This is a genomic window from Pseudomonas sp. R3-56, from assembly GCF_051132075.1.
GTDB lineage: Bacteria > Pseudomonadota > Gammaproteobacteria > Pseudomonadales > Pseudomonadaceae > Aquipseudomonas.
Genome location: NZ_CP071657.1, coordinates 1,072,672 through 1,128,284, shown reverse-complemented (window position 1 = coordinate 1,128,284; position 55,613 = coordinate 1,072,672). Strand labels below are relative to the sequence as shown.

General features: G+C 60.6%; 54 protein-coding genes, 1 pseudogene and 1 riboswitch (1 of these 56 running past the window's edge). Of the genes and pseudogenes, 25 read left to right on the top strand and 30 right to left on the bottom strand.

Annotation, left to right across the window (positions count from 1 at the left end; genetic code table 11):
- The first annotated feature begins 254 nt into the window (after window positions 1-254).
- From J3P96_RS05260 to J3P96_RS05240, 5 genes are all read left to right on the top strand, one after another.
- A complete protein-coding gene (locus J3P96_RS05260; RefSeq protein WP_434655829.1) occupies window positions 255-659 on the top strand; it encodes a DUF488 domain-containing protein in 405 nt (134 codons plus the stop codon).
- A 207-nt stretch (window positions 660-866) separates the two neighbouring features.
- Window positions 867-2,369, top strand: a complete 1,503-nt coding sequence (locus J3P96_RS05255; protein WP_434655827.1) for a hypothetical protein — start codon at window positions 867-869, stop codon at window positions 2,367-2,369.
- A 293-nt stretch (window positions 2,370-2,662) separates the two neighbouring features.
- A complete protein-coding gene (locus J3P96_RS05250) occupies window positions 2,663-3,940 on the top strand; it encodes a colicin E3/pyocin S6 family cytotoxin (RefSeq protein WP_434655824.1) in 1,278 nt (425 codons plus the stop codon).
- Window positions 3,937-4,170, top strand: a complete 234-nt coding sequence (locus tag J3P96_RS05245; RefSeq protein WP_434655821.1) for a DUF7683 domain-containing protein — start codon at window positions 3,937-3,939, stop codon at window positions 4,168-4,170. The genes J3P96_RS05250 and J3P96_RS05245 overlap by 4 nt, the downstream gene beginning before the upstream one ends.
- The gene (locus J3P96_RS05240; protein ID WP_434655818.1) at window positions 4,167-4,424 is read left to right on the top strand and encodes a pyocin S6 family toxin immunity protein; all 258 of its coding nucleotides are present in this window, start codon (window positions 4,167-4,169) and stop codon (window positions 4,422-4,424) included. The genes J3P96_RS05245 and J3P96_RS05240 overlap by 4 nt, the downstream gene beginning before the upstream one ends.
- 85 nt (window positions 4,425-4,509) lie before the next feature.
- Here the strand turns inward: J3P96_RS05240 and J3P96_RS05235 are convergent, their stop codons facing one another.
- The 6 genes from J3P96_RS05235 to J3P96_RS05210 form a co-directional block, all read right to left on the bottom strand.
- Window positions 4,510-5,211 (bottom strand): hypothetical protein, encoded by a 702-nt coding sequence (locus tag J3P96_RS05235; protein ID WP_434655815.1) that lies wholly within the window; start codon window positions 5,209-5,211, stop codon window positions 4,510-4,512.
- Between the two features lie 124 nt (window positions 5,212-5,335).
- Complete coding sequence (locus J3P96_RS05230; protein ID WP_434655812.1) at window positions 5,336-5,572, bottom strand: Rieske (2Fe-2S) protein; 237 nt, start codon at window positions 5,570-5,572, stop codon at window positions 5,336-5,338.
- Entirely contained in the window at window positions 5,556-6,413 is an 858-nt protein-coding gene (locus J3P96_RS05225; protein WP_434655809.1) for an iron-containing redox enzyme family protein, read from the bottom strand. Before J3P96_RS05225 ends, J3P96_RS05230 begins: the two co-directional genes overlap by 17 nt.
- Window positions 6,410-7,213 carry a dihydrodipicolinate synthase family protein gene (locus J3P96_RS05220; RefSeq protein ID WP_434655806.1) on the bottom strand — a complete coding sequence of 268 codons (804 nt, stop codon included), beginning with the start codon at window positions 7,211-7,213 and terminating at the stop codon, window positions 6,410-6,412. Before J3P96_RS05220 ends, J3P96_RS05225 begins: the two co-directional genes overlap by 4 nt.
- A complete protein-coding gene (locus tag J3P96_RS05215) occupies window positions 7,203-7,721 on the bottom strand; it encodes a DUF6190 family protein (RefSeq protein WP_434655803.1) in 519 nt (172 codons plus the stop codon). The genes J3P96_RS05220 and J3P96_RS05215 overlap by 11 nt, the downstream gene beginning before the upstream one ends.
- Window positions 7,714-8,889, bottom strand: a complete 1,176-nt coding sequence (locus tag J3P96_RS05210; RefSeq protein ID WP_434655801.1) for a pyridoxal phosphate-dependent aminotransferase — start codon at window positions 8,887-8,889, stop codon at window positions 7,714-7,716. The genes J3P96_RS05215 and J3P96_RS05210 overlap by 8 nt, the downstream gene beginning before the upstream one ends.
- Before the next feature lie 231 nt (window positions 8,890-9,120).
- On the opposite strand from J3P96_RS05210, the gene J3P96_RS05205 reads away from it, so the two are divergent.
- Window positions 9,121-9,789 carry an acyl-homoserine-lactone synthase gene (locus J3P96_RS05205; protein WP_434655798.1) on the top strand — a complete coding sequence of 223 codons (669 nt, stop codon included), beginning with the start codon at window positions 9,121-9,123 and terminating at the stop codon, window positions 9,787-9,789.
- On the opposite strand, the gene J3P96_RS05200 is transcribed toward J3P96_RS05205, so the two are convergent.
- Together J3P96_RS05200 and J3P96_RS05195 are read right to left on the bottom strand one after the other, a co-directional pair.
- Window positions 9,759-10,487: a helix-turn-helix transcriptional regulator gene (locus tag J3P96_RS05200; protein ID WP_434655795.1), complete on the bottom strand. Its 729-nt coding sequence runs from the start codon at window positions 10,485-10,487 to the stop codon at window positions 9,759-9,761. The two genes, J3P96_RS05205 and J3P96_RS05200, sit on opposite strands and share 31 nt — an antisense overlap.
- Window positions 10,488-10,697: 210 nt before the next feature.
- Complete coding sequence (locus J3P96_RS05195; protein WP_434655792.1) at window positions 10,698-11,348, bottom strand: glutathione S-transferase family protein; 651 nt, start codon at window positions 11,346-11,348, stop codon at window positions 10,698-10,700.
- An 83-nt stretch (window positions 11,349-11,431) separates the two neighbouring features.
- On the opposite strand from J3P96_RS05195, the gene J3P96_RS05190 reads away from it, so the two are divergent.
- Window positions 11,432-12,532, top strand: coding sequence for a transketolase-like TK C-terminal-containing protein (locus J3P96_RS05190; RefSeq protein ID WP_434655790.1), 1,101 nt, complete (start codon window positions 11,432-11,434; stop codon window positions 12,530-12,532).
- 10 nt (window positions 12,533-12,542) lie between these two features.
- Here J3P96_RS05190 and J3P96_RS05185 read toward each other — a convergent pair whose 3' ends face one another.
- A complete protein-coding gene (locus J3P96_RS05185) occupies window positions 12,543-12,995 on the bottom strand; it encodes a MarR family winged helix-turn-helix transcriptional regulator (RefSeq protein WP_434655787.1) in 453 nt (150 codons plus the stop codon).
- Between the two features lie 174 nt (window positions 12,996-13,169).
- Between J3P96_RS05185 and aceE the strand changes: the two genes are divergently transcribed.
- Entirely contained in the window at window positions 13,170-15,839 is a 2,670-nt protein-coding gene (gene aceE, locus J3P96_RS05180) for a pyruvate dehydrogenase (acetyl-transferring), homodimeric type (protein ID WP_434655785.1), read from the top strand.
- A 343-nt stretch (window positions 15,840-16,182) separates the two neighbouring features.
- The gene (locus tag J3P96_RS05175) at window positions 16,183-17,232 is read left to right on the top strand and encodes a hypothetical protein (RefSeq protein ID WP_434655782.1); all 1,050 of its coding nucleotides are present in this window, start codon (window positions 16,183-16,185) and stop codon (window positions 17,230-17,232) included.
- Window positions 17,233-17,301: 69 nt separating this feature from the next.
- On the opposite strand, the gene J3P96_RS05170 is transcribed toward J3P96_RS05175, so the two are convergent.
- Complete coding sequence (locus J3P96_RS05170; protein WP_434655780.1) at window positions 17,302-18,015, bottom strand: FadR/GntR family transcriptional regulator; 714 nt, start codon at window positions 18,013-18,015, stop codon at window positions 17,302-17,304.
- Between the two features lie 96 nt (window positions 18,016-18,111).
- Between J3P96_RS05170 and J3P96_RS05165 the strand changes: the two genes are divergently transcribed.
- Window positions 18,112-18,855, top strand: coding sequence for a FadR/GntR family transcriptional regulator (locus tag J3P96_RS05165; RefSeq protein ID WP_434655778.1), 744 nt, complete (start codon window positions 18,112-18,114; stop codon window positions 18,853-18,855).
- A gap of 124 nt (window positions 18,856-18,979) precedes the next feature.
- On the opposite strand, the gene J3P96_RS05160 is transcribed toward J3P96_RS05165, so the two are convergent.
- The 7 genes from J3P96_RS05160 to J3P96_RS05130 all read right to left on the bottom strand — a co-directional run bounded on the left by J3P96_RS05160 (window position 18,980) and on the right by J3P96_RS05130 (window position 26,287).
- Window positions 18,980-19,702 (bottom strand): oligogalacturonate-specific porin KdgM family protein, encoded by a 723-nt coding sequence (locus J3P96_RS05160; RefSeq protein WP_434655775.1) that lies wholly within the window; start codon window positions 19,700-19,702, stop codon window positions 18,980-18,982.
- Window positions 19,703-19,832: 130 nt separating this feature from the next.
- Window positions 19,833-20,600 (bottom strand): ABC transporter ATP-binding protein, encoded by a 768-nt coding sequence (locus J3P96_RS05155; protein WP_434655772.1) that lies wholly within the window; start codon window positions 20,598-20,600, stop codon window positions 19,833-19,835.
- Between the two features lie 10 nt (window positions 20,601-20,610).
- On the bottom strand, window positions 20,611-21,450 hold the full coding sequence (locus J3P96_RS05150; RefSeq protein WP_434655770.1) for an ABC transporter ATP-binding protein: 840 nt from the start codon (window positions 21,448-21,450) through the stop codon (window positions 20,611-20,613).
- Between the two features lie 10 nt (window positions 21,451-21,460).
- The gene (locus J3P96_RS05145) at window positions 21,461-22,369 is read right to left on the bottom strand and encodes an ABC transporter permease (RefSeq protein ID WP_434655768.1); all 909 of its coding nucleotides are present in this window, start codon (window positions 22,367-22,369) and stop codon (window positions 21,461-21,463) included.
- Window positions 22,369-23,406 carry an ABC transporter permease gene (locus J3P96_RS05140; protein ID WP_434571920.1) on the bottom strand — a complete coding sequence of 346 codons (1,038 nt, stop codon included), beginning with the start codon at window positions 23,404-23,406 and terminating at the stop codon, window positions 22,369-22,371. The genes J3P96_RS05145 and J3P96_RS05140 overlap by 1 nt, the downstream gene beginning before the upstream one ends.
- A 35-nt stretch (window positions 23,407-23,441) precedes the next feature.
- The gene (locus J3P96_RS05135) at window positions 23,442-25,064 is read right to left on the bottom strand and encodes an ABC transporter substrate-binding protein (protein WP_434655766.1); all 1,623 of its coding nucleotides are present in this window, start codon (window positions 25,062-25,064) and stop codon (window positions 23,442-23,444) included.
- 68 nt (window positions 25,065-25,132) lie between these two features.
- Window positions 25,133-26,287 (bottom strand): mandelate racemase family protein, encoded by a 1,155-nt coding sequence (locus J3P96_RS05130; RefSeq protein WP_434571916.1) that lies wholly within the window; start codon window positions 26,285-26,287, stop codon window positions 25,133-25,135.
- A 250-nt stretch (window positions 26,288-26,537) separates the two neighbouring features.
- Between J3P96_RS05130 and J3P96_RS05125 the strand changes: the two genes are divergently transcribed.
- Window positions 26,538-26,954, top strand: a complete 417-nt coding sequence (locus tag J3P96_RS05125) for a VOC family protein (protein ID WP_434655762.1) — start codon at window positions 26,538-26,540, stop codon at window positions 26,952-26,954.
- Window positions 26,955-26,996: 42 nt separating this feature from the next.
- Here the strand turns inward: J3P96_RS05125 and J3P96_RS05120 are convergent, their stop codons facing one another.
- Entirely contained in the window at window positions 26,997-27,368 is a 372-nt protein-coding gene (locus tag J3P96_RS05120; RefSeq protein ID WP_434655760.1) for a PH domain-containing protein, read from the bottom strand.
- Window positions 27,369-27,566: 198 nt separating this feature from the next.
- On the opposite strand from J3P96_RS05120, the gene J3P96_RS05115 reads away from it, so the two are divergent.
- From J3P96_RS05115 to J3P96_RS05095, 5 genes are all read left to right on the top strand, one after another.
- Window positions 27,567-28,562 (top strand): TRAP transporter substrate-binding protein, encoded by a 996-nt coding sequence (locus tag J3P96_RS05115; RefSeq protein ID WP_434655758.1) that lies wholly within the window; start codon window positions 27,567-27,569, stop codon window positions 28,560-28,562.
- 125 nt (window positions 28,563-28,687) lie between these two features.
- Window positions 28,688-29,683, top strand: a complete 996-nt coding sequence (gene dctP, locus J3P96_RS05110) for a C4-dicarboxylate TRAP substrate-binding protein DctP (RefSeq protein ID WP_434655756.1) — start codon at window positions 28,688-28,690, stop codon at window positions 29,681-29,683.
- A 66-nt stretch (window positions 29,684-29,749) separates the two neighbouring features.
- Complete coding sequence (locus J3P96_RS05105) at window positions 29,750-30,382, top strand: TRAP transporter small permease (RefSeq protein ID WP_305498904.1); 633 nt, start codon at window positions 29,750-29,752, stop codon at window positions 30,380-30,382.
- Entirely contained in the window at window positions 30,379-31,662 is a 1,284-nt protein-coding gene (dctM, locus tag J3P96_RS05100) for a C4-dicarboxylate TRAP transporter large permease protein DctM (protein ID WP_434655754.1), read from the top strand. Before J3P96_RS05105 ends, dctM begins: the two co-directional genes overlap by 4 nt.
- A gap of 131 nt (window positions 31,663-31,793) precedes the next feature.
- On the top strand, window positions 31,794-33,701 hold the full coding sequence (locus J3P96_RS05095) for an alkaline phosphatase D family protein (protein WP_434655752.1): 1,908 nt from the start codon (window positions 31,794-31,796) through the stop codon (window positions 33,699-33,701).
- A gap of 54 nt (window positions 33,702-33,755) precedes the next feature.
- Here J3P96_RS05095 and J3P96_RS05090 read toward each other — a convergent pair whose 3' ends face one another.
- The 6 genes from J3P96_RS05090 to J3P96_RS05065 form a co-directional block, all read right to left on the bottom strand.
- A complete protein-coding gene (locus tag J3P96_RS05090) occupies window positions 33,756-34,256 on the bottom strand; it encodes a methylated-DNA--[protein]-cysteine S-methyltransferase (RefSeq protein ID WP_434655749.1) in 501 nt (166 codons plus the stop codon).
- 161 nt (window positions 34,257-34,417) lie between these two features.
- Window positions 34,418-37,153 carry a LuxR C-terminal-related transcriptional regulator gene (locus tag J3P96_RS05085; protein ID WP_434655746.1) on the bottom strand — a complete coding sequence of 912 codons (2,736 nt, stop codon included), beginning with the start codon at window positions 37,151-37,153 and terminating at the stop codon, window positions 34,418-34,420.
- A gap of 210 nt (window positions 37,154-37,363) precedes the next feature.
- Complete coding sequence (locus tag J3P96_RS05080) at window positions 37,364-38,728, bottom strand: DUF1329 domain-containing protein (protein ID WP_434571896.1); 1,365 nt, start codon at window positions 38,726-38,728, stop codon at window positions 37,364-37,366.
- Window positions 38,729-38,753: 25 nt separating this feature from the next.
- The gene (locus tag J3P96_RS05075; RefSeq protein WP_434655743.1) at window positions 38,754-40,610 is read right to left on the bottom strand and encodes a DUF1302 domain-containing protein; all 1,857 of its coding nucleotides are present in this window, start codon (window positions 40,608-40,610) and stop codon (window positions 38,754-38,756) included.
- Window positions 40,611-40,897: 287 nt separating this feature from the next.
- Window positions 40,898-42,580 (bottom strand): fatty acid--CoA ligase, encoded by a 1,683-nt coding sequence (locus J3P96_RS05070; RefSeq protein WP_434655740.1) that lies wholly within the window; start codon window positions 42,578-42,580, stop codon window positions 40,898-40,900.
- A 145-nt stretch (window positions 42,581-42,725) separates the two neighbouring features.
- Window positions 42,726-43,355 carry a LysE family transporter gene (locus tag J3P96_RS05065; RefSeq protein ID WP_305498896.1) on the bottom strand — a complete coding sequence of 210 codons (630 nt, stop codon included), beginning with the start codon at window positions 43,353-43,355 and terminating at the stop codon, window positions 42,726-42,728.
- Between the two features lie 128 nt (window positions 43,356-43,483).
- Between J3P96_RS05065 and J3P96_RS05060 the strand changes: the two genes are divergently transcribed.
- The 3 genes from J3P96_RS05060 (at window position 43,484) to J3P96_RS05050 (ending at window position 46,329) form a co-directional block, all read left to right on the top strand.
- Complete coding sequence (locus J3P96_RS05060; protein ID WP_434655738.1) at window positions 43,484-44,449, top strand: 2-hydroxyacid dehydrogenase; 966 nt, start codon at window positions 43,484-43,486, stop codon at window positions 44,447-44,449.
- A gap of 33 nt (window positions 44,450-44,482) precedes the next feature.
- Window positions 44,483-45,481 (top strand): methyltransferase, encoded by a 999-nt coding sequence (locus J3P96_RS05055; RefSeq protein WP_434571887.1) that lies wholly within the window; start codon window positions 44,483-44,485, stop codon window positions 45,479-45,481.
- A 50-nt stretch (window positions 45,482-45,531) separates the two neighbouring features.
- Window positions 45,532-45,654, top strand: a riboswitch (yybP-ykoY riboswitch).
- 90 nt (window positions 45,655-45,744) lie between these two features.
- Complete coding sequence (locus tag J3P96_RS05050) at window positions 45,745-46,329, top strand: TMEM165/GDT1 family protein (protein ID WP_305498893.1); 585 nt, start codon at window positions 45,745-45,747, stop codon at window positions 46,327-46,329.
- 126 nt (window positions 46,330-46,455) lie between these two features.
- Here the strand turns inward: J3P96_RS05050 and J3P96_RS05045 are convergent, their stop codons facing one another.
- Entirely contained in the window at window positions 46,456-47,271 is an 816-nt protein-coding gene (locus J3P96_RS05045; RefSeq protein WP_434628390.1) for a M48 family metallopeptidase, read from the bottom strand.
- 217 nt (window positions 47,272-47,488) lie between these two features.
- On the opposite strand from J3P96_RS05045, the pseudogene J3P96_RS05040 reads away from it, so the two are divergent.
- Both J3P96_RS05040 and J3P96_RS05035 read left to right on the top strand, forming a co-directional pair.
- Window positions 47,489-48,721, top strand: a pseudogene (locus J3P96_RS05040) (methyl-accepting chemotaxis protein); the annotation flags it as partial.
- 63 nt (window positions 48,722-48,784) lie between these two features.
- The gene (locus tag J3P96_RS05035; RefSeq protein WP_434658093.1) at window positions 48,785-49,627 is read left to right on the top strand and encodes a methyl-accepting chemotaxis protein; all 843 of its coding nucleotides are present in this window, start codon (window positions 48,785-48,787) and stop codon (window positions 49,625-49,627) included.
- 131 nt (window positions 49,628-49,758) lie between these two features.
- On the opposite strand, the gene J3P96_RS05030 is transcribed toward J3P96_RS05035, so the two are convergent.
- The 3 genes from J3P96_RS05030 to J3P96_RS05020 are packed head-to-tail and all read right to left on the bottom strand — an operon-like array spanning window position 49,759 to window position 50,872.
- A complete protein-coding gene (locus J3P96_RS05030) occupies window positions 49,759-50,382 on the bottom strand; it encodes an SOS response-associated peptidase (RefSeq protein WP_305498889.1) in 624 nt (207 codons plus the stop codon).
- Between the two features lie 36 nt (window positions 50,383-50,418).
- Window positions 50,419-50,679 carry a putative signal transducing protein gene (locus J3P96_RS05025; protein WP_434655735.1) on the bottom strand — a complete coding sequence of 87 codons (261 nt, stop codon included), beginning with the start codon at window positions 50,677-50,679 and terminating at the stop codon, window positions 50,419-50,421.
- A 10-nt stretch (window positions 50,680-50,689) separates the two neighbouring features.
- On the bottom strand, window positions 50,690-50,872 hold the full coding sequence (locus tag J3P96_RS05020; RefSeq protein WP_434558602.1) for a CPXCG motif-containing cysteine-rich protein: 183 nt from the start codon (window positions 50,870-50,872) through the stop codon (window positions 50,690-50,692).
- 139 nt (window positions 50,873-51,011) lie between these two features.
- Here J3P96_RS05020 and J3P96_RS05015 point away from each other — a divergent pair, with 139 nt between their 5' ends.
- Window positions 51,012-52,178: a 1-acyl-sn-glycerol-3-phosphate acyltransferase gene (locus J3P96_RS05015; RefSeq protein WP_434655733.1), complete on the top strand. Its 1,167-nt coding sequence runs from the start codon at window positions 51,012-51,014 to the stop codon at window positions 52,176-52,178.
- 181 nt (window positions 52,179-52,359) lie between these two features.
- Here J3P96_RS05015 and J3P96_RS05010 read toward each other — a convergent pair whose 3' ends face one another.
- Window positions 52,360-52,641: a hypothetical protein gene (locus J3P96_RS05010; protein ID WP_434571881.1), complete on the bottom strand. Its 282-nt coding sequence runs from the start codon at window positions 52,639-52,641 to the stop codon at window positions 52,360-52,362.
- Between the two features lie 221 nt (window positions 52,642-52,862).
- Between J3P96_RS05010 and J3P96_RS05005 the strand changes: the two genes are divergently transcribed.
- Window positions 52,863-53,069, top strand: coding sequence for a hypothetical protein (locus J3P96_RS05005; protein ID WP_047229420.1), 207 nt, complete (start codon window positions 52,863-52,865; stop codon window positions 53,067-53,069).
- Between the two features lie 156 nt (window positions 53,070-53,225).
- Here J3P96_RS05005 and J3P96_RS05000 read toward each other — a convergent pair whose 3' ends face one another.
- Window positions 53,226-53,810, bottom strand: a complete 585-nt coding sequence (locus tag J3P96_RS05000; RefSeq protein WP_305498883.1) for a YajG family lipoprotein — start codon at window positions 53,808-53,810, stop codon at window positions 53,226-53,228.
- Window positions 53,811-54,016: 206 nt separating this feature from the next.
- On the opposite strand from J3P96_RS05000, the gene J3P96_RS04995 reads away from it, so the two are divergent.
- Window positions 54,017-54,250, top strand: a complete 234-nt coding sequence (locus J3P96_RS04995) for a hypothetical protein (RefSeq protein ID WP_305498881.1) — start codon at window positions 54,017-54,019, stop codon at window positions 54,248-54,250.
- Window positions 54,251-54,984: 734 nt separating this feature from the next.
- Window positions 54,985-55,613, top strand: partial view of a malate dehydrogenase (quinone) gene (gene mqo, locus J3P96_RS04990; protein ID WP_434628379.1) — the 5' portion only. 880 nt of this gene lie beyond the right edge of the window; 629 of the gene's 1,509 nt are visible here — the first part of the coding sequence; it begins with the start codon at window positions 54,985-54,987; its stop codon lies off the right edge, out of view.

The window sequence follows — 55,613 nt, the reverse complement described above, 5'->3', positions numbered from 1 at the left end:
GCGGTTCGCTGTCGACAAATCAAATGGAAAACCGCCTCCGGACGGATGACGGCTCGAAAATCCCCACAGTGCTCCGCGCCATCATCTCTGCCGGCTGCGGAGCGCACCTTTGCTTGAGCGCCCGCGGCTTTTGATTGAAGGGATCGAGTGAATTTTTTTTCACAAAGGGTGGGTAAAGTGCGATGGATGGAGGCTGGTCGCCTCGTCGTGGGCGACCTATGCTGAGGCGGTCCCACTTCGACAGGCAGACGTTGATGATCCGATGCAAGCGCGCCTACGAAACCGCCAGCGCCGAGGACGGCGTGCGGGTTCTGGTTGATCGCCTGTGGCCGCGTAATTGCCGCAAGGATGCGCTGGCGATCGATACATGGCTGCCAGAAGTTGGGCCTTCTCATGAGTTGCGCAAGGCGTTCAAGGCGGGGGCGGTTTCGTTTGCCGAGTTCGATGTGGCGTATCGACGAGAGCTGGCGGCCCGGCCGGAACATTGGTGGAAGTTGGTGGATATCGCGAGGGGCGGGACGCTGACGTTGGTGTATGCGGCCAGGTCGCCGGTTGAGAATAATGCGCTGGTGTTGGCGCGGTGGCTGGAGGACGAGGTTGAGAAGCGGGCGGATTCGAGTTCGCCGGTTTGTTATCTGGGGGAGTTTCCGGGGCTTTGAGTCACTGAACTACCTGTGGGAGCGAGCCTGCTCGCGAAGGCGGCGGTACGCCCAACACCTTTGCAAGCTGACCCACCGCTTTCGCGAGCAGGCTCGCTCCCACAGTGGTCTGTGCCCGGCCAGTCGATCAAAATCGGCTTATTGGTTTGCTTGAGGTTGGTGGTGTGCAGCTAGGATACGCAGAGAAACCACAAGGAAACAGACGTGATGGCAGCTCGTTTTGATCCATTGGTTCATATCGATTGGAAAACACCGGGCAGCGACTTGCTCGGGCTGTTGCAGCATTACTATCCCGACGTCGGTGTGTTTGCCGGCCCGGAATTCGAGGCGTTGTTGGATGAGCTGTCCAACGAGATGCCCGAGGTCTGCTTCGAGGCGCTGGCGCCGGTGTTGGCGGGTCAGGGTTATGACTTGTGGAACCTGGATGCCGGTGGCGATGACTATCGGCCGGTGATTTTTCCTTCCGATCAGCGTGAGGCGTTTGCCCAGCATTGGCAAAGCCCTCGCGGGGAGTCGAGGTTCACGGCGACGTTGATCGAGCCACCTGCGATAAAAGCGCGCAAACCGGCCAAACCCAAGCGCGGCAAAATCAAGTGGATGCAGGAAGTCCATGACTATCCAGGCCCCACCTATGTGCATGAATACAACTACCGCACCGGCTGGGCCGCGATTACCGAGCAGGACGAAGACCGTTGGCTGTGCTTCCTGATCGACTACAACCAATGGCCGCCCGCCGAACAGGACATGCTCGAACAGCGCGCTGATGGCGTGGACGGCGCCGATCTGCGGCTGATCGACGCCAACGCCCAGCGCAGCCTGTGGAGGCGCCAGATCAAACACGGCGATTACAATGCGGATGATCGGTTCAAATACGAGGTCCTCCGGGGCGATGCCATCAAGGATTTCGGCCCTGCCGAAATGCAATGGCAGGCATTCGAAGAGCCTTGTGTCGTGATGGATGAGGAGATTTTCGAACGTCAGCGCATTTACCAGCCTGAGCATCTGACGCGAATCTGGCGGATCACGGGGGACAGCAGCGAGGTGATCTTCGAGGATTCGGAGGAGCTGACAATCCTGCCCATCGGCCCCCGCCGCTTGCTGTTCATGCAGCACAACGGCAAGCGCTGCTGGGTCTGGAACCTGGACCCGCCGCACCAGGCCATCGCCGCCAAACCGATGCCAGCCGAGGCCTACAAGCTGCGGCCAGCCACGGCGTATCTGGGCGGTGACGAGATTCTGCTGTTCAGCGAAGGCGCGCGGCAGAACCTCGAGCACGCGGGGTATCAGGAGACAGTGTTGCTGGCGTGGCGCTTCAACTTCATCACCGGCGCCAAGACCCAGGCGACGCTGGACGGCTTCGGCAGTGAGCTGCGCCAGGACACCCGCCTGCTGGTCACCCAGCCCAAACAGGTGATCACGTTGCGCACGTTTCATGGCCAACTTCACGTCGCGCGTGGGCATGGCGACTGGTGGGTTTGGAGCTATCGCGCCAACACTTTCGGCACACACACGCTGGCGTGGTTCTGGAACCAACGGAGCAACCAGGTGCTGAAGCTGACGTCCAAGGACCTGCCGCGGATCAAGCCGGAGATTCGTTATGTGCCGGCGCAGGATCGGTATCTGGCGTTCGAGACGGAGTTTGTGGCGCGCTTGCCGGTATTCAGCGACATGGTCGAGGCCAAGGGTTGCGAAGTGTTGAGCTTCGAGTGAGCCACCGCAGCCGCACCGCGATCCGTTGAACCACATCAATCCCGTGGCGAGGGAGCTTGCTCCCGCTCGGCTGCGCAGCAGCCGCAACCTGCCAACCTTTTTTCCCTGACACACCGCCGGGGGCTGCTACGCAGCCCAGCGGGAGCAAGCTCCCTCGCCACGGGGGTAATGTGCTGCCTAGCAACCCGCGCGCCGGTGCGACTGGCCCGACATATGCCGCAACGGTCCTTGCATTGCTGGTCATGGAACGCCTCACCAGAATGGCCCGCCTACTTGAAACGCAAAGGAACGCAATGCGCTTGATAAGGTGGGAGGAAAAAGGCTTTGAGTCGACCGTGGCTGCCGATGTTGCCGCGCTTACGGTCGAGAGCGCGCTGATGAACGGCCTCACCGTCTATGGGCCGGATCAGTATCGAATACACTCGAGACTCCACGGAGGCATCGATATCGTCAAGGCCGTCAGGAACGGCGACTTGTTATTGGTGAGCATGGCGTTCGGCGGTTCAAGCGGCGGTTCCATGCCACGCCAGAAACCGGAACCTGAACCGGTTCGCAGGCCCCCGGAACGATGGCCGCAGCCCAAGCCACGCGAAGACCTGGTGTTCGCCAAATCCTGCAGCGCGGAAAACTGGTGCCGGACAGGCGCCGGCGTCATCCGCGAACCGGCCTCGAACTTCGGCCGGATCATGGTGGCGGGCGCCATGCTCATGCCCTCGGCGAGTACCGCCATTGCCTCGGCCCTTGGCGCTGACCTGGCGCTGGGTCGCATCGCCGGCGGCGGGATCATGCAACAGCGCCTGACCTGGGCGCTACGCGGCGCCGGCGGCCCAGCCAGCGTCTTCGTCCTGGGCATGCTCCCGGCCAAGATGAACGACGGCACGCTGTACGCCGATGACCAGCTACGCCGCCTGAGCCACGCCACCACCCGCGTGCGCTTCCAATTGCGCCGCGATGCCGAAGGCGTGCTCCAGGTATATGGCATCCACAGCGGCCCATCCGGCGACGACTCGGTGCGCACCGTACAGGTGACTTGGAACGCCGACCAGACCGCCATGGAAGCCAAGCTCAACGACGTCACCCTCATCTGGACGCCACAGCAAACCCCGCATGGCTCGCTTCCGCCGCTGAACTATCCGGAGGATATTAGCAAACAGCTGGACACGATCTTCGTCCATCCGATAGAGGAGGATGTCGACAGCCAGATTGATGGGCTGCCCGGGGAAGACATCACGGCCGAAGACTGGATTCTGGTGTTTCCGGCAGATACGGGGCTGAAGTCGCTTTATGTGGTGCTTTCAAAACCCGCTCAAGGAGATCATAAATACTACCCACCTCCAAAGGGGCTTATTGCGTTTCCTGATGCAATAATCGCCCCCCGTAAGACGCCTATAAAAGGCGGAGGTGGCCTGCGGAAGCGATGGAAAACAAAGGATGGGACTATTTACGAATGGGATAGCCAGCATGGGAGAGTCGAAAAATACAATAAACGTGGAAAACACCTCGGGGAATTCAATTCCGTAACAGGTGAACAAACCAAAGAAGCGGACGATACACGCGAGGTGGAACCTTGAAATACATTGTTGAGGCTTTTGACAGATCGAGCGAGTTCCTGGCTTTTGAGGTTGAGCTCCCCGAAAACTGCGACGTACCACTGAAACAAATCATGGGGTGGACGGCGCCGCAGCGTGGCGATGAAGGTTATGACCTGAGCCCCAGCCAAGCCGCCGCTATTGAAGCACTAGTCGGCAAACCATTTTACGACCACGATCATATTTTCCAGCTCTCCTGCAACATTGATTGAAGAAATACGTACCGAGTGATTTGGAAATTACCGGCTTTTTTAATGAAGACCACGAGGACGATTTTATTCAGTTCGAACTCGACGTGGATTCCAAATTTGAGCCAGCGATCATGGATATTTTGGGCTGGGAGAGCTTGGCGAACGAGGTCGTCGGCGAGTTGCCCTTAAGCATTGCGCAGGTTCGACAAATAGAACGCGTAATACAGCAACCACTACCTGAAAATCTCGACTTGTTTATCGGGGTACGGCCATAACATTGGGGCTGCTGCGCACCCCAGCGGGAGCAAGCTCCCTCTCCACGGGTAACGGCAATCATGCCGGATCAGCTTTTGCCCACCACTACCGCACCGCCTCCCCCTGTGGATAAACATCACTGACATTCAGCGATAACTGCGCAGCCACTTCGTAGCCATCGGCCTTGGTGAAGTTCAACTGGAATTCCTGGTACGTGGGGCCCTTGGTCCAGCGGTTGACTTGCAGGTCCTGATACCGGGAGCTTTCTCCCGGCGCAAGCTGGCCGAACTGTGGATAACCCGCGTCGGCAAAAATCCTGTCTGCGTCGAACCAGTCCAGTTCTTTTCCGAGACTCACCGCGGGTCCCACCGCCGCCCACGCCTCTGGCGTGACTTTCTGGCCAACGTCGAGGAAGAGCACTTTGCTCTCTTTCGCAGCGATCAGGAATGGCAAGGTCATCGGCATTCCCGTGGAATCGAGCAGCTTGGATTTCATGCCGATGTACTGCCCGCCGCCCTCCTCCCGGCGCTCCCATATTCGCCAGTCAATGACGCTTTCCGGATTGAAGCTGTTATTGGTGAGGATGATCTTGTAACGCTGTTTGAAGAGTACCGGGAAGTCGGCGTGGGGCTTGAAGAACGAGATTTTGTCGTGTTCAGCACCGACACGGACAATGATCGGTGTCTTGCGACTGGCGATGCCGTCCTGGTATTGCTGGTAGCTGAAGTAGGCGGACGCGATGGAGACGACCAAGGCGAGTGTTGCAATGACATCCGTTCGGGTGAGGGTCTTGAACCATTTGATCATGGGTGGGCTATCCGGGCATGGGCAATCGGTGGGCTGGCGCGCAACTGCCAACCTTGACGGAAACCGCCGCATCCCCAAGAGGACGCGGCGAACGACAGTAATACCGCACCGTCAACTCGGGTGCCTAACTCAAGCGCTTCACCTCAAGGCGCCCACAGGGCGGCCCACTGAGTTGCTCGCCCGTTTCCAGGCTGAACACCGAAAAGTGCAAGGGGCAGGTGATGCTTTTACGCTGCTGATTGATCACCCCGTGCTCCAGCCATCCGGCGCGGTGTGGGCAAGTATGCGGCACTTCAAAGTGCTGATCGTCGATTACGACGGCGAACGTGCCCGGACGATTGAATTCAGATGGCTCGCTCAATCATGCGCTCCTTGTCGAAGTGTTTTTGGCGCCTCGCCTTATCGACGGCCGCATCAAACGCGGCGTTAGTGATGTCACGTCCCATGCAGATGCCCTCCCACGCCTTGACAGGATCGAGGTCGCCCGCCGTGTCCATCGCTTTGAGCAACCGCTGGCCTTCAATGGCGTGGAAAACATCAATATGGACATGCTCGGAATAGTAGGTGTGGGCTTTGATCTGCAACCGCGAGCAGATCGACGTGTAGCATTCAAAAAAGAATGGCACGACGGTTTCGAAGTAGGTGATGACGCCTGCGAAGTACGACGGATCATCCGCCCTCATCGTCAACCAGCAGAACATGTTGGGAAACGAGAAACCGGCCGGCGCGTTGACGTCGATGTAGAAGGCCAGGTCAGTGGGCATCTGCAACTCATTGAGCAGATCGATATACAACGTGGTGTGGGACCGCTTGAGGTTACCGGACCCGAACTCGTCGATCATCATGCGTAACATCGGCATTTGCGCGGCCAGGCTGAGACGGGGCATGAGGTGGTAAAAAACCTGCGCCTCGGTCAAGCCATCCAGGGCGAATTCCTGCACCAGGATCTTGAATTCCTCAAGGTTCATATGCTCGCTGACATACACCGCGCTGGGCGGCACCTCGCTGCGGTCCATCTCCACCAGTTCAGCCAGTTGCTTGCGTAACGTGGCGAGATCAGTCGGCGGATTGGCGGTCCGCGTCTTGTCGATGGTCGACTCGATCCAGTCACGCTCGAAGGCCAGGATATGGTTTTCCAATGGCTTGAGCTGCTTGATGCAGGCGCGATTCGCCAGGAACAGTTGTTTCTGCAGGTCGCTCATGCCATGACCTCCTGCTCTGCGAAGACACGGTCGGTGCTGATGACGCCGCGTGCCTTGAGTTCCTTTTTGACATGAGCGTACCAATCGTCCGCGGCCAGTTCGAATTGCTCATTGAGCGTCGCCACCAGGCCACCGACCATGGTTTGTCGGGCACCGATCGCCAGCCGGCAAAGCGCTGGCTCAAGATTGGCCAACGACACGACATTGCCGTCGGACTCCAGCTCTCTCGCCAACAGCATTTCCCAACCGATGAAGTAATCCAGCCCCTCGTTGCGCAGGCGCTCGATTTCACTCTGGACGCGCGGCTGGGAAGGTGAATCTTTGATGCCGATGACTCTCGGTAACTGGGCGATGGCAAGCAAGGTGTCGAAGCTTTTTTCATTACCTGAGAGCGCCGACTCGTTGTAGATGAAGATATCCAGTGACGTGGCGTCATGGACCGCCCGGTAGTGATCGATCATGTCTTGCTGGCTGGTGCCTGAAGCGAAAGGCGAAGTAAACATGACCGCCTGGGCCCCAAGGGTTTGCGCCAACCGCGCATATTCGATGACTTCGGCGGTGGTCGCCCGTTCAATGCCGGCGATGACGGTTTTATCTTGTGCGTGCGCCAGCGTCAGCTCCAGCATGCGCTGCCAGTCGCGCTTTCCAAGCCGCCAGCCTTCACCGGATGTCAGGCACGGAATGTAGCCATCGACAAACGGCCGCGAGCTATGCAGCAACCTGCGCACGCTGGCTTCGCAGACATGCGAATGCTCATCGAGGGGCGTAATCAACGGTACATAGATGTGCTTAGCCGACATGTTGGAAGTCCTCCTGGCCGATGGTCATTTCCATGGACTGCTCATACAAGCGCTGAAGTTTTTCAGGAAATACGGATTGCGAAACCGAGGGAGGAAATGTCTGCAGGAATGGCTTGAGTAAACTGACCTCGCGCAGCGACTCGTCATGGGTGAAAAAAGGTTGTTGGTGCTCAACGACATGAGCCACCAATAACTTTTTTTCCACGCTCAGGTGCGCCCAGTCAGGCTCCAGGCAGGCGCGTTTCAAAACCTTGTTGCAATAGCCCTGACGCTGGATATCCATGTCCGTATGGAGGACATCCATGAAGGGGTAATAAACGTCCTGCAAGTGCCGGCTTTTTTTCCAGATGATGGCATCACAGATACCAATCTGACCGAAACTCATCTGCACCTGATGCGAATAAAACGCGCCGAAAAAACCCAGCGACCTGGCCCGAATCTCAGGGTCGCTATGGTGCATGCCCATGAAAACAGTAGCGTCGATAACCGCAATGGAAGCTTCAGCCATGATAGTTCTCCAAAGCGCGTGCGATGGTTTCGACCGCCTGTTCGAACTCCTCGGGCTTGCGTGCCAGTGCCAGGCGAATATATTTCTGCCCCGCCTGCGGCTGGCTCCAATAAAAGTACTTGCCCGGCAGGACGTAGACTTCGTACGCCATCAGGTAGGCCTGCAAATCATCGGCAGTAACACCGTCATGCAGGATCTCGAACCAGGCGACACTGGTTTCGATCTTGGGCGTCAGGTAATTCAGGAAGCTCCCCTGCAGATGGCGTCGGGCGGCAGCGCGGTTAACGTCAAGTACCGAACGCACCGATTCGAAATCATCATCACTGCTATCGCGAATGTATTGAGTCACGACATTCAGGATGAAGGGCGACACGTTCAACAATACGCTGGTCACGATGCTGTAGATGTCAGCGTTGATGGCCTGGCTGGACATGATCGTGGCGCATTTGGTGTCCTGTAGCGGCCAGGTTTTCCCGGTGTCTTCCATGATGATGTACTGGGTGCCGATGTCATCGAGGATGGCATAGGCATCAACGCGACTGCCCCCGGCCGCCTTGATAAACGCCGCGAAGCAGAAGTCCAGGATGAGCAGCTTGCCGTGGTCCTTGCAATAGCGCGCCACTTCAACAAAGGTGTCGGCGCCCTCGGCGAACATGCTGGTACCGGTCGGGTTGTTGGGATCGACCAGGAAAATCGCATCGACATTTACGGCCGCCAATTGAAGCTTCGCATAGACATCGGTTGACGATTGCAGAAGGGCTTCGTCCAGCGGCGTCAACGGCACTTCCATGTGCTTGAGCAGGTCATGCAGGTTGTCGAAGCATGGTTCGATCAAGCCGACACTCATGTTGCGTTTGCGCAGGTAGGTCGCGGTGATGTGCATCGCGATCGAGGCTGCGTAAACCAGATAGATTTCATCATGGCGCTTGAGCGCATGCTCCTGGCCATGAAAGGTAAAGAACGCCTGGATGAATTCCTGCTCGCTCTGGTACTGGCTTTGGCCTTGAGCGCGGTACCAGAGTTCGGGAAGCCGATTGACGATCTCCTGTTGGGTAACACTTTGGTCCTGATGGGTGTGGGCGTCAGCAAGATTGAAGCGTGTCTTCAAGGCAGAAATTTCATGTTGGGTGATATCTTCTTTATCATCCAGACGGGTCATGACACTCATGTTGTTATTCCTATAGGTGCTAAAGATGCTTATCCCACTTGGCTGGCTCACGGCGCCGTGGATAAACCCTGTTCTATAGTTAACATTGTTTTATTGTCCGACAACTGTACTTGGGTGCAGCTTTAATTTTTGCGCCTGTATCTAGGTACAGCTGCTTTTTTTGAATGATGTGCCATGCTCTGCGCGCGCTAACAGTTCAAATATCAAATACGCAAGGACATTGCAGGGCATATGGACAAGGTCAGCTTTCACGCCATCAACTACTCAGACGCCTCGGAAGACTTACTGGCTGACCTGTATGGCTTGAGGAAGGAAGTTTTTTCCGACCGACTTGACTGGCGAGTCACCACTCACCTTGGCAGGGAGATCGATGAATATGACACTGCCTGCGCAACTTACCTGGTAGGTTTTTACGCGGGCCGCCCCCTGAGTAGTTTGCGCCTGATCAATACGTTGAATCCTTATATGGTCGAAGGTCCATTCCGAAACTTCTTCAACTGCGAACTTCCTAAAGACCAGGCGATCGCCGAGTCCAGTCGTTTTTTTGTTGATAAGACCCGCTCCCGAGCCATGGGACTGAGTCAGGTGCCGCTCACCGAAATGCTGCTTCTGGCCATGCACGATCATGCTGCCCGGCAGAACCTGGATTCGATCATAACGGTGGTCAGCCACGCCATGTCGCGCATCGTCCAAAGAGCGGGTTGGCACTACGAGGTGTTGGATACCGGCGAAGCTTCCCCCGGCGAAAAGGTCCTGCTGCTCAACATGCCGGTGCGCCCCGAGAACGACTGGAGCCTCAGGCAAACGATAGAGGCAAGGCAGCGTCGTGGCGTATCCGCTGCCGAAAAACCGCCGCTGACCTGCCAGATTCAGACCAACCCCAGGCTGACCGCTTTGTAGACGGCTTGCTTGGCGTTGCAAACGCTAAGCTTGTCGACAATGTTCGCCATATGGAATTTCACGGTGCGCACGGAAATGGCATGAATGGCGGCGATTTCGCTGTAGGCCTTGCCCATGACCACCCATTTCAATACGCCAAGTTCCCTGTCCGACAGACCGGCCTCAGTCAACTCGGGAAACAGCTCGCTCAAGGAAAAACAATCAGTCAACCTGTGTTGAAACTGAATGAGCGTCATCTGGATCTCTGCCGCCCTGCGCATCATGGTTTGCTCAAAATCCTCACGCCGCTCGGTGTTGCTGATGCTCAGGGCAGCGAACAAGCCATTGGCATCATGCAAGTTGAACGTAAAGCCGTCGGATATCTGATATTTCTCCGAGGATGCGAATACCGCCTGGCCTTGATCCGTCGCCTTGGAGTCAAGCGCTTCATGCCAGAAGAAAGGTGCTATGCACTTCAAACCGTGCTTGATGACCGGGTCGACAAGATGATAATTCTCGGCCTTGTACACATCGAGCCAGCGTTTGGGGTAGTTGGAGAAAATCCTCGGCTTTACCTCTCGTCCCTTGTACATGACAAAGTAAGCATAATGGCATCCGTCCAACGGACGCAGGCATTTCTCAAATGTACTCTTGAGTCTTTCATCCAATTCAGACCCGGTATTTATGACTCGCCGGCCTTTTACAGCTTGACTGCTCATAAAAATTCCCTTTTTTATGGGTTACTTATTGTCTTGTTTTTCCTGTTGTCGCGTGATGGGAAACATTCAATCCAAGTATCAATTCGTAGTAAAGCCAAATCACTACTACATACTCGGTGATCCGAACGAAGCAAGACTTGAGGCTGCTCAACTCTGGGCGAAGTCACCTTTTCTTGCCGGTCAGGCGACTCGCTCCAGCGCAGCAAGCCATCAACTTGCAGGTGTTTCTCGAGACTCTGCCAGCCCGGCTTGCACAGCAGGGCGGGACTCGATCATTTTGAGCCAGCCCAGCACGTGAGGGAACGGCGTGATATCCAGTTCCAGTTCTTCAGAGGTGCGCAGCCAGGGGAACGCCGCGATATCGGCAATGGAATACTGGTTGCACGCCAGGTAGCTGCGCGCGGCCAATTGCTTGTCCACCACGCCATACAGACGCAAGGCTTCTTTGCGATAACGCGCGATCGCTTCCTCGTTATGCGTGGTGCTGCCGTGCAAGAACCACCAGAGCTGGCCGAGCATAGGGCCGATGGCCCCTACCTGGAAGAACAGCCACTGCTGGACTGCAAGCTGGTCGGCAGCGGTATCAGGCAGCAGGCAAGCGTACTTCTGCGACAGATACCCCAGGATGGCGGCGGATTCGAAAACCGAAACCCCAGCTTGGTGATCGACAATGGCGGGTATTTTCCCGTTGGGATTTATGGCGAGGAACTCCGGTGAATGCTGCCGTCCTTCAGCCAGGTTGAGCTTCACCAATTGGTAATCGATGCCCGCCTCTTTCAAGAAAATACTGATTTTCTGCCCGTTGGGTGTATCAGCCGTATACAGCGTGATGGGGGAAGCCGCGTTCATGAGGAACTCCATTCCAGGTCAATTTCATTGCATTTGCAATCATATTGAGCCGTACCGTATGGTGCAAGCACGACGGAACGCACGGAGATTTTGGAATGATCGGCTTTTCCAGCTTCAGTAAAACACCAGAGACCCGCCTGGCCGCTCAGGCCTGTATCGATAAGATCCGAACGCTTTCAGCGCTGCACATGGATGGTTTCTCCTCACCGCTCTACACCATGATCGACATCGCCAATCGCCTCGAAAGGGACCCTGGAACAGCCAGGCATGTCTGGGTGATCCGCGCCAACAAGCAACCCCAGGTCGAGCACTGTCACACCCGCATCAGCGCCTGGCCCCTGCGCCTGAGTCCCGACGCTCGTGCCAGTGAAAAACCGTTGCTTTACCTGACCAGCTCGGCAACATCGGCCGAACTTTGCGCGCTGTCGAACGAGTCCGCGAACCGTGGAATCTTGTGTAACGACATCGAAACCCTGCCCTCGCGATGGCCCAAGGGGGCTCACCCGTGGTTACCGCTCTGGCTGGCGGCCAACCCGCAATGCCTGCCGTTCGACCCGGCCAGCGGTGCCGAAGCGCACGCCATTGCCCTGGCCGCTTTGGAGAGCCTTTACGTGGAGGGCAAAGACGGTTTTTATTACATGGCGCTTCACGATGAGCCCAACGATTTCCTCGGCCCTGTTGGCAACATCAGTGCAAGCCAGGCGCTCAAGGGGATGTACAAGCTCACCGAGATCGAGACGGAGTTCGGGGCGCCCCAGGTTCGCTTGCTGGGTGCCGGGCTGGCATTGCAGTCGGTGGCGAACGCGGCGCAAATGCTGGCTGAACACTGGGGAGTGGCAAGTGAGTTGTGGAGTTGCCCCAGCTACACCCGCCTGGCCCGTGATGCGGACACCGCACGACGCTGGAATCGACTGCATCCCGAGAAGCCGAAGCGCTCGTCGCATTTGCTCGATTGCCTGGGCAAAACGGGCAGCCCGGTCGTCGCGGTGACGGGTTACGCCCAACACGTTGCCGATCAGATTGGCGCGCACGTCACGTCACGGTTCGTGGCACTCGGCGCCGATTCGGCCGGAGTCTCCGCGCAAGCCGTGGATAAACACTGGGTCGTGGTGCTGGCCTTGCAGGCGCTGGCTCAGGAGGGCGTCATCGAACAGGCCTGCGTCAAGCAAGCGATGAGTCGATACCTGCTGCAATGACAGCCCGCGCCTATTTCCTCCGACCACTGCTGCGCGCCGCTGTGGCCGCACGCTCCAGCGCTTCGCTGAAGACTCGCTGCTGGTCGTCGTCGAACTGCGCCAGGAACAATTCGTCCACCGCCTCTTCGTAGATTTTCCACATTTTCTTGCGCAGCACTTTCCCGCTCTCGGTGATGGCGGCGTACGCACCTCGGCCGTCATCACTGGCGCGGCTACGGGTGACCAGGCCTTCCGCCTCCAGGCGGTCCACCAGGCGGGTGAGGTTGTAGCGCTCGATGGCCATGACATCGGCCAGTTCGCTCATCCGCCGGGCGCCGTCGGGGCCGCTTTCCAGGCCCCATAACGCGTCGTACCAGGCGTAGGCCGGCAGCCCGGCGGCCGCCAGCCGACGCTCGATTTCGCGGATCAGGCAACGGTGGGCCCTGACGAATCTGAACCAGGTATCCGGCTCGCTGGATGACATGCAGCACCTTTCTCAAGAAATCGATTTAGTTGCAATTGTAGCGCGCGGCAGGCTAAGTTCTCGCACGTAGTTGCAAGTGCAACTACAAAATTCTCGAAGGTTGGCGTCGACCCACGCCCCTTAGTCAGGCACCAAACGACTCGGTGCTGCTGCACTGTCCAGGAGACGACAACGATGGCACAACAATCCATGTTTCTCGACGAGGATCCACAAGAGACTCGCGAATGGCTCGAATCCATTGAATCGGTGGCGAGTGTCGAAGGGCGCTCTCGTGCCCACTACCTGATCGATCAGATGCTTGATTTCGACGCCAACCGCCACGGTGATTTCTACGGGCGCGTGACGACGCCCTACGTCAATACCATCCCGGCCGACCGCCAGCAGCCCTACCCCGGCGACCTGGCCGTGGAGCGCCGGATCAATGCCTATATCCGCTGGAACGCGCTGGCCATGGTGCTGCGCGCCGGCAAACATTCGAACGTCGGCGGGCACATCGCGTCCTACGCGTCGGCGGCGGTTTTGTATGACGTCGGCTTCGAGCATTTTTTCCGTGGCCGCACCGAGCAGTTCGCCGGTGACATGGTGTACATCCAGGGCCACTCATCACCGGGCATCTATGCACGCGCTTATCTGGAAGGACGCCTGAGCGAAGAACAGTTGGATAACTTTCGCCGCGAGACCGACCGCGACGGCGTTTCGTCCTATCCGCATCCACGGCTGATGCCTGACTTCTGGCAGTTCCCGACAGTGTCCATGGGGCTGGGTCCTATCACGGCCGCGTATCAGGCCCGGTTCATGCGCTACCTGGAAGATCGCGGCCTGAAGGAACACCAGGGCCGCAAGGTCTGGGCGTTTCTCGGTGATGGTGAAATGGACCAGCCCGAATCCCTGGCGGCGATTTCCCTGGCAGGCCGGGAGAAGCTCGACAACATCATCTTTGTCGTCAACTGCAACCTGCAACGCCTGGACGGCCCGGTGCGTGGCAACAGCAAGGTGATCCAGGAATTCGAAAGCCTGTACCGGGCGGCCGGCTGGAATGTGATCAAGGTGATCTGGGGCAGCGGCTGGGATGCCCTGCTCGATAAAGACAAGAGCGGCCTGCTGCGCCAGCGGATGATGGAGTGCGTGGACGGCGATTATCAGAACTACAAATCCCAGAACGGCGCCTATGTGCGCGAGCACTTCTTCGGCAAGTATCCAGAGCTGCTGGAGCTGGTCAGCGACCTGAGCGACGACGATATCTGGAAGCTGTCTCGCGGCGGCCACGACCCGGAAAAAGTCCACAACGCCTATGCCGCCGCCATGCGCCACACCGGCGGGCCGACCGTGATCCTGGCCAAGACCGTGAAGGGTTTCGGCATGGGCGAAGCCGGTGAAGGCCAGAACATCAACCACCAGCTCAAGAAAATGGGCGACGACGCGGTCAAGGCGTTCCGTGATCGGTTCGGTCTGGAACTCAGCGATGACCAGCTGGGCGACATGCCTTACCTCAAGCCGGCCGCGGACAGCGTCGAGGCGCTGTACCTGCAAGCCAGGCGCAGCCAGTTGGGCGGCTATATCCCGGCCCGTTTTAATGCCGTGGCGCCGCTGCAGGTCCCGCCTTTGTCGTCGCTGGATACACAACTCAAAGGCACTGGCGAACGGGCGATCTCTACCACCATGGCGTTCGTGCGCATCCTCGGCAGGCTGCTCAAGGATCCGAACATCGGCAAGCTGATCGTGCCCATTGTCCCGGACGAATCACGGACCTTCGGCATGGAAAGCCTGTTCCGCCAGATCGGTATCCATTCCCACGTCGGCCAGCTGTATACGCCGCAAGACGCCGGCCAGTTGAGCTATTACAAGGAAGCCCGGGACGGCCAGATCATGCAGGAGGGGCTGAACGAGTCCGGCGGGATTTCTTCATGGATCGCCGCGAGTACGTCCTACAGCACCCACGGCGTGATGACGGTGCCCTTCTACATCTTTTATTCGATGTTCGGCTTCCAGCGCGTCGGCGACCTCGCCTGGGCCGCCGGTGACGCCCGGGCTCGCGGCTTCCTGCTCGGCGCCACCTCCGGCAGGACCACGCTGATGGGCGAAGGCCTGCAACATGACGACGGCCACAGCCATGTGCTGTCCTCGACCATCCCCTGCTGCGTGTCCTACGACCCGACCTACGCCTATGAACTGGCCGTGATCATCCAGGACGGCATGCGGCGGATGTATGCCGAAAACGAAGACATCTTCTATTACATCACCGTACTCAACGAAAACTACGCCCACCCCGCAATGCCCGAAGGTGTCGAGCAAGGCATTCTCAAGGGCATGTACCGGCTCTCGGCGCCTGAAAAGCCTGTCGAAGGCAAGCATGTCCAACTGATGGGCTGCGGTTCGATTCTTCAGGAAGTGGTCGCGGCGGCGCAGTTGCTGGAACAGGACTTTGGCGTAAGCAGCGAAGTCTGGAGCGTAACCAGCCTGACCGAACTGCGTCGCGACGGCCAGGAAGCCGAACGCTGGAACCTGCTGCATCCCGAGCACGCGCCGCGTATCGGTTATGTGGAAAGTTGCCTGCAGGACAAACAGGGGCCGGTGGTGGTCGCGACTGACTACATGAAGATATTCGCCGACCAGATCCGCCCGTTCGCACCCAATCGACGCTTCGTAGCCCTCGGCACCGACGGTTTCGGCCAATCGGATACCCGTGAGTCACTGCGTAGATTCTTTGAGGTGGATCGTCATTTCATCGCCCTCGCGGCGTTGAAGGCCCTGGCCGACGACGGGGAAATACCGCGGGAAAAAGTAGCCGAGGCCATCAGGCTTTACGGCATTGATCCGCAAAAGCAGAACCCTGCGAAGGTTTGATCTCCACAAGAGACCTGCGGGAGCGAGCTTGCTCGCTCCACGGTTTGCTGCATTCAGTTTTGGAGTTATGAACCACCCCGCAGCGCGCTCTCCAACGGAACGGTAGATTCCTTTTCTCTCTGACTATTCAAGAAGACTTCAGCCTCGCTTGAGTCAATTTTTCAGCACGCTATCAGCCATACTGATAGCGTGCTGAAGTGTTGTTTCAAGTCCTGCCTAGAGGCATGAGCGCGTCATCTGCGGGAAAGAAGAGGGTATCGCCTGCTGTTCAGCGGCAGGTGATGGACGCAATAGTGGCATTTTAGTAGCATTCGCCACTTTATCGATCCTTCAAGGATGACCTATGCTCGCCCTGCCTCGCTGTCCTGCCCCGTTGCTAGCATTGTCCGCGTTGTTTTTATTGCTCGGCGGTTGCAGCGTCAATGGCAGTTACCCCGATGCCATCGAACCGGACGCCGCCAAGTTGAGGTTCGTCGCCAATACCAGCAACGCCACGCTGGATTATTTCGACGCGGCCCATTGCGACGGACAAACCACGGGCATCCTCAACAATATGCTGTTGAGCGATACCGCGCGGCGGGTGGGGATGAGCGTTCCGGCGCCCAAGGATGCCAGGGGTTATCTGGAGGTCAAGCTCAAGCCCGGTGAGCAGATTCACCTGCGCACCAACATGAACAGCGGTTATGCCGTGTGTGGCAAGGGCTTCAACTTTACACCCGAGGCCAATGCCGAATACGAAGTGACGTTCAAGTCCGAGAAGAACTTCTGCCTGACTCAGTTGCAACGTTTGCAAAGGGTTGACGGCAAGGACGTGCGCACACCGATCCCGATCCTGAAAAAAGACTTTCCCGCCTGCTCCGGCCGCAATGCGCTGTTCCCCAAGACCTACCCGGACACACCCCATCGCCTGGAATTGATGAGCCGGGTCATCGATAAAAGCCTGGTCGTCACGGTGAAGACGGATCCGGCCAAGGAAAAAATCGAAAGTTATTCGCCAGAGAAACTGGACACCCTGATCAGCGAACGCAAGGCCAAGCTCGGTTTCGACCTGCCGGCTGACTACTGGACGCTGTACCGGGAAAATCTGAAGTCGTTTGGCGATGACATGGCGCAGAACAAGACGCACTCGATGGAACGTTTCAAGGAGGAATACCAGACGCGTTTACGACAGCTGAAGGACGAGCAGTTGGAGCAATGGGCGTTACCCAAAACCGCCAATGCCAAGCCGGAGAAAGCCGAGATCGACCTGGACGTTGCGATGATGGTGGAGTACTTCCGGATCGGGAATGGGGTGACGGTCGAAGCGGTAACTCGTCACCTGGAAAGGATGGCGCAGATGGACGAGCATTACGGGGTATGTGCGCGGTTTACGGAGTGCTGGAAGCGCAATTAGCAAGAGGATGGGCCGGCCGCCTTCGCGAGCAAGCCCGCCCGCCTGCCCCCGCAGGGTCTGTGGTGCGAATTATTGCTTCGCCAATTCTACCGCGCCCCGGACCCGCTGCTGCATGTTGATCAGATGCAACCGCATCGACGCCCGCGCCGCTTCGCCGTCCCGTCGCGCCAATGCCGCGTAGATCTGCTCGCGTTCGCGCACCATCAATGCTCGATTTTCAGTTGCCATCGCTGGCACCGCCTGCTGGACCACGGCGATCAGGGTATTGCCGACGTGCGCCATCGCGTCGATAAAAAAGCTGTTGCCGGTGCATTGGGCAATCTGCCGATGAAATTCGAAATCCGTTCGGGCACTGTTGTCGTCCGTTGCGTCGGCGGCATTCGCCGCATCCAGCGCTTCGCGCATTGCTAGCAACTGCTCCGGCGTGGCGCGTTGCGCAGCGATGCCGGCCGCTTCCACTTCCAGGCTCAGGCGCAGTTCGACGACGGCCAGCGCGTCATGGGCGCCGCCCTTGATGTGCTTGCCGCCCTGGAAATCACCCGGGCGCGCGGTGTCGACGACGAAGGTGCCGATGCCATGGCGCGTCTCGACCAAGCCTTCGGCCTGCAGCCGCGACATGGCTTCGCGGACCACGGTCCGACTGACGCCGCGCTCTTTGATGATCACCTGTTCGGTTGGCAGTTTGCTGCCCGCCGGCAGCTCGCCTGCGAGTATCTGCTGCGTCAGGTCGACCACCAGTTGCTGAGTCATGCTCAGGCGTCGATCGGTTGTGACACGCTCCATTGCACCTATCCATCAAGCCAGACGATCGCGGCATTATAGCCGCGACCTTGGGCCAAAACTCACTATAATGCCCGCTGATCACACTAGAGCACGCCGATGACGGACCAAGCGTTATCTCCATTGAACAAGCCGCGCCGCCTGGCCGAAACACTGGTCGACCGTTTTGCCCAGCGCATGCGCGACGGCATTCTGAAATGCGGCGAAAAGCTCCCCACCGAAGTGCACATCATGGAAGCCGAGGGCGTCAGCCGTTCGGTGGTGCGCGAGGCGCTGTCGCGCCTGCAGGCGGCGGGGTTGGTCGAGACCCGCCATGGCGTCGGTACGTTTGTCCTGGATATGCCGGCGCCGGAGGGGTTCACCCTCGGGCCGGCGACCATTGCGACGTTGTCGGACGTTCTCAATTTGCTGGAGTTTCGCCTGAGCCTGGAAGTGCAGGCCGCCGGCATGGCCGCTGAACGCGCCACGCTCGAAGCCCTGGCCGAACTGGCCCAGGCGCTGGAGGCGTTGCTGCAAGGGCCGGAAAAATCCGGCACCACGATCAATGCCGATTTCCAGTTCCATCTGAAAATCGCCAAGGCGGCCGGCAATTACTACCTGATCGACATCATGAAGCACCTGGGTACAAAGCTGATCCCGCGCACCCGGATGAACTCCGCCTACTCCGGGCAAAGTGATCGCAGCGCCTACCTGCAGGGGATCAACGCCGAACACCAGCAGATTTTCGATGCCATCGCCAGCCGCAATGCCGACGCGGCGCGGGCGGCCATGTACCTGCACTTGAGCAACAGCCGCATGCGCCTGTGTGAAACCCAACAACGCCAGGCGTTCTACAACGAATAACCTTTGTTCCCTGTGGGAGCGAGCTTGCTCGCGAAGGCGGCAGCACATCCAACATCACCGCCCCAGACAGACCGCTATCGCGAGCAAGCTCGCTCCCACAAGTTGATCCCGGTGATCTCGCGACTCAAAAAAAGTTGTATTGAATACCCACCCGCAAGCGCAACTGCCGATCACTGTCCACCGAATTGACCTTGATGTCACCGACCTCAAAGAACGGTGCCCACCGCTTATCCCACTTGTACTTGACCACGGCATTCTGCTCATAGTCGTCAGTACCGCCGTTGTAACGAATGTAATCGGCATCGAAGTAAGTCAGTTGGTATTCATAGGCCCACGGCCCCTGGTTCGCATAGTTGATGTAGACGTCGTAGCGATGGATCGTCTGGTCGTCCTGGCCATTGTCCGGCACGTCGTGATCCACCTGGTCGCGGTCCAGTTTGCTGGCGTCGTAACGGTAACGCCCGGCGATGCTCAGTTCCTTGGTGATCTTGTAGCCCAGGCGCAAGCCCATCTTGTAGGTGGTGGACTCCTCGTCGCTTTCCATGGCGAACGAAGGCGTCAGCGTCCAGCGGTCGTCGATCTTGTGCTGGTAGTTGACGGTGAACTCATGGCCGCTGCCGACAGTGTTGTCGAAGGCGACATCTTCGCGATCCCCGGCGGTCTTGTATTTGAGTTCGCCTTCCAGGCCCACACCGTTATCCAGCCTGATGCCGAACTTGGCGCGGTCGGCGTGCATGCGGGTCTTTTCGGCGTATTGATGGCGAACGTTGATGTAACCGGTATCGGCCTGAACGACAACCGAAGTGAACAATGAAGCGATCGACAAAACGGTGAATATCTTTTTCATGTTTTTTATTCTTGTTGGTTGAAATCAATAGTTGGGGTGAACGTCAAATCGCAGGCGAGCGCGTGCGCGCATTGAAACTTGCGGTTCAACGTGTGCTGCGGTTTAAAACAGTTACAGCGGCTTGGTTACTTCATACGGCGATGGGTATTCGCTGTATGTCGCGACTGGCTTGTACCAGCAAACGGGTGTACTCGTGGGCGGCGCCATCGCTCGCCAGCAGCTGGCTGTCGAGGGTTTCCACCACTCGGCCCTGTTGCATCACCGCCAGCCGATCACACAAGTGCGCAACGACGGCCAGATCATGGGTCACCATCAGGTAGGTCAGGCCCTCCTGACGACGCAGATCAGCCAGCAGATTGAGAATTTCCGCCTGCACCGAGACGTCCAAAGCCGAGGTTGGCTCGTCCAGCAGCAATACCCGCGGGCGCAGGATCAGCGCCCGGGCAATCGCCACGCGCTGGCGCTGGCCACCGGACAACTGATGCGGATAACGAAAGCGAAAGCTGTCGTTCAAGCCGACCTTGCGCAGGATCTCGCTGACCTTTTGCCCGCGCCCATCGATGCCGTGAATGCGCAGCGGTTCCTGCAACGCGGCCTCGATGGTGTAGCGCGGATGCAATGAAGCGTAGGGGTCCTGGAAAACCATCTGCACGGTGCGGTAGTGATCCGGCGGCAGCTTGCGCGTCACCGCCCTCCCGGCGATTTGCAACCGTCCCGTCCAGTGCTGGTACTGTCCGGCCAGGCAACGCAGCACGGTGGTCTTGCCCGAACCGGACTCCCCCACCAGGCCGAATGCCTCGCCCTCGCCAACGCTCAGGTCGACGTCGTGCAGTACCGCGTTCAGTGCCGCGCCGGTGCCGAAACTGAGGTTCAGGCCGGCGATTTCGATCATGTTCATGACAGGCTCCTCAAGCGTTCAACCAACGTGGGTCGCGCTGCAGCACCGGCAGCGTGGCGCGCGGGTGGTCCAGGCTTGGCAACGCGGCCAACAGGCCTCGGGTATAGGGATGGGTGGCGTTATCCAGGTCAGCGGCGGCAATCGACTCGACCACCCGGCCGGCATACATCACCAGCACGCGATCACAGAAATGCCGCACCAGGTTCAGGTCGTGGCTGATGAAGATCAGTCCCAGGTCACGCTCGCTGACCAGCTCCTCCAACACGTTGAGCACCTGCCGGCGCACCGACACGTCCAGCGCCGAGGTCGGCTCGTCGGCGATGATCACCTGGGGATCGGTGATCACCATCATGGCGATCATGATCCGCTGGCCCATGCCACCCGAGACTTCATGGGGGTACAGGTCATAGACCCTTCGAGGATCACGGATGTGCACCTTGCCGAGCATATCCAGGGCCCGTTCCCGGGCTTCGCGATGGGGCACCTTGTGATGGGCGAGATAGGCTTCGGCGATTTGCTCGCCGACTCGCACCACCGGGTTCAGCGAGTACTTCGGATCTTGCATGATCATCGACATGCGCGCGCCACGAATCGCCTGGATCTGCTTTTCGCTGGCCTTCAGCAAATCGATGTCGGCAAAACGCAGGGTCTTGGCGGTGACCCGCGCCGTCGGCGGATGCAAGCGCAACAGGCTGCGGCCGACGGTGGATTTGCCCGAGCCGGATTCCCCGACGATGGCGAGCTTTTCCCGCCCCAGGTTGAACGACACATCACGCACCGCCAGGGAAGTTTTGCCCGCGTTGCGAAACTCCACGCACAAATCCTGGACGGCCAGTTTTAACTCAGTCATGGGAGGTTCCTCAGGATTGGCTGCGGGGGTCGAGGACGTCGCGCAAGCCGTCGCCCAACAGGTTGAAGGCCAGGCTGACCAGCATGATCGCCGCACCCGGCGCCGCCACCAGCCACCAGCTTTCGAGCATGTAGCGCCGGCCGGTGGAGATCATCGCGCCCCACTCCGGCAGCGGTGCCTGGGCGCCGAGGCCGAGAAAGCCCAGGGCGGCGGCGGTGAGGATGATGCTTGCCATGTTCATGGTCAGGCGGATGATCACCGACGACAGGCACATCGGGATGATATGGCGCAGGATGATCCGGGCACTCGACGCGCCCTGGAGCTGTACCGCGACGACAAAGTCGGCGTTGCGCAGCGGCAGGGTTTCTGCGCGAGCCAATCGGGCGATCGGCGGCCAGGCCGTCAGCGCGATGGCAATCACCGCGTGCTCCAGGCCCGGGCCAAGCGCCGCGATGAAGGCCAGCGCCAGCACCAGGCTCGGAAACGAGATGAAGATGTCGGTGATGCGCATGAACAGGCTGTCGACCCAGCCGCCGAAGTAGCCGGAGATGGTCCCGACCAACAGGCCGATGGGACCGACGATCACCGTCACCAGCAAGACGATGTACAAGGTGATGCGCGAGCCGTACACCAACCGGGCGAAGACATCGCGACCGTATTCATCGGTGCCGAACCAGTGCGCGCTGCTGGGCGCTTGCAACGCGCCGGCGAGGTTCTGCAGCAACGGGTCGTGACCGGCGATCCATGGCGCGAACGCCGCGACCACCATCAAGGTCGCGACGACAACCAGGCCGGCGAACGTCATCGGGTTGCGCAGCAGAAAGCGCAGCAGCCGGGCGGCGCTGGCGACCAGCGCTGCCGTACTCGAAGCGGGCAGCGCGGTACCGCCGGCTGTGCTGGAAGCAAGGGGCAGATTCATTAGCGGGTCCTCGGGTCGAAGAGCTTGTACAGCGCATCGCTGATCAGGTTCAGCGTCACGAAGATGAGGCCGATCAGCAGCACGCAGGCCATCACTGCGTTCATGTCGCCGAGCAACAGACTGCTCGTCAGGTATTGGCCGAAACCCGGCCAGGCGAACACGGTTTCGATCAGCACCGCGCCCTCCAGCAGCCCGCCGTAGGCCAGCGCGACAATCGTCAACAGCTGCACGCGGATGTTGCCGAAGGCGTGGCCCCAGACAATCTTGCGTTGGGACAGACCCTTGACCCGGGCAGTGATGATGTACTCCTGGGACAGCTGCTCGAGCATGAAGCTGCGAGTCATGCGGCTGATGTAGGCGACCGAGTTGAAACTGAGGATCACCGCCGGCAGCAGGATGTGCCGCAGGGCACTGCGAAAGGCTTCCCAATCGCCAGACCAGGCGGTGTCGATCAACAGCAGCCCGGTGTGCCTCGGAATCAGCCCGTCGTAGGCCAGGCCGATTCGCCCGACGCCACCGGCCCAGCCCAACCAGGCGTAGAACACCAGGAAGGCCATCATGCCGATCCAGAAGATTGGCGTGGAATAGCCGAACAGCGTGATCAACCGCGCGACATGGTCACCGGCGCGGCCCTGATGAGTCGCCGCGTAGACACCCAGCGGCAAGCCCGCCAACACGCCGAACAGAATGGCCAGGGTCGCCAGTTCCAAGGTGGCCGGAAAAACCCGGGCGATGTCGCTGATGACCGGGTTGCCGGTCAGCAAGGCCATGCCGAAATCACCATGGAGCAGGTCGCCGAGGTAGATCGCAAACTGGGTCCACAGCGGCTTGTCCAGGCCCAGTTCCTGATAGACCTGGGCGTAGGCCGAGGCGTCGGCGTCCGGGCCAACGATTGCCAGCACCGGGTCCAGCGGCATCACCCGGCCGATAAAAAAGGTCAGCAGCAGCAACCCCAGCAGCGTCACTGCCACCGAACCGCCGCGCCGGGTCGCCGAGGCGGCCCGGGTTGTCCAGATTGAAAAGGATGCAGTCGACATGTTCATTTCCTGCCTTGGCCTTGAAGCCGTCGATTTCAGCGCTGCTTGTAGACGTCGCGAAGACGCGTGGTGGCGGCGGTGTGGCCGATGTAGTTGCGCACGTCGGCGTGAACCACCACCTCGTCCACCATTTGCGAGACCGGCATGATTGCCCCGGCCTGTTGGTCATAGAGGGTCTGGATCTGGGCATACATCTGCCGCTGCCGTTCGGGGTCGCGCTCGCGCTCGGCCTGTTCGATCAACTGGTTGAGCTGCGGGTTGAAGAACGAGGTGCGCCAGCCCTGGAAGTTGCTCAACTTGGCTTCGCTGCGGTTGTCCGGGTTGTACACCAGGGCCCGCAGGCTCGAATGCGGATGGCGCTCCGCCCCACCACCGCCACGCCCCACGAGAATGTCGAACTGGCGGTCGCGCATCGCCCCGTAGATCTGGTTGCCGGTGCCGGTGATGATCGTCGCCTGGATGCCCGCCTGGGCCAGCGTCGCTTGCAGGCTGGTGGCGATGTTGATGAAGGGCGGGTCGGTCAGCGAACGGATACTCACCTTGAAGCCCTCGGCGTGACCGGCTTCTGCCAGCAGGCGGCGAGCCTCGGCAACGTCCAGGCGATAACCCGGATCGTCCAGGCGTGCCGGCAAGCCCAGTTGCATCGGCCGCTGGTTGATCACGCCGTAGTGCGGCATCACCACGTCGTTGATGCCCTGGTAGTCGATCAGCAGACGGATCGCCTGGCGCACCCGGATGTCCTGGAACAGCGGCTGCTGCATGCTCATCGCGACGTAGTACAGCGTGCCGCGGGCGATGCTCTGGATGCGCACCGCATCCACCCTGCCTAGCGCCTTGATGTCGGTGGCCGCCATGCCGCGGGCGACATCCAGGTCACCGCGCTCGACCATCAGGCGCAGGGCCTGGGACTCGGTCATGTTGCGCATGATCACCCGGCGCAACTTCGGCGCGCCGCGCCAGTAGTCCTCGTTGCGGCTCATCAGGACCACGTCGTTGGCGCGCCAGATATCCAGCTTGAATGCACCGGACCCGGCGGTGTGCGTCGCCAGCCAGGCCGCGCCCTGGTCGTCACCGACCTGATGTTGCAAGGCCACCGAGCGATCGATGATGAACGCGCTCGGCGAGGTGGCCAGGGTGTTGAGTACCAACAGCGGGTCGGTGACGCGTGGCAGTTCCATGACGAAGGTGTGCGGCCCTTCGGCGCGCATCAGCCGGGCGACGTTGTCGGCCGTGAAACCGTAGGCTTTCCAGGTGGACGCCAGGGCGCGGTTGAGGGTGACCACACGTTGCAAGGACCAGGCGACATCTTGTGCAGTGAGCGGCGCACCGGAGTGAAAACGGACGTCGTCACGCAACTGGAAGGTAAGACGCATGCGGTCCGGGCTGACTTCCCAGCTTTTCGCCAGGGCCGGCACCAGCGTGTCCGGCTGCGCCGCGTCCTGCTCCAGGAGCATGTCGTAGACATTGGCGTTGACCTCGGCAACTTCCAGGCCGGTCGCGGCCGCCGGGTCCAGGGACAGCAGGTTGATCATGCTCATGCCCACCACCAATTGGTCGGCGGGCGTTTCGCCTTGGGCCAGGCTGACGGGCACCTGCACTGCGCACAGGGCCACGATGACACACAGCAGCCTGGTCAGGCGCTTGGGCCAGAGTTTCATGGTTCAGTCCTTTCTTATATTTATAAGACTTGTCGCCCGGGCCGCTCAGCCTCGGACGTGGTGCGCCATCAGTGTCGAGACAAGGTGTTGGCTTCGATATACGCGAAGTTGATGTCCTCGCCCAACCCCGGCCGATCAGACAGATGCACGTAACCGTCGGCATCCATCGGGTCGACAATACTGTTGAGGTGCGCCGGCACTTCCTCGTAATCGAGGAACGGGTGCAGCAGGCCGCGCTCGTACCACCGGCAGTTGCTGATCGCGCCCACCACCGCCAGGTTCGCCGCGCCGTTGCCGTGGACCTCGCAATCCATGCCGAACGACTCGGCCAGGTGCGCCACTTTCAGGCAAGGGCCGATACCGCCGACGCCAGCTACGCCGGCGCGCAGGATGTCACAGGACTTCTGCGTCACCCAACTGGCGCGGCTGTGGAATTTTCCGGCAATGCTTTCCGGGCCCAGCACCGGGATGTCCAGGTTGGCGGCCAGCCAGGCGTACGACTCGGCGGAGTCTTCCATCATCGGTTCTTCGAACCAGGCAAAATTCAGTTTCTCCAGGGCCTTGCCAATGGTCAGTGCATCCATGCGGCTGTACCAGTGGTAGCCATCGAGCATCAGTGCGATGTCCGGGCCGACCGCCTCGCGCACGGCAGCGCAGGCCTGGATGTCCATTTGCGGATTCGGCGCGAAGGAAATCGGCGGCATCCAGGTGTGCAGCTTGATTGCCTTGTAGCCGCGCTTGACGAGCTTTTCGGCGAACTGGCCGTACTCATCCGGCGTCGACAGACCGCCTGGCAAATCGTCGCCACACATGGTCGAACCGTAGGCCAGGACTTTGTCGCGGTAACCGCCGATGAGCTTGTGCACCGGCAACTTCAGCTTGCGCCCGGCCAAATCCCACAAGGCTTGCTCAACCAGCGCCAGCGCGCGGTCAGTGAACTGGCCGGCGCTGCCGCGCTGCCAGTGCGCCAGGTCCTGCCAGATGCTCTCACGGTCCATCGGGTCGCGGCCGATCAGCACCTTGCGCACGAACGATTCGATGATGTGTGGACGAATCAACTCGGGCGTACCGAAGGCGTAACCCTCCGAGCCATCGTCGCAGCTGATGCGCAGCAGGGCCATCTTGATCATGACTTCGTCGCCTGGATGGGCGTGGCCGGCGCTGTCCTGGGCGCGGCGCGACGGGGTGGAAAAGATTTCGACGTGAACGCCTGTGATTCTCATAAGAAGGAGCCACCGTGTGGTTATTTTTATTTGTATGTCGTCATACAACATGGCGGATTATTTGTACGTTTACTCTGAGCTGTCAAGCCTGTGCATCAGCTAAATATGAGGTTTTTTGGGCAGGCTCTATTTTTGAAAAGATGACAACTTGAAATGTCGTCATACCACGCTCTGATGATAAGCTCGTTTCCATTGGGAAATTCTGGCTACAGTGACGTGGCCCATTTGTGCCCGCCTTGTGGAGACCGGTATGAAAAATTTCACCATCGAGCGCATCGACCACGTCGTACTGCGCGTGACGAACATCGAGCGCAGCCTCGCCTTCTACACCTCGGTGCTCGGTTGCGAACTGAAGAAGCGGCGGGACGATCTGGGGTTGGTCCACCTCGGCGCCGGGGCGTCGATGATCGATCTGGTGGATGTCGAAGGACCGCTCGGCCGTCAGGGTGGCGCGGCGTCGGGTAGGCAGGGGCACAACGTCGATCACTTCTGCCTGCGCGTCGAACCGTTTGACGAACAGGCCCTGCTCGCTCATCTGGGCGCAGCCGGGCTGGAGGTCGAGAAGGCACAGATGCGCTATGGCGCGGAGGGGCAAGGCTGGTCAATCTATTGCTTCGACCCGGATGGCAACCAGATCGAGTTGAAGGGACCGGCGCTGGAGCCTTGAGCTCCAGCGAAACTTACGCTGCCGGGGTGCGCTTGTATCGACTCAGACCAAAAGGTGCCTGGAAATGACCTTGGAGATTTCGACGATGCCGGTCTTGCCGGAGAACTCAAACTTCACCTTGCCCAGGGACGAAAAATAAATCTCCAGTTCGGAATCCAGGTCGAAGGTGCCGGAGGTTTCCACCGAGTACGCAACGATATTCTTGTAGGGCAGCGAGGTGAAATCCTTCTTGCTGCCGGTAATGCCCTGCACGTTTACCGCGATGATGCGTTTGTTGGTGAACACCACGCCATCACGCATCGACTTGTAGGCGCCGATCACCTGTTCACCGTCCAGCAACAGATCCGAGACGCGTTCGGCGTATTCATTGTTTTGCTTGAGCTTGAAGAAGCCTTTGTTGTTGAAATCGATCATCGTTGAGTCCCTTGTTGAGTTTTTTGAAACGTCCTGTCCAGTGATCCCGGAGGCCAAGCCTGACAGTCGCGGCTGGTTCTCCTCCAGGATCCGCAACTTTCCGGCAGCCCGCATTTTTTGCTCCTAGACTTGCCAGTGTTTGCAGTTCGTCGGGGCTGGAATGAGCTCGCACAATAAACATAATCGAAGGGATACGCCATGCTCGAACCTTTATGGAAAGCGCTCATCTGCACCCTGGTTTTCAGCGCACTGGGCAGCGCCTACGCAGCCGACCCCCTCGTGATCAGGTTTTCCCATGTGGTGGGCGAACAGACGCCCAAGGGCCAGGGCGCCCTGATGTTCAAGAAGCTGGTGGAGGAGCGGTTGCCGGGCAAGGTAACTGTGGAGGTGTATCCCAACTCCACACTGTATGGCGACGACAAGGAAATGGAAGCGTTGCTGCTGGGAGACGTGCAGATCATCGCGCGGTCACTGGCCAAGTTCGAGCAGTACACCCGCAAGGTGCAGTTGTTCGACTTGCCGTTCCTGTTCGATGACATTGCCGCGGTGGACCGTTTCCAACAGAGCCCCGAGGGCCAGCAACTGCTCAAGTCCATGGAGAGCAAGAACATCACCGGCCTGGCCTATTGGCACAACGGCATGAAGCAGCTTTCGGCGAACAAACCCCTGCGCACGCCCGAAGATGCGCGCGGCCTGGTCTTCCGTGTGCAGACTTCCGCGGTGCTGGAGGAGCAGTTCAAGGCGGTGAGTGCCAAAGGCCAACCGATGATTTTCTCGGTGGTGTATCAGGGCTTGCGTACGGGCCTGGTCAACGGCACGGAAAATACCTATTCAAATTTTTACAATCAGAAACTGCATGAGGTACAGAAATACGTTACCGAGTCCAACCACGGCATCCTCGACTACATGCTGATCACCACATCGGATTTCTGGAACGGCCTGCCGCCGGATATCCGCAGTGAGCTGGAAAAGATCGTGGTCGAATCCACCGCTCATGCCAACAAGGAAGCGGAGCGATTCAACCAGCAGGACAAACAGCACGTCCTGGACGCCAAGACCACCGAGATCATGACCCTCACGCCGCAAGAGCGAGATGCCTGGCGAGAGAAAATGAAACCGGTATGGGCGAAGTTCGAAAAGGATATCGGCCCGGAGCTGATCAAAGCCGCCGAAGCGTCCAACAAGACGCAGTAAAGCCCTGCACTTGATGTCACAATGCCCCGGCAAGCTGTTTTTCTGCCTAGACTTGCAAGTGTCCCACCGTGCGTCGTGTTTTGAATGAGCCCGCACGTGAAAAACTAAAAATAAAAGGAACCCCTATGTTTAAACCTATGTGGAAAGCACTCGTCTGCACACTGGCCCTCAGCGCGTTGAGCAGCGCCATGGCGGCTGATCCGGTGGTTATCAAATTCTCGCACGTGGTGGCCGAACAAACCCCCAAAGGCCAAGGTGCGCTGCTCTTCAAAAAATTGGTGGAAGAGCGATTGCCGGGCAAGGTTAAGGTCGAGGTGTACCCCAACTCGTCGTTATTCGGCGATGGCAAGGAAATGGAAGCCCTGCTCCTGGGTGACGTGCAAATGATTGCGCCATCGCTCGCCAAGTTCGAGCAATACACCAAGACGGTGCAGTTGTTCGACCTGCCGTTCCTGTTTGATGACATCTCTGCCGTGGACCGTTTCCAACTGAGCCCTGAAGGTCAGAAACTGCTCAAGTCAATGGAAAGCAAGAACATCACCGGCCTGGCCTATTGGCACAACGGCATGAAGCAACTCTCTGCCAACAAACCACTGCGCGAACCCAAGGATGCCCGTGGCTTGAAGTTCCGCGTGCAGGCGTCTGCCGTGCTCGAAGAACAGTTCAAGGCCGTCAATGCCAACCCGCGCAAGATGAGTTTCGCCGAGGTGTACCAAGGCCTGCAGACCGGCGTGGTCAACGGTGCGGAAAACCCCTACTCGAACATCTACAGCCAGAAAATGCATGAAGTACAGAAGTACATCACCGAGTCCAACCATGGCTTGCTCGACTACATGCTGATCACCAACACCAAGTTCTGGAATGGCCTGCAGCCGGACGTACGCAGCGAACTGGACAAGATCCTCGTGGAAGTCACCGCCCAGGTGAACAAGGAAGCGGCGCAACTGAACCAGAACGACAAGCAGCGCATCCTCGACGCCAAGACCACCGAGATCATTACCCTCACGCCTGAAGAACGCAACGCATGGCGCGACAAGATGAAACCGGTCTGGAAGAAGTTCGAAGGTGACATCGGCGCTGACCTGATCCAAGCCGCCGAAGCCTCCAACAAGGCTCAGTAATGGGTTGGTCGGCGCTGCCGCCGTGGCAGCGCCGGCCTGTCGTCCTCCCTGCAGGAGATGCCATCCATGAACGCCCTTCGGCGCACCTGGGAACATTTCGAGGAAGGTTTCATTGCCTTCCTTCTGGCCGCCATGACGTTGGTCACTTTCGTCTACGTGGTCCTCAACAACCTTTATGCAGTGTTCTACAGCCTTGGCGATAACTGGCCAGCCGCCAGCGAACCGATGTTCGCCATTGGCGACGGCATCATGGGCATGGCCCAGGCCATGACCTGGAGCAGCGCGCTGACCAAGGCGCTGTTTGGCTGGCTGATTTTCTTTGGCCTGTCGTATGGCGTGCGCACGGCCGGGCACATCGGCGTCGACGCGTTGGTGAAACTGGCGAGCAAACCGCTGCAGCGCATTATCGGCGTGATCGCCTGCCTGTGCTGCCTGGCCTACGCCGGGTTGCTGGCCGTGGCGAGTTACGAATGGATCAATACCTTGATGATTGCCCAGATCGGCGCGGAAGACCTCGGCCATTTCGGCATCATGCAATGGCACGTAGGGTTGATCGTGCCGGTAGGATTCGCCCTGGTGTTTATCCGTTTCGCGGAAATCCTGGTGCGCATCCTGATGAACCGTCAGACGGGCCTGGGGCTGGCCGATGAAGCGGCCGAAGCGATCAAACTGACCGAGATCGAGGAAGACAAGCCATGACCATTGCCTTCCTCTTCCTCGCGCTGTTCGTGTTGATGTTCATTGGCGTGCCTATCGCCATTTCCCTCGGGCTGGCCGGTTCGCTGACGATCATTTTCTTCAGCCCCGACTCCGTACGCTCCCTGGCGATCAAGCTGTTCGAGACATCCGAGCACTACACCCTACTGGCGATTCCGTTCTTCCTGCTGGCCGGTGCGTTCATGACCACGGGTGGCGTGGCGCGACGGTTGATCGACTTTGCCAACGCCTGCGTCGGACACATCCGCGGTGGCCTGGCTATTGCGGCAGTGCTGGCGTGCATGCTGTTTGCTGCATTGTCCGGTTCCAGTCCCGCGACGGTGGCAGCGGTGGGTTCGATTGCCATCGCCGGCATGGTGCGCTCAGGTTATCCCCAGGCGTTTGGTGCCGGTATCGTCTGCAACGCCGGGACCCTGGGCATCCTGATTCCGCCGTCGATCGTCATGGTGGTGTATGCCGCCGCGACCGAAACCTCGGTAGGCAAACTGTTCATGGCCGGTGTGATACCAGGCCTGTTGCTCGGCACTGCGTTGATGGTGGCGATCTACATCGTCGCCGTGAAGAAAAACCTGCCGGCAATGCCCCGAGCCACGTTTCGCGAATGGCTGACCACGGCCCGCAAAGCCATTTGGGGCTTGCTGCTGATGGTCATCATCCTCGGCGGGATCTATTCCGGGATGTTCACCCCGACAGAAGCAGCGGCGGTGGCGGCAGTGTACTCGGCGTTTATTGCGTTGTTCATCTACAAGGACCTGACGTTCCGCGAAACCCCCAAGGTGCTGCTGGAGTCGGCCAAGCTGAGCATCATGCTGATGTTCATCATCGCCAACGCCATGCTCTTCGCCCACGTGCTGACCACCGAGCAACTGCCGCAGCAGATCACTGCGTGGGTGATCGAGGCCGGGCTGACGCCAGTAACCTTCCTCCTGGTGGTCAACATCGTGCTGCTGATTGCCGGTGCGTTCATGGAGCCGTCGGCGATCATCTTGATCCTGGCGCCGATCCTGTTCCCTATCGCCATGAAGCTGGGCATCGACCCGATCCACTTGGGCATCATCATGGTGGTGAACCTGGAGATCGGCCTGATTACGCCGCCGGTGGGCTTGAATCTGTTCGTCACCTCGGCGGTGACCGGCATGTCGCTGACGGCGACCATCCGCGCGGCCATGCCGTGGCTGATGATTCTGCTGGCGTTCCTGGTGCTGATTACCTATGTACCGTGGATCTCGCTCGCGCTGCCTAACTGGTTGGGGATGAGCTGATTATTCCGAGCTGAACATACCGCCCTGTGGTGAGGGAGCAATGCTCCATTGCCACAGGTGCGCATGCCCCCTCCCAGCGTACGCATGCGTTATGATCCCTGCTTTATTCTGAAGCAGAGCTTTTCCCACGCATGTTGCCGGCCCCTTCCGATACCCCGATCCCCCTCCCCCCCGTCCTTGTCGGCCCGCTCTTGCGACGACTGGAGCCGACGCGGCTGGTAATGTGGCTGGTGGGGACGCGAGCGTTGGCGTTGACGCTGAGTATCGACGGCGTCGGCGACCTGGCGCTGGATGCGTCGCGCTGCACCGTGGTGCCGGTGGGGCAACGAGCGTTTGTGCATTTGATCGATGTGACACTCGATACACCCTTGCCCCAGGACGTGGCGATTGACTACGACCTGCTGGTGGACGGCGTCCCCATTGCCGAATGGGCGCCGTATCTGTTGTACGGCGACGCAAAGCGTCCGAACTTCATGCTGCATTCGCGCATAGAACAGCTGGTCCACGGCTCTTGTCGTAAACCCCATTTCCCGGCCAATGATGGTCTGCTCTGTGTCGACCGCTTGTTGGCGCAGTCTGCGGAGCAGCGTCCGGCATTGCTGATGATGAGCGGCGACCAAGTGTACGCCGACGATGTCGCCGGGCCGATGTTGCGGGCGATTCATGCCTTGATCGAGCGCCTGGGCCTGTTCGAGGAGTGCCTGGAAGGTGCGGTGGTGGAAGACAGCGCCAAACTCTACCAACACCCGGCCAGTTATTATCACCGCGCGGATCTGTTACCGGCACTGGAGAGCAACGAAACCCTGCGCGAACGTTTTTTCGGCGGGGCGCGCAAGCCGATCTTCACCAGCAGCAGCGCCGACAACCATCTGGTGACCTTCGCCGAGGTCATGGCGATGTATCTGCTGGTGTGGTCGCCCGTACCGTGGACGCTGATCGATCCGCAACCGCCTGAATTGACCGCCGAACGGCGCCAGCGCTACGACCTCGAACAACAGCGCATCGAGGCATTCCAGACCGGGCTGGATGGCGTGGCACGGGTGTTCGCCCATCTGTCGTGCCTGATGATTTTCGACGATCACGACATCACCGATGACTGGAATCTGTCCGCGCAATGGGAGGAAACGGCCTATGGCCATCCCTTCTCCAAACGCATCATCGGCAACGCGCTGATCGCCTATCTGCTCTGCCAGGGCTGGGGCAACAACCCGGATGCCTTTGGCGAAGTGATCGAGCAGACCGTGGCCTTGAGCGACACCGCCCGGGACCGCTATATCGACAGCGGGCCCCAGGATGCATTGATCGACACCCTGCTCGGTTTCCAGCAATGGCATTACGTGTTGCCGAGCACGCCGGCGCTGGTGGTGCTCGACACCCGCACCCGCCGCTGGCGCAGCGAGAACAGCCTCAAGCAGCCGTCGGGCCTGCTGGACTGGGAAGCCCTGAGCGAACTGCAGCAGGAACTGCTGGATCACCCCTCGGCGATCATCGTCTCGCCGGCCCCGATCTTTGGCGTCAAGCTGATCGAGACCGTGCAGCGGCTGTTCAGCTGGTGCGGCTACCCGCTGTTGGTGGATGCGGAGAACTGGATGGCCCACCGTGGCGCGGCCCAGGTGATCCTGAATATTTTCCGCCATTCGCGCACGCCGGGAAGCTACGTGGTGTTGTCCGGCGATGTGCATTATTCCTTCGTCTACGAGGTGCTGATCCCGCACCGCAAGGGCGGCCCACGCGTCTGGCAGATCACCAGCAGCGGTATCAAGAACGAGTTCCCGCCGGCGCTGCTGGAATGGTTCGATCGTCTGAACCGCTGGCTCTATTCACCACGCTCGCCCTTGAACTGGTTCACCAAGCGCCGCAGCATGCGCATCGTCCCTCATGTCCCGGAACATGCCGAAGCCGGGGAACGGCTGTGGAACTCGGCGGGGATCGGCCAGGTGTTTTTCAACGAACAGGGGCAACCGGCGCAGATCTATCAACACAACGCCAACGGCAAGCCGCCCACGCGCATGCTGGCGCCGAAGTCGCCCTTGAGCTGAACGGCTACTTTCGCGAGCAGGCTCGCTCCCACAGGGATTGGGCAGGGTCAGGGTTCAGAACGCCAGTTGCAGGCTCTGTTGGCCTTCGAGGCTCAGCAGGAACTGTTTGGCGGCAAGGCCGCCGGCGAAACCGGTGAGGCTGCCGGAGGTGCCGATGACCCGATGGCAGGGCGCGATGATCGAGATGGGATTGCGTCCGTTGGCGGCACCGACCGCGCGCGTCGCGGTCGGCTGACCGATCTGGATGGCAATGTCGCGATAGCTGCGGGTTTCGCCGAACGGGATGGTCAGCAGAGCCTGCCAGACCCGCACCTGGAAGTCGGTGCCGGCGAAATCCAGTTCAAGCTCGAAACGGCGGCGTTGGCCAGAAAAATATTCCAGCAGTTGACGCTCGGTTTCCTTGAGGGTCGGATGATCACTGTCCTGCTCCAACGGTCCCAGGCGCACCCGATTGAGCCGCTCGTTCTCCCACAGGATGGCCGCCAGCTTCATGCCGCGGGCGACAAGGATCAGCTCGCCTACGGGGGATTGGATGGTTTGGTAAAGGGGCGGCATTCAAGTGGTTCCTTGGCTCACGCTCATTGGCTTTTGTGGCGAGGGGATTTATCCCCGCTGAGTTGCGGAGCAACTCATAGCTTGCCACACCGCGCTGTCAGATCTTAGGGTCGCTTCGCAACCCAGCGGGAGCAAGCTCCCTCGCCACGGGAGTAAACAACTCAGCCCAACAACCCCAAGGCCTTCGCCCGCGCTACGGCCTGGGTGCGGCGTTCGACGCCAAGTTTGCTGTTGATGTGGCTGGCATGGGTTTTTACCGTGTGCAGCGAGATGAACAACTGCTCGCTGATTTCCTGATTGGAACATCCCTGGGCGATCAGTTGCAGCACTGCCCTCTCGCGGCTGCTGAGGGTTTCGACCGGGACCGAGGGTTCGATCGCTGGCGTCGCGGTCGACGGCAAGCATTCGAGCAAGTGCTGGCGCACGTCGCTGGGCGGCGCGTGCAGCAACTGTTCGCGCAGCCATTCACGATGCTCTCGCAACAACCATTCGAAAGGCTGCAACACGCCGCCGATGGCGGCATCGAACGCCTGGGCCAGGGTGCTGCGGGCCTCGGGTTCGCGGCCCAGGCGCAGCAGCAAGGCCACCTTCTGGTTGAGCACCATCACACTGAGCATCTGCCGCCCGGTTTGCTGTGCGTGCTCAAGCAAGGCATCGAGGCGCCCCTCGGCCTGCATCGGTTGGCCCTTTATGGATTCCAGCAATGCCTGCTGCAGCTCGACATGCAACGGCAACTGCGGGTGGAATTCCGGTGGCGCGGCGGCCCGTTCGCCGGTGTAGGTCTGGCCCAGCCGCGCCAGCCAGGCTTCGGCCAGCTCGGTACGGCCCTGGGCCAGCCAGAGCTCGCATTTGACCAGGGTGATCATCGCCAGGTAGTAAACCGGTGGTACATCCCAGATGTGCATCAGGCGCTCGGCCTCGGCCAGCTCGGCGAAGGCCCGGGCGAATTCGCCGTTATAGCCTTCGACCCGGGCAATCACGCAGTGGCCGATCAACACACTGATATCGCGACAAGCCCGGGCTTCGGTCAAGCCGGCCTGCAACCGTGCCAATCCGGTTTGGGACTGCATGCGCAGCGTCAACAGGAAACCTTCGTACAGCACCAATCGCGCGCGCACCGCATACAGCCGTTGCGGCGACAATCCATGCAGCCGCTGCAGCCCCTGCTTCACTTCATCGAGCGCGCGCAGAATCTCCCCTCGCGCCTGCAACACCCGCGCACGATCGTAATGGGCCAGCGCCTCGAACAACGGATTGCCGACCCGCTGCGCCAGTTCGAGGGAGTCGCGGTTCAGCGCGCGGGCGCGCCACAGGTCACCGTCGGCAATCGCCAGGTTCGACAGGGTGGACAAGCACATCAGGCGCTGGCCATAGCGTTTCTGCGGCAGGCTTTCCAGGGCTTCGGTGCAATAGCGCAGCGTGGCCTCTCGGTCGCCACGCCCGCGGGCGACGATGCCGCTGAGGGCCAGCCACTGGGCGAGCATGGATTTTTGCGCGGTGGCCGACGGCGCCGGCAGGAAGCGACTCAAGTGGGCGGCCAGCTCCTCGGCGGCATCCAGCTGGCTGGCCAGGCCCAACGCCCAGCTGTAGAGCACGATCAGCCGTGGAGTGCTGATGAGCAGGCTGTCAGGCAGGTCCATTTTCCAGCGCAGCAACATGCCGACGTTCTGCTCGGCCAGCAGTTGTTCTTCAGAAAGGTTCTGCACCAGGTTCGCCGCCACGTCCAGGTGCCCGGCACGCAACGCCTGCTCCACGGCTTCGTCGATGAGACCCTGGGCATTGAACCAGCGACAGGCGCGCAAGTGCAGGGTCGCGGCCGGCACCATGGCCGGCGCGCTGGGGCGGCTGCGCAGCAGGTCGGAAAACAGGTGGTGGTAGCGATACCAGTGGCCGTGCTCGTCCAGCGGCACCAGAAAAACCTGGTGGGCGGCCAGGTACTGAAGAATTTCGTGACTGTCATGGGCGTCGCGCACCGCATCGCACAGTTCGCTGCAAAAGCGCTCCTGTGGCGCGGTGTCGTAGAGAAACGCCTGCACCTCGGGGGGCAGGCAATCGATGACTTCTTCGAGCAGATAATCGCGAATCAGCCCTTCACCGCCATGCAGCGCCTGGGGCAGCCGGCCTTCGCTACCGGCCTCGGAAGCGGCCAGCAGCCAGAAACGCAGCCCGGCGACCCAGCCTTCGCTGCGCTGGATCAGGCTCTCCAGTGCCTCGCCACGCAGCGAGCTGCTGTGGTGCTGGAGCAAGGTCAACGCCTCGTCATGGGTCAGGCGCAGGTCCTGCTCGTTGAGTTCGAGCAATTGCCGCGACAGGCGCAGGCGCGCCAGGTGCCAGTCCGGACGCTGGCGGCTGGTGACCAGCACCAGCAAGCCCTCGGGCAGGTGATTGAGGAAAAACTGCAGGCAACGATCCAGCACCGGACTCTGGGCCAGGTGGTAATCGTCGAGTACCAGCAATAGCGGGGCGCGGGAGGAAAGGTGGCTGGACAGTTCATCCAGCAAGCCGTCGAGCCACTCCTCGAAAGCAAAGGGCTGGTGCCGCTGGCGCATCTTCAGCAGGCCCAACGCCCGTCCGCCCAACTGCGCATAAAAGGCCTGGAGCCCTTCGAGCAGCCGCTCCAGAAAGCGGCCCGGATCGTTGTCCCGGGCACTGAGCCCCAACCAGAGACTCCGCCAATGGGCCGGCAGGCTCTGGCAGAATTCCACCGCCAGGGAGCTTTTGCCGAACCCCGCCGGTGCACTCACCAGCAGCAGGCGACCGCCGAGCCCAGCGCTCAGACGCTCGCACAACCGCGGCCGCGGGACGTGACCGTCGGGCAAGGGCGGGCGGTAGAAACGCCCGTCCTGTACCGCGATGGCTGCGCGGGCAGAATCCGCAGGTGAAGACAAATCAGTCATGGCCGGCTCTTGTTGGAATGCGGGTGGCGGCGTTGCAGATGTCCGCAGACTAGCGGTAAACGAGGAGGTATTGAAGGGAGTGCTACAAATGGCTACAAAAAGGCTACAAGCGGTTGGCCGCTATTGTGGCCAGGAAGCTTTTGTTCAGGCAAAAAAACGCCCCGAACCAGCCGGGGCGTTTTTTCGAGGATGCGGCCTCGGGTGGAGCGTTTAGCGGATGCCGTCCTGACGCAGGGCGTTAGGCGTGAAGTCGGCGGTGCTGGCGGTGAAGCCGAAGTCATAGGCCGATTTTTCTTCGTTCTTCATGCCCAGGGCCAGATAGCGACCGGACTGCAGGTCGTAGATGGTTTCCAGGGCATACCACGGCACTTGCTTGTCGTAGTAGTTCTCGGCATGGGCCTCGGCTACGCGCCACAGTTGGCCACGGCCGTCGTAGTGGTCGATGACAGCGGCTTGCCAGGTGTCTTCGTCGATGTAGAAGTCACGCTTGGCGTAGATGTGACGCTGGCCTTCCTTCAGGGTCGCGGTCACGTGCCAGACACGACGCAGCTCATAGCGCGTCAGGTCCTGGTTGATGTGGCCGGCCTTGATGATGTCCGCGTACTTGAGCTGCGGCGAATCGATCTTGTGGCTGTTGGAGGCGATATACAGCTCTTTTTTGCCTTCAAGCTTCCAGTCGTAGCGGTCCGGCGCACCGTTGTACATGTCCAGGTTGTCGGAGGTACGCAAGCCATCGGCGGCGGTACCCGGGCCGTCATAGGACACTTGCGGGGCGCGACGCACACGGCGCTGGCCGGCGTTGTAGACCCACGCCGAACGCGGTTCCTTCACCTGGTCGAGGGTTTCGTGGACGAGCAACACGCCGCCGGCCAGACGCGCCGGAGCGGTAACCTGCTGCTTGAAGTAGAACAGGATGTTGCCAGGGTTGGCCGGGTCGAAATCCTTCATCTTGTCGCGGAACACGAACTGGTCACGGAAGTACACCAGGCTGTAGGAGCCGTTGGGCTGCGGCGTGGCCTGGGTCACCAGGCGCGTCACGCTGCCGCCGCGATAGCGGGTGATGTGGTTCCAGATCACTTCGACGCCACTCTGGGGAATCGGGAACGGCACAGCCGTCTCGAAGTTCTCCAGACCGTTGCCACCGGAGACCAGTTTGGTGTTGACCGCGTTTTTCTTGATGGAGGCAAACACTTCGTCCGGCACGGTAGCGCCGCGATGGGTCGGGTAGACCGGCATCTTGAAGGTTTCCGGGTAGCGCTTGAACATCGCGTACTGGCCGGGCGCAAGCTTGGCCTTGTACTGCTCGACGTTCTGCGCGGTGATGGTGAACAGCGGCTTCTCACTGGCGTACGGGTCGGAGAGGAAGCCTTTGCCGTCGACGCTGCCGGCGTTCTTGGCCATGGGTTTCCAGGCGGAAATCGAACCATCGGCGTTGCCGGCCATTTCGGCGCCCATCGGCGTCAGGCTCTTGCCCAGTTTGTCGGCTTCGGCGGCAGGCACGGCGGCCATGACGCTGGCCGCCAAAAGCGACAGCCCCAGCACACCGACTTGCAACAGATTCTTGGTTATTTTCATAGTGTGTCGTCCTGAAATACGGTGCTTAGAAGTTCACGCCGACGCTGAGCGCCAGGAAGTCGCGATCATCCACGGTGCTGAAGTCGCCACCAAAGAAGTTGGTGTAGGCCAGGCTCGCGTTGTAAGTGTTCTGGTACTCGGCATCCAGCCCGAGGCTGACGGCTTTGCGGCCTTCCTCGAAGTTGGCGCCAGGACCTGGCGAGTAACCCTTGACGTCATGGGACCAGGCCACGTTGGGCTTGAGGTTCACACCGGCGAAGACATCCGGGTATTCCCAGATGGCGCGAGCGCGGTAGCCCCACGAGGTCGACGTGGTGAAGCCGTCGTTGTTGCAGTTGCTGTTCACCCCGCTGATGGTCTGGCCGCCACCTGCCGCAGTCGAGGTGTTGAGGGTATTGCAGAAGCCGTTGGGCAGTTCGCCCGGGCCGAACACCGGATCACGGCCGTAGCGCGCTTCGGAGCGGCTTTCCAGGCCGCCAACGTGGGTCACGCCCAACTCACCGACGAGGGTCAGGCGGCTGGCGCCCATGACCTGGTCGAGAAAGTGCGTGAAGGTGGTCTGGAACTGGGTGATTTCCTTGCGGCGATAGCCATGCAGGTCCTGGCCCGGCGCGCCGTCCAGTACGGAGGCGTTACCAAAGCCCGGAATTGGCGTGACACCGGCGAACAGGATGTCGGTGGTGCTCAGTTGTACCGGAGCGTTCGGCCGATAGCTCAGCTCCCCACTCCACGCGGTGCCGGTGGGCAGCGTGGTGGAAAAGCTCAGGCCATAGAGCCGGATGTCTTCCGGGTACTCGACGAAGTAGTTCGAGTTACCCGCCACGATCACCGGACGCAATGCGGCCAACGGCCCCAGCGGCTGGGTATAGAAACGTGACGCAGCGCCCGTGGCGCTGAAGATTGGCGCCCGGCTGTGGTAGTTCATGAAGTAGGCGCCGAACTCGGTGTCCAGCGGCTCGAAGTTGTATTTGAACGACAGGCCCCACTGGCCGCTGTCACGGGCATCACGGTCGGGACCACGGCGAACCAGCACGCCCTCCTCGTTCACGTTGACGCCCAGGGCGGTCAGGGTCGGCAAGGCAGCGCCCGGAATCCGCGAACGTTTGTTCAAGACGCGCAGGTTGTCGTCACAACCGTCGGCGATGACGTCTGGCTGCGAGAAGAACGTGCCGCAGTTGTCGACGACAGTCTGGTCCCATTCCAGTTGGTAGAACGCTTCGGCCGACAGGTTGTCGGTCAGGCTCTGGGACACGTAGAACATGTTGACCGGGATCAGCCCTTCCTTGACCTCGGCACCGGGGCGACGGAACGCGGACACGTCGACCGGGTTGATGGCGTTGATACCGCCCTGGATAAAGGTACTTTCACCCCAGCTGACCACTTGCTTGCCGAGGCGGACCGAGCCCGGCTGATCGGCGATATCGTAGTTGTGGTAGACGAACGCATCGAGGATCTGCCCGCCGGACGACTTGGCGCCTTCCTTGCGGTTGCTGTCGCTGATGTCCTTGTACAGGCGGTTTTCGTCCTTGAGTTCGAAGTCGTACCAGTACTTGCCACGTACAAACACACCGGTGTCGCCGTACTTCAGCTCCAGATCATGGATACCCTTGAAGATCTTCGAGAAGGTCTCCCCGCGCTTGAAGTTCAAGTGACCGTCGTCGGAGGTCTGGGACAGGCCCTTGCCACCGTTGTTGACGCCGATCAGGTCGCGGTTGGCCTTGGCCGTGGACCAGTTTGCGCCGACCGACAGGGCCGAGTCGAACTGGCCTTCGATTTCACCGATGTTGAAGCTGACGCCGAATGCCGGGCCGGCGAGCGAAGAGGCAAGACTGACGGCCAGAGGCAGTTTTGCCCGGCGCCAGAAAGTGTTTGCTGAGGTCATCGACGCAACTCCATGTGTTTTATTGTTATGGCAGTGGGCATTTCCGGAAACCCTTCGCCGTGCTGGCACGCGCGTCCCATTCCGAAAATCCTTGAGCGGACTATAGCCAGCAGGTAGTACGGCTTGATCCCTCTAAAGTGTGATTTGCAGCCTTCGACCACTCTGGAACAGTCCTTCGCCAGGCCGACGGATGTCGGCACGGCAAGGATGGCTGAAATTTCCGGTTTGACAAGACAAGCGCTTGCCGGGTGGGCCTGCCGTGCCCTTTTCAGGCACGGCGGGTACGCTCAGAGCGTCGAGAGGAAGGTGCTGTTGTTGCTCTGCCATTCGCTGATGTCGACGCGGATGCGCTTCTTGTCGAGCTTGCCAACGCTGGTCTTGGGAATTTCCGTAACAAGGGCGATCTGGCTCGGGATCGCCCACTTGCTCAGGTGCCCCAGCTCGACAAATGGCTTGAGGTGTTCCTTGAGCTCGCGAGCCCCGAGCTGGTGCCCTTCGCGAATGACCAGCAAGGCGAACGGGCGCTCGCCCCACTGCGGATCGGGGATGCCGACCACTGCTACTTCGCGTACCGCCGCATGACGGCTGATGAGGTCTTCCAGGTCCAGGGACGAGATCCATTCGCCGCCGGTCTTGATCACGTCCTTGATCCGGTCGCGGATATCGATGAAGCCCATGCCGTCGAGCGTGGCGACGTCGCCGGTGTGCAGCCAGCCGCCCTTCCAGAGCTCGGCGCCTTTCTGCGGTTCGTTGAAATAACCTTCGGTGAGCCACGGCGCGCGCAGCACCAGTTCGCCCTGGGTCTCGCCGTCCGCGGGCAGGAAACAGCCCTCGCCGTCGACGATCGCTGCTTCCACCAGCGGCCCCGGCACGCCGGCCTTGATCCGGTAGGTGATGCGTTCGTCTTCACCGCCGGCCATCAGCTCGTCGTTGAGGTGCGCGCAGGATACCAGCGGCCCGGTTTCGGACATGCCGTAGGCGGCGGTGAGCTGGATGCCCTTGGCCTTGGCCGCCTCGTACAGGCTACGGTTGAGGGCGCTGCCGCCAATGACGATTTTCCAGCCGCCGAAATCGGTTTGCTGGGCGCCCTTGGCGTTGAGGACCATCTGCAGGATGGTCGGCACGCAATGGGAAAAGGTGACCTTTTCCTTGCGCCACAGCTCGACCAGGAACTCTGGATCGTAACGCCCGGGGTAGACCTGCTTGAGCCCGAGCATGGTCGCCACGTACGGCAGGCCCCAGGCATGTACGTGAAACATCGGCGTGATCGGCATGTACACATCGTTGGTACCCAACAGCCGCACGCTGTCGATGGAGCCCATGATGGTCGACACGCCCAGGGTGTGCAGCACCAGTTGCCGATGGGTGAAGTACACGCCCTTGGGATTGCCCGTGGTGCCGGTGGTGTAGAACGTGGTGGCGACGGAGTTCTCGTCGAAATCCTGGAAATCATGAGTCGGGCTGGCGGCGGCCAGCAGTTGCTCGTACTCGCCCACGAGGTCCGGCAGGTCGGCGGTCTTGTCCGCCAGGTCGGTCAGCAGCAGCGTCTTCTTTACCATGGTCAGCTGGCCGGCGATCGCCTGGTAGAGGCCGACGAACTCGCTGTTGACCAGCACGAAGCGGTCCTCGGCGTGGTTCATGGTGTAGAGGATCTGCTCCGGTGACAGGCGCACATTGATGGTGTGGATCACCGCGCCGATCATCGGGATCGCGAACATGCATTCCAGGTAGCGATGGCTGTCCCAGTCCATCACGGCAACGGTGTCACCGGCCTTCACTCCGGCCTCGGTCAGCACGTTGGCCAGCCGCGCGACGCGCTCGATCAGCGTCGGATAGCTGTAGCGCAACTGGTCGCGGTAGACGATCTCGCGGGTTTTCTCGTAACGGGCACCGGACATCAGTAGCCGTTTGATCAGCAACGGGTATTGGTAGGCGCCTTCGGCTGGAGGGATAACGCGAGTCTGCAACATAAGGGTCCCTTTTCTGACTGCACGGTCTTGGCTGGAAGGTAAGCACTCTAAAGTGCCTGCCCGCGGATCAAATCAGCCGAAGGAATGATTTGATCCGCCCGCAAATACTAGCCTTGAGCCATCTCAGGGACATGTTCAGGCGCGGTCAGTGCGCCTCGGTGAAGGCCAGTTTCACGCCAATGGCCACCAGCACGGCGCCCATGGTCCGGTCGAACCAGTGGCCCATGCGGGCGAAACCGGCACGCACCCGCGCCTGGCTGAACAGCATCGCCACCATGCAGAACCACGCCGCCGTGGCGATCGCCAGGTACACGCCGTAGCCGGCCTGGATCGCCAGCGGCGTATGGGGATTGATCACCACGGTGAACAGCGACAGGAAGAACAGCGTTGCCTTGGGGTTCAGGCCATTAGTGACAAAGCCTGCGGTGAACGCACCGCGAGCGGTACGCTCGCCAGCCTCCTTGTGCAGGTTTTCTCCGGAAGCCTTGGCCGGTTGCGCGCGCAGGGCCTTGAAGCCGATGTACAGCAGGTACGCGGCGGCGGCCCACTTCAGCGCGTTGAACAGCACGATCGATTGGGACACGATCAGGCCGATGCCCAGCAACGAATACCCCACATGCAGGAAAATCGCCGTGCCTACGCCCAGCGCCGTCCAGGTCCCGGCACGTCGGCCATGGGTCACGCTTTCGCGCACCACCACGGCAAAGTCCGGACCGGGGCTGGCGACCGCCAGCAGGTGGATCAGGGCGACGGTGAGGAATTCGGTGAGGTACATGGTGGGCTCCTTGCGACATCTCTTGGTGAATGAAATCCCGTGGGCCAGGGAGCTTGCTCCCTCGCTACGATTCATCTGATAGGCTCGCCACATTACGCCTTCGGTTCTTTACATGACAGGTACAGCTGATGACGAACACCGCCCGCGCCGTTTTTCTCGACCACCCTTCCCTGGACCTCGGCGACCTGGACCTGGGCCCGTTGCGCGATTGCTTCGGCGAACTGCAATTGTTCGCCGGGACCCGCCAGGACGAGGTGACCGAGCGACTCAAGGGGGCGACGGTGGCGATCACCAACAAGGTAGTGATCGACGCGGCAGCCATGGCCGCCAGCCCCGAACTGAAGCTGATCCTGATCAGCGCTACCGGCACCAATAACGTCGACCTCGCCGCTGCCCGCCACCACGGCATCACCGTGTGCAATTGCCAGGGCTACGGCACGCCGTCGGTGGCCCAGCACACGATCATGCTGTTGCTGAACCTGGCGACGCGCCTCGCCGACTACCAGAAAGCCGTGGCTGAAGGTCGCTGGCAACAGGCTTCGCAGTTCTGCCTGCTGGACTATCCGATTGTCGAGCTGCAAGGCAAGACCCTGGGTCTGCTCGGCCATGGCGAACTGGGCGGCGCCGTCGCCCGGCTGGCGCAAGCCTTTGGCATGCGTGTGCTGCTGGGGCAGATTCCCGGGCGTCCGGCACGGCCGGATCGCTTGCCGCTGGATGAGCTGTTACCGCAGGTCGATGCCCTGACCCTGCACTGCCCGCTCAACGAGCATACCCGCCACTTCATCGGCGCGCGCGAACTGGCGCTGCTCAAGCCCGGCACGTTCGTGGTCAACACCGCCCGTGGCGGCCTGATTGACGAACAAGCCCTGGCCGACGCCTTGCGCAGCGGTCACCTGGGCGGCGCGGCCAGCGACGTGCTGAGCGTGGAGCCGCCGACCCAAGGCAATCCCTTGCTGGCCGGCGACATTCCGCGACTGATCATCACCCCGCACAACGCCTGGGGCAGCCGCGAGGCGCGGCAGCGGATCGTCGGCCAACTGACGGAAAACGCCCAAGGCTTTTTCAGCGGTACAGCGCGCCGGGTCGTCAGTTGATAAACTGCCGCACTTTTTTACAAGGAGCAGACCATGGATCCGCGCAGTGAAGTACTGCTTCGTCAGCCCGAATTGTTCCAGGGCCCGGTCCTGCTGGCCGGCCTGCCCGCCGACGATCTGCTCGGCCGTTTGCCCGAGGCCCATGGCTGGTGCTGGCATGCCGGCGACCAGGCCGCGCTGGATGCGCGCTTTGCGCAACGTAGCCACTTTGGCGTGAACGTACCCGAGCGGGAATTCGAAACGGCCGTGGTGTTCCTGCCCAAGGCCAAGGACCTGACCGACTACATTCTTAACGCCGTGGCCGCGCGCCTGGCCGGTCGCGAGGTGTACCTGGTGGGGGAAAAGCGCAGCGGCATCGAAGGTGCTTCCAAGCAGCTCAACCCGTTCGGCAAGCCACGCAAGCTCGACAGCGCGCGGCATTGCCAACTGTGGCAAGTCACCGTCGCCAACGCCCCGCAGGCCAAGCCGCTGGAAAGCCTGGCGCAAACCTACGAGCTGCCCCTGGCCGAAGGCCCGTTGAAAGTGATCAGCCTGCCGGGAGTGTTCAGCCATGGTCGGCTGGATCGCGGCAGCGCGTTGCTGCTGGAGCACCTGGACAAGCTGCCGAGCGGCCATCTGCTGGATTTCGGTTGTGGTGCCGGTGTACTGGGCGCGGCGGTCAAGCGCCGCTACCCGCACAATACCGTGACCCTGCTGGACGTGGACGCCTTTGCCGCCGCCAGCAGCCGCCTGACCCTGGCCGCCAACGGGCTCGAAGCCGAAGTGTTGACCGGTGATGGAATCGATGCCGCGCCCATGGGCCTGAACGCAATCCTGAGCAATCCGCCGTTCCATGTCGGCGTGCACACCGATTATCACGCCACGGAAAACCTGCTGCGAAAAGCGGCCAAACATCTGAAAAACGGCGGCGAACTGCGCTTGGTCGCGAACAGTTTCCTCAAGTACCAGCCGCTGATCGAGGAGCATCTGGGCACGTGCACGATCAAGGCCGAAGGCCAGGGTTTTCGCATCTACCGAGCCAAGCGCGGCTAAGGCGTTATTGAAAAACAGCGCTTGCCCAAACGGATTTGCCTAGGCAGAATCCGCTCCGTCCTAGGGGAGTAGTCTCCCGCGAGCGCCATGCTCGCCCGGCATACGTCAACATACTTGGTCAGCAGACCATGGCGTATGCGGCCCAAGCGTCCACGCAGATGGTCGCTGGGTTTGACAAGACCTATGACACGCACACCTTACCCGGGGCGGGAAGGCTGTACGTGTCATAGCCGTGTCGACCCGCCCCTCTTAGGAATCACCTGATGCTGGACTCTTTCCTGGTACCCACCGCCATCGTTGCGCTGGCCGAAATCGGCGACAAGACGCAATTGCTCGCGCTCATCCTCGCCGCACGCTTTCGCAAACCCTGGCCGATCATTGCCGGCATCGTCGCCGCAACCCTGGCCAACCATGCGGCGGCCGGCGCGGTAGGTGCCTGGGTCAGCGGGTTCTTCTCCGACTCGGTGTTGCACTGGATCCTCGCGGCGAGCTTTGCCGCCACCGCGCTGTGGACCCTGGTGCCGGACAAGCTGGACGACGAGGAAGCCAATACGGCTCGCAGGTTCGGACCTTTCCTGACCACGCTGATCGCGTTTTTCCTGGCGGAAATCGGTGACAAGACCCAGATCGCCACGGTGATGCTTGCCGCGCAGTACCCGGAGTTGTGGCTGGTGATCATCGGCACCACCGTGGGTATGTTGATCGCTAACGTGCCGGTGGTACTGGCGGGCAATTTCGCCGCCGAGAAACTGCCGCTCGCCCTCATCCGCCGCCTGGCCGCCTCGGCGTTTTTCATCCTGGCGATCGTCGCGGTGTACAAGGCGATGCAGAGTAGTGGGTGGGTTTGATGCTGTTGTGGCGAGGGAGCTTGCTCCCGCTCGGTTGCGCAGCGACCGCAATATTTTGGGGCCGCTTCGCAGCCCAGCGGGAGCAAGCTCCCTCGCCACAAAAACAGTTTCACCGCATGACGATGATTACTTCCTGGCCTGCTGGTAAAGCGGCATCACCTTCGGAATCGCCGCCTGCAACGAGGCGATCCGGCTCGTCGACGAGGGGTGGGTGCTCATGAATTCCGGTGGTGCCCCTTCCGAAGCCTTGGCCATCTTGTTCCACAGGGTGATCGCCGCGTTCGGGTCGTAGCCGGCCCGGGCGGCCAGCTCGAGGCCGATCAGGTCGGCTTCGTTCTCGTTGCCACGGCTGTTGGGCAAGGTCATGCCGTAGTTGGCCACGGTGTCGGCCAGCGCCAGGCTGTCCTGGCCCAGGCCGAATATGGCACCGGCGCCCTGCTTGGCCATTTCGATGCCATAGGCCTTGGACATCGCTTCACGGCCGTGCTCGCGCAAGGCGTGGGCGATTTCATGGCCCATGATCGCGGCGATCTCAGCGTCGGTCAGCTTCAACTGATCGATCAGGCCGCTATAGAACATGATCTTGCCGCCAGGACCGCAGTTGGCGTTGAGCTCATCACTCTTGATCAGGTTCACTTCCCAGTTCCACTGCGCCGAATCCGGGCGGAACACTGGCGCCTGGGCAATCAGGCGGTCGGCAATGACCTGGAGGCGCTTGGCATCGCTGCTGGTCTTGTCCAGGGCACCTTGGGAGCTCGCCTCACCCAACGTCTTCTGATAGGACTGCGCATACATCTGGTTGACCTCAGCGGTCGACAGCATGCTGAACATGTACTGCTTGCGTTCCACCCCCACGGCTCCGCCGCTGGTGGTATTGACCGATTGGCAACCGGCGAGCAGCAGAGCCGCGCCCAGAGCGCTCACCATCAAAGTCTTGTTCATACAAAAAAAGCTCCATGGAATCGTGGGCGTATCCTAGGCCCTGATTGGTATCGGCGCCAGATACGAAGCGAGGGATTACCGATTTTCGGACAAGTCCCCCTTGGCCCGATTGCGACACCGGTCTAGCCAAAACAGTCATCCGACGAACAGCGCCTCATGCCGGGCCCGAGAAACGCCGATAAAAAGTCCAGACGTCACTTCCGCGTCCGGAGCCTTTATGAAATTCAGATCGATCCAGTTTTCCGTTGCCGCCCTGGCTGGTGCCATCGTGCTCAGCGTGGTCGGCGCCCTGGTGTTGTACGCATTATTCGCCGGCGCCCGCACCCAGGACATGGTGCAACAGCGGACCAAGGCGCAGTTCGAGCAACTCATCGAGCAACGCCTCAGTGCGCTGGCCCGCACCCAGGCCAGCCTGATCCAGCGCGAACTCGAAGCGCCGCTGCTGCTCGCTCGTGGGCTTGCCACCAGCAACGCCTTGATGGGCATGAACGGAACGGACGGCAACCCGCAACTGCAGATCCCGCGCGAGCAGATGATCAGCCTGCTGCGTGAAACCGTGGTGCGCAATCCGAAGATTCTCGGTGCCTACATCGCCTGGGAACCGAACGCCATCGACCACGACGACGCCCGCTATGTAGACAGCCAGGTGCTGGGCATGGAAACCAACGGGCGCTTCCTGCCGTGGTGGTTTCGCAATCAGGACGGCACCCTGGGCCTGGAAAAACTCGCCGACGTGACGGACCAGAAACTGCTGTCCACCGGTATTCGTGCCAGTGAATATTACCTGTGCTCTCAGGACAGCAAAAAAGCCTGCGTGATCGATCCCGCGCCGTACCGCGTCGGCGACACCATGACCATGCTCGCCTCGTTCATCGAGCCGATCCTGATCGATGGCAAGTTCCAGGGCATCGTCGGTGCCGACCTGTCGGTGAACTTCATCCAGGACATGCTCGTCGCCGCCGATGCCAAGCTGTACGACGGCGCCGGGGAAATGGCCCTGCTCGCCAGCAACAACCGGCTGGTGGCCTTCACCAAGGACCCAGGCAAGCTCGGCGAAAAAGCCAGCGACCTGCTGGACGCCAACGAACTGGACAACCTGACCCGGCTCGGCATCGGTGAAGTGCGTTACGACATCGACGAAGAACACGGCCACATCGAGGTGTACATGCCTTTTGGCATCGGCCAGACCGAGGCGCGCTGGACGTTGATGTTGCAGTTGCCGCTGAATGCCGTGATGGCGGATCTGCAAGCCTTGCAGAAAGACCTCGACGATCAGCGCGAAACCGACATCTTCGGCATGGCCATGGTCGGCCTGGCGATTGCCGCGATCGGCCTGCTGGTGATCTGGCTGGTGGGCCACGGTATCGCCCGGCCGCTCAAGCAAATGGTGGCGATGCTCGACGACATTGCCCAGGGCGAAGGCGACCTGACGCGCCGGCTGACCAGCGACCGCGCCGATGAATTGGGGGCCATCGCCAAGGGCTTCAACACGTTTCTAAGCAAATTGCAGGGGATGATCACTCAGGTAGTGACCTCGGTGCAGAGCGTCAGCGATTCGTCGGAGCACACCGCCGACATCGCGATCCGCACCAACCAGGGCGTGCACAAGCAGATGTCGGAAATCGATCAGGTTGCCACCGCCGTACACGAAATGACCGCCACTGCCCAGGACGTGGCGCGGAATGCGAGCCAGGCAGCCCAAGCCGCCAGCCACGCCGACCAGGCCGCCAGCCAGGGCATGCAAATCGTGCGCGACACTTCCAGTTCCATCGGAGCCCTTGCCGTGGAGATTGGCAAGGCCGTGGGCGTGGTGCAGACGTTGGCCAAGGACAGCGAAAACATCAACGCGATTCTCACCGCCATCCGCGGGATCGCCGAACAGACCAACCTGCTGGCGCTCAACGCGGCCATCGAGGCTGCACGGGCCGGTGAGCAGGGTCGCGGTTTTGCCGTGGTCGCCGATGAAGTGCGTAACCTGGCGCAGAAGACCCAGCAGGCCACCGAAGAAATCCAGTCGATGATTCAGCAGCTGCAGCAGGGTACGCGGGACGTGGTACGGGTAATGGAAGACAGCCGGCAGCGTACCGATGAAAGTGTGCAACACGCGGCAAAAGCGGCTCAGGCCCTGGAGACGATTACCCAGGCCGTGTCGGTGATCAGCGACATGAACACCCAGATCGCCAGCGCTGCCGAGGAACAAAGCGCGGTGGCCGATGACATCAACCGTAACGTGATCAACATCGGCCAGGTGGCAAACGAAGTGGCAAGCGGCGCCGACGAGTCCAGCGCGGCCAGTGCCGGGCTGACCAGGCTGGCGGAGCAGCAACGGCGGTTGATCAATCAGTTCAGGGTTTGATCCAACGCCGCCATCGCGAGCAAGCTCGCTCCCACAAAATAGATACGGGTCGCCACAGCATTTTGGGTGACTTGCTATTCCCTGTGGGAGCGAGCCTGCTCGCGAAGAGGCCAATGCTGTCGCCAAAGAACTCAGGCCGGGGTCAGACATTCCGGCCCATTGAGTTTCGGGTCGTTGACCATGTTCGCCAGCACCCGCTCGCGCAGCTGCCCTGGCTCGCTCGCCAGCAACCCTTGCAAGGCATGCAAGGGCGTCTCGGGGTCGAGCCACAGGCGCTGGCCCTCTTCATCCAGAATCAACGGTCGGCGCTGGCCGGCCGCCGGCTGGGTGATGACCGCCGTGCTCAGCCACACCTGTTCCTGCACCGGGTACGCTTCCCAGATCGCCGCAAAGAACAGCGATGAGCCCTCCCCCGGCGTCAGCCAGTACGGGCGCTTGCGCGTACCGCCGCGCCACTCGTAAAAACCATTGGCGGGCAGCAGGCAACGACGCAAACGCAGGGCTTCGCGGAACATCGGTTGCTCGGCCACGGTTTCGGCGCGGGCGTGCGCCGGGGTGCGGGACAGATCGGTCAGCCACGGCGGCGTCAGGCCCCAACGCGCCCGTGCCAGTTCGCGCTGGCCATCGGCGCCGGCGCGCAGCATCAGGACCGAGTCATTGGGCGAGATATTCCATTGGGCCTTCTGGTCGGCGGGGAAGCCGGGCAAGGCCGCGAAAGCGGGGTTCCAGCGAAACAGGGCATAACGTCCACACATGGGGCAACACGACTCTTGTATCAAACGGCCGCCAGCCTAACAGACCAGCGTACCGGGGTAACTGTCAGGCTCATCGCCCGGCACCGGCATTGCAGCATTGTAGGCGGCGATCAGGTCCCGGGCGTATTGCGCCTGCTCGTCCTCCACCGCCAGCCCCAGCAGGCCGTACATCGGCAGCTCACCCGCGCCGCCCACCAGATCGCGGCCCACCAGATGCGCCGTGATGCCTTCGCTGGCGAGCATGCCCTGAAGCAATTCGCCTTCCATCAGGTTTTCCAGCTCGTAGATTCGCTGCATGGCCGCCCCATCATTCGTTTTCGCTGAAGACCTCAAGGTGCCATTCGTCTTCGTGGACCTGCAGGACGAAAGTAATCGGTCGGCAACAGACCTGGCAGTCTTCGATGTAGGTCTGGTCGCCGCCGGACAAATCCACGGAAGACTCCACCTCTTCCCCACAATACGGACATTCATAATGAGCAGCTTCCAGCATCGCGGTCTCCCAAGTGACTTGTGCGTATAATCGCCGGTCTATTTGCAGGGCTATTTTTGCCTGGACTATCTTTCAGGTCGTGCCCCGTCGGTTTTTCGATCGAACCTTTACTTACCCTAGCCGTTTCCAACAAGAGAGCATGATGGGCGAATTCGATGCCATCCGACCTTACAACGACAGCGAAGTCCCAGCGGTGCTGGCACGGCTGCTCAGCGACAAGGCGTTTCTAGATATCCTCACCCACTTCCGCTTCCCGCGCCTGGCCGGCGCTTTCGGCTGGATGCTCAAACCTCTTATAGCGCAGAAGTTGCGTCGAGAGTTCGCCGGTGTGACCTCCGTTGCCACGTTGCAGGACAAAGTCGAGTTCTACGTCGACCACACCATCGAGCGTGCCACCGATGGCGTGACCTACACCGGGGTCGAGCAATTCAAGTCCGGCAATGCCTACCTGTTCATCGCCAATCACCGCGACATCGTGATGGACCCGGCCTTCGTCAACTATGCCGTGTACCACGCCGGCCTGCCGACGCCGCGCATCGCGATTGGCGACAACCTGCTGCAAAAGCCCTTCGTCAGCGACCTGATGCGCCTGAACAAGAGCTTCATCGTGCACCGCTCCATCGCCGGACGCCGGGAAAAAATGGCGGCGTACCAGTTGCTGTCGGCCTACATCAACCACTCGATCCGCAACGATTGCGCCTCGATCTGGATTGCCCAGGCCGAGGGCCGGGCGAAGGACGGTGATGACCGGACCGAGTCGGCGATCCTGAAGATGTTCCACATGAGCCGCAAGGACGAGCCGTTCGGCGAGGTCATCCGCTCGTTGAACCTGACGCCGGTGTCGATCAGCTACGAATATGACCCGTGCGACCAGGCCAAGGCCCGCGAGCTGTACATCCGCGCCACCACCGGCACGTACACGAAGGCGCCGGGCGAGGACGACGTCAGCATTGCCAAAGGCATCACCGGTTACAAGGGCCGGGTCCACGTGAACTTTGCCGCGCCGATCACCGAACTGTTCGAGGACACCAAACAACTGGCCATGGAGATGGACCGGCAGATACTCGGCGGCTATCGCCTGTTCCCGGTGCATTACCTGGCCTACGCGCAATGGGCCGATGCCGACCCGCAGTTGCAGGTTCCGACGGCGGCCGAGGTGTTCGGTGCCGAAGAACTGGCCAAGGCTGAAGAAGAATGGCAGCGCCGGCTGGAAGCCTGCCCGGAGAAACACCGACCGTTTCTGGTGCTGCAATACGCGACACCGGTGCGTAACCAGTATCGGGTCAGGGCGGGGCTGGCGCTTTAAGCGACAGCCCTGAGCGCGAGTGACCTGTGGCGAGGGGATTTATCCCCGCTGGGCTGCGCAGCAGCCCCAAAAGCAACGACCCCGATCGTACTGGTACACCGGGTTGTCTGGCTGGGGGCCGCTGCGCAGCCCAACGGGGATAAATCCCCTCGCCACAAAAGCCGCGACCGATTGTTTTTTGTCAGAACTGCGTGCTGATCCACGACATCAGCAGCGCCAACCCCAGGCAAGCGAAGCCGAAACGGTAGAAAAACCGGTTCATGCGTTGCGTCGCCAGGTCCAGCAGCGCTTCGAATCGTTCATTGCCTTCGCTGCTGCGTTCCGCAAGACAGGCCCGCGCGCGCAGTTCGCGGCGTCGCGTCGCGTGCAGCACCCAGCCACCCGGACAGGCAAACAGCAGCGCGAGCAGGTTGATCAGTTTGGCGGGGTGGGCAGCGAACAGCGAGAACAGTTGCAACGACATCACAAACCTCAAGCGAAAACGGACGCGCTGCGCCCGGAGCTTACGAACAGGGCGCGGATTCTACCGAAAGCCAGTCGCCTTGCGCGGCTTTTTCCGACCGGTAACGATCCCGCTCAATACTGAATGCTTTAGTGGCGATACAACTTTCTAATTCCTAGCGTCACGGTTTCGTCATATGGATAGGCCACCCTGTCGCCCTCCAAAACCGTACGGAATCCGTCATGCTGCACGCCGAAAACCAGGATCGTCTCTACCTGATCAGCCCGAGCGATGAACAACAGAACCTTGTCGGCAGTCTGTCCTTCAATGTCCAGGATCGTCATTGGCTGGTGTACTGCGCCCTCGGCGGCCATCAACATGCGGACCTCCCGGAGACAGACCTGCTGACCGGGATCAGCGTGCTGGAGCTCTATTCCCAGGCTGCGTGAATCACGCCCATAAAAAACCCTGTGGGAGCGACTGTGGGAGCGGGCTTGCTCGCGAATGCGTTGTGCCAGTCGACATTTATGCAACTGATCCACCGCCTTCGCGAGCAAGCCCGCTCCCACACAAGCTCGCTCCCACAGGGATATCAGACTTGCTGCTTACTCCGCCAACACCTGACCAATGGTCGGGTCCTTGAACAGACGGGTCAGGGCATCGCTCAACACGTCGCTGACCAGCTTGGTGTTGGTGTCCTGGTTGGGCGCCATGCCGAAGCGTTGATCCAGCGACGCACCGTAACGACCGCTGTAGCGGCGGTTGGCGTTCTGCACGTCGGAACGGAACGTCGCGCCGATGGTGGCTTCGGTCACGTACATGCCTTCCTTGGGCGACTGGTATTTCAGTTCGGCCAGGGTCACGGTCAGTTGCGGGGCGTTCATTGCGTTCTGCGTCGGGGTGAAGCCCAGCAGACGCACGGCCGCTTCAGCCTGGGCCTGCAACTTTGGCAGGACCTGTGCGCCCTGCACCGTGATCACGCTGGTTTCAGGGTACAGACCACCACGCGTGCCGAGGGTTGGCGACGGGCGGCCGTCTACGACCCGCACCACCACCGGCTGGCCGCGACCCACCGGCGCCAGCTGGGCGTTGAGCTTGGGTTCCGGGTTAAGTTGTTGCGGGCTGTGGGCACAGCCGACAAGGGTCAGACTGGTCACGGCGATCAAACCGAACAACAGGCGTTGCAACATGCTCTTCTCTCCAGAATCGGGCACAAACAGGCCGGCAGTATAGCGGTGCGCCATCGCGGCGAACTAGCGTCGCCGCATGAATACTGAAATGTCTGACAGGGGCCGCGGTGGCCGGTTCCTGTCACCGTGTTGTCATTGTCCTTACACCGGGGTGTCATGCCGGGCTGTCAGACTGGTCCCAAGTTCCCCGGACACGGTATCCGACCATGCGTTTTCTCATCTCCCTGTTTACCCCGCGCCCGCATCACCGCTGCTTCGCCCTGCTCGACCGCAGTGGTCGTTGCCAGGCATTCAAGCAATGCAGCCTGCAGCCCATGGGCGATGGCTGGGTCGAAATCGAAGAGATCCGTCTCAATTGGCTGCATCAGCCGTTGCCCGCCAGCGCCCTGGTACAAGCGCCCCGCGCTCGTGCACGCAGCCGCCAGTTGTTGGCCGTCTGACCGCAAGGCTAATAAAAGTCATAAAACACGACCATTTCCGCGCGTTTCTTCGCTACAATCTCCCCCCGATTATAAGGACGTCTCCTGATCGGGCCCCGCAACGCCGCTGATGCGCTTGTATTGGCACCCCGCACCGCCCACAGAGAGCCGCCCACACAGATCGAGTGAAGCTGGCGCGCTTGCTGTTTCCCTGGCAAATCACTGCTTTTCGCGAATCTGCAGAGCTGTCATTACGCTCGGTCACTGAGCTGTCTGCCCGTTTTGCCTGTCATGTATTACATGAGGGGCATCCAGATCGGGCGCGGTGCCAGGCTGGGACAGCCCTTTTTGAGGTTCACGTCTTCAAAAGAGCGTGAAAAAACGGGTTTTCACAACTTCACAAGAGTGTGGCGAGCAAATGAAGAGTTTTGCGTCTGAACAAGCACCATTGGCGTCTGGAACAGCCCAACGAGACAGGACCGGATATCGCTCAAGAACCGGCGCCTGAAGCCTGTCCGCTACGGATTTGGTTGCACGAACGGATGTCTCGGCCATAAGTCGAATTGCCCGCCCGGCGCTTAAATGAGTTCATGGGACTCTTGAGGCCAGGCTGCATGCATCCGCAGTGTTGCGAAAAATTGCGAAGATTCGGACATGGCGATCCTGGCCATGGATACCTGGGGCGCAACTGACCTGCCCCGCTTCCTGGCCGCTATGCCGACAATTTGGTGCTGCAGATTTTGGAGACGCGTTAAATGGCGCATAACGAAGCAGTCGACGTAGTTCTGGTAGGGGCCGGCATCATGAGTGCCACCCTGGCCGTGCTGCTCAAGGAGCTCGACCCGGCGATTTCGCTGGAAGTCGTCGAGCTGATGGATTCGGGTGCCGCGGAGAGTTCCAATCCCTGGAACAACGCCGGTACCGGCCACGCCGGGCTGTGTGAGCTGAACTACACACCCCAGGCCGCCGATGGCAGTGTCGACATCAAGAAAGCCGTGCACATCAACACCCAGTTCGAGGTGTCGAAGCAGTTCTGGACGTACCTGACCAAAAAAGGCACGTTCGGCTCGTCGAAATCCTTCATCGCCCCGGTGCCGCACCTGAGCTTCGTGCAAGGCGAGAAAGGCGTTGAATTCCTCAGGAAGCGCTTCGAACTGATGCGCCAGCACCATGCGTTCGCCGACATGGAATATACCGAAGACCGCGACCAGATGGCCGAGTGGATGCCGCTGATGATGCCAGGCCGCCCGGCTGACGAAGTCATCGCCGCGACCCGCGTCATGAACGGTACCGACGTCAACTTCGGCGCCCTGACCAACCAGTTGCTCAAGCACCTGGGCAGCGCGCCGGACACCCAGATCAAATATTGCAAGCGCGTCACCGG

Excerpts from the sequence above, each read along its gene's own strand:
- J3P96_RS05260 (WP_434655829.1), top strand. The coding sequence starts at position 255 with ATGATCCGATGCAAGCGCGCCTACGAAACCGCCAGCGCCGAGGACGGC.
- J3P96_RS05255 (WP_434655827.1), top strand. The coding sequence starts at position 867 with ATGGCAGCTCGTTTTGATCCATTGGTTCATATCGATTGGAAAACACCG.
- J3P96_RS05250 (WP_434655824.1), top strand. The coding sequence starts at position 2,663 with ATGCGCTTGATAAGGTGGGAGGAAAAAGGCTTTGAGTCGACCGTGGCT.
- J3P96_RS05235 (WP_434655815.1), bottom strand. The coding sequence starts at position 5,211 with ATGATCAAATGGTTCAAGACCCTCACCCGAACGGATGTCATTGCAACA.
- J3P96_RS05225 (WP_434655809.1), bottom strand. The coding sequence starts at position 6,413 with ATGAGCGACCTGCAGAAACAACTGTTCCTGGCGAATCGCGCCTGCATC.
- J3P96_RS05220 (WP_434655806.1), bottom strand. The coding sequence starts at position 7,213 with ATGTCGGCTAAGCACATCTATGTACCGTTGATTACGCCCCTCGATGAG.
- J3P96_RS05215 (WP_434655803.1), bottom strand. The coding sequence starts at position 7,721 with ATGGCTGAAGCTTCCATTGCGGTTATCGACGCTACTGTTTTCATGGGC.
- J3P96_RS05210 (WP_434655801.1), bottom strand. The coding sequence starts at position 8,889 with ATGAGTGTCATGACCCGTCTGGATGATAAAGAAGATATCACCCAACAT.
- J3P96_RS05205 (WP_434655798.1), top strand. The coding sequence starts at position 9,121 with ATGGACAAGGTCAGCTTTCACGCCATCAACTACTCAGACGCCTCGGAA.
- J3P96_RS05200 (WP_434655795.1), bottom strand. The coding sequence starts at position 10,487 with ATGAGCAGTCAAGCTGTAAAAGGCCGGCGAGTCATAAATACCGGGTCT.
- J3P96_RS05195 (WP_434655792.1), bottom strand. The coding sequence starts at position 11,348 with ATGGAGTTCCTCATGAACGCGGCTTCCCCCATCACGCTGTATACGGCT.
- J3P96_RS05190 (WP_434655790.1), top strand. The coding sequence starts at position 11,432 with ATGATCGGCTTTTCCAGCTTCAGTAAAACACCAGAGACCCGCCTGGCC.
- J3P96_RS05185 (WP_434655787.1), bottom strand. The coding sequence starts at position 12,995 with ATGTCATCCAGCGAGCCGGATACCTGGTTCAGATTCGTCAGGGCCCAC.
- aceE (WP_434655785.1), top strand. The coding sequence starts at position 13,170 with ATGGCACAACAATCCATGTTTCTCGACGAGGATCCACAAGAGACTCGC.
- J3P96_RS05175 (WP_434655782.1), top strand. The coding sequence starts at position 16,183 with ATGCTCGCCCTGCCTCGCTGTCCTGCCCCGTTGCTAGCATTGTCCGCG.
- J3P96_RS05170 (WP_434655780.1), bottom strand. The coding sequence starts at position 18,015 with ATGGAGCGTGTCACAACCGATCGACGCCTGAGCATGACTCAGCAACTG.
- J3P96_RS05165 (WP_434655778.1), top strand. The coding sequence starts at position 18,112 with ATGACGGACCAAGCGTTATCTCCATTGAACAAGCCGCGCCGCCTGGCC.
- J3P96_RS05160 (WP_434655775.1), bottom strand. The coding sequence starts at position 19,702 with ATGAAAAAGATATTCACCGTTTTGTCGATCGCTTCATTGTTCACTTCG.
- J3P96_RS05155 (WP_434655772.1), bottom strand. The coding sequence starts at position 20,600 with ATGAACATGATCGAAATCGCCGGCCTGAACCTCAGTTTCGGCACCGGC.
- J3P96_RS05150 (WP_434655770.1), bottom strand. The coding sequence starts at position 21,450 with ATGACTGAGTTAAAACTGGCCGTCCAGGATTTGTGCGTGGAGTTTCGC.
- J3P96_RS05145 (WP_434655768.1), bottom strand. The coding sequence starts at position 22,369 with ATGAATCTGCCCCTTGCTTCCAGCACAGCCGGCGGTACCGCGCTGCCC.
- J3P96_RS05140 (WP_434571920.1), bottom strand. The coding sequence starts at position 23,406 with ATGTCGACTGCATCCTTTTCAATCTGGACAACCCGGGCCGCCTCGGCG.
- J3P96_RS05135 (WP_434655766.1), bottom strand. The coding sequence starts at position 25,064 with ATGAAACTCTGGCCCAAGCGCCTGACCAGGCTGCTGTGTGTCATCGTG.
- J3P96_RS05130 (WP_434571916.1), bottom strand. The coding sequence starts at position 26,287 with ATGAGAATCACAGGCGTTCACGTCGAAATCTTTTCCACCCCGTCGCGC.
- J3P96_RS05125 (WP_434655762.1), top strand. The coding sequence starts at position 26,538 with ATGAAAAATTTCACCATCGAGCGCATCGACCACGTCGTACTGCGCGTG.
- J3P96_RS05120 (WP_434655760.1), bottom strand. The coding sequence starts at position 27,368 with ATGATCGATTTCAACAACAAAGGCTTCTTCAAGCTCAAGCAAAACAAT.
- J3P96_RS05115 (WP_434655758.1), top strand. The coding sequence starts at position 27,567 with ATGCTCGAACCTTTATGGAAAGCGCTCATCTGCACCCTGGTTTTCAGC.
- dctP (WP_434655756.1), top strand. The coding sequence starts at position 28,688 with ATGTTTAAACCTATGTGGAAAGCACTCGTCTGCACACTGGCCCTCAGC.
- J3P96_RS05105 (WP_305498904.1), top strand. The coding sequence starts at position 29,750 with ATGAACGCCCTTCGGCGCACCTGGGAACATTTCGAGGAAGGTTTCATT.
- dctM (WP_434655754.1), top strand. The coding sequence starts at position 30,379 with ATGACCATTGCCTTCCTCTTCCTCGCGCTGTTCGTGTTGATGTTCATT.
- J3P96_RS05095 (WP_434655752.1), top strand. The coding sequence starts at position 31,794 with ATGTTGCCGGCCCCTTCCGATACCCCGATCCCCCTCCCCCCCGTCCTT.
- J3P96_RS05090 (WP_434655749.1), bottom strand. The coding sequence starts at position 34,256 with ATGCCGCCCCTTTACCAAACCATCCAATCCCCCGTAGGCGAGCTGATC.
- J3P96_RS05085 (WP_434655746.1), bottom strand. The coding sequence starts at position 37,153 with ATGACTGATTTGTCTTCACCTGCGGATTCTGCCCGCGCAGCCATCGCG.
- J3P96_RS05080 (WP_434571896.1), bottom strand. The coding sequence starts at position 38,728 with ATGAAAATAACCAAGAATCTGTTGCAAGTCGGTGTGCTGGGGCTGTCG.
- J3P96_RS05075 (WP_434655743.1), bottom strand. The coding sequence starts at position 40,610 with ATGACCTCAGCAAACACTTTCTGGCGCCGGGCAAAACTGCCTCTGGCC.
- J3P96_RS05070 (WP_434655740.1), bottom strand. The coding sequence starts at position 42,580 with ATGTTGCAGACTCGCGTTATCCCTCCAGCCGAAGGCGCCTACCAATAC.
- J3P96_RS05065 (WP_305498896.1), bottom strand. The coding sequence starts at position 43,355 with ATGTACCTCACCGAATTCCTCACCGTCGCCCTGATCCACCTGCTGGCG.
- J3P96_RS05060 (WP_434655738.1), top strand. The coding sequence starts at position 43,484 with ATGACGAACACCGCCCGCGCCGTTTTTCTCGACCACCCTTCCCTGGAC.
- J3P96_RS05055 (WP_434571887.1), top strand. The coding sequence starts at position 44,483 with ATGGATCCGCGCAGTGAAGTACTGCTTCGTCAGCCCGAATTGTTCCAG.
- J3P96_RS05050 (WP_305498893.1), top strand. The coding sequence starts at position 45,745 with ATGCTGGACTCTTTCCTGGTACCCACCGCCATCGTTGCGCTGGCCGAA.
- J3P96_RS05045 (WP_434628390.1), bottom strand. The coding sequence starts at position 47,271 with ATGAACAAGACTTTGATGGTGAGCGCTCTGGGCGCGGCTCTGCTGCTC.
- J3P96_RS05035 (WP_434658093.1), top strand. The coding sequence starts at position 48,785 with ATGATCACTCAGGTAGTGACCTCGGTGCAGAGCGTCAGCGATTCGTCG.
- J3P96_RS05030 (WP_305498889.1), bottom strand. The coding sequence starts at position 50,382 with ATGTGTGGACGTTATGCCCTGTTTCGCTGGAACCCCGCTTTCGCGGCC.
- J3P96_RS05025 (WP_434655735.1), bottom strand. The coding sequence starts at position 50,679 with ATGCAGCGAATCTACGAGCTGGAAAACCTGATGGAAGGCGAATTGCTT.
- J3P96_RS05020 (WP_434558602.1), bottom strand. The coding sequence starts at position 50,872 with ATGCTGGAAGCTGCTCATTATGAATGTCCGTATTGTGGGGAAGAGGTG.
- J3P96_RS05015 (WP_434655733.1), top strand. The coding sequence starts at position 51,012 with ATGATGGGCGAATTCGATGCCATCCGACCTTACAACGACAGCGAAGTC.
- J3P96_RS05010 (WP_434571881.1), bottom strand. The coding sequence starts at position 52,641 with ATGTCGTTGCAACTGTTCTCGCTGTTCGCTGCCCACCCCGCCAAACTG.
- J3P96_RS05005 (WP_047229420.1), top strand. The coding sequence starts at position 52,863 with ATGCTGCACGCCGAAAACCAGGATCGTCTCTACCTGATCAGCCCGAGC.
- J3P96_RS05000 (WP_305498883.1), bottom strand. The coding sequence starts at position 53,810 with ATGTTGCAACGCCTGTTGTTCGGTTTGATCGCCGTGACCAGTCTGACC.
- J3P96_RS04995 (WP_305498881.1), top strand. The coding sequence starts at position 54,017 with ATGCGTTTTCTCATCTCCCTGTTTACCCCGCGCCCGCATCACCGCTGC.